A 56,861-nucleotide genomic window follows, 5' to 3' on the forward strand; every position below is an offset into this window, starting at 1 on the left:
TCGGGCTTGACGCGGCCGTCTCCGTCGGCGCGGAAGCGGCGGAAGTGGGAGCCTCGGCCGTCACGGTCGATGTCGGGCTTGACGCGGCCGTCTCCGTCGGCGCGGAAGCGGCGGAAGTGGGAGCCTCGGCCGTCACGGTCGATGTCGGGTTCGACCGAGCTGTCTCCATCCTCTCGCGAAAGTTGTTCAACCATTCCGAGTGTTTCCACTGGATTCCCTGTTCGGAATTCATCAACTTCATGTGTTTCTCCAGTTAAAATATGAATTCACTATAAGTATCACTAAGGACACCCATCGACGATAAACGAAATTTTATCGTCTTAACGAAACTCGGCTTATACAACCAGAAATTTCATCTGGTAATATAATGCTAACCTTCATGTCCAGAATACGGCGTGGACAGGGCTATACTGAGACTCTCCCGGGCGATCGGCGGCTGCGTTCAAGCCTGCGCCTACGTCGGATTGCAAACGTCGCTTAGTACTCGGATCACGCGTGACCCTATCCCCGAGCAGCAGGAGACAAGGTCATGCATGCTAGGCGGCCAACCGCACGGCTCGAAACAGGTGATCTACGAGAGCTATCCTGAACTCGGCTACAATTACCGCCTGACTGACCTGCAGGCTGCCATCGGCGTGAGCAACTGCAACGGCTTCTCGCACTCTTCACGCGGCGGAGGCAGCTTGCGGCGCAATAAGGTGAGCGCCTTCGCGCAGCAACTGGCAAAGCTGGCTACGTGGACGACCTGATGACGGCCTGACGCGCCAGATGAATTAAGACGCGAACATCTACCAAGCCGTCAATCTTGGCAATCTTATCGAGGTAACCATAATCGGAACTGGCCGCCTCATGTTTTTCTTTCATCGGCCCGCGGGAAGTCCCGGTAACCCTGACGGCCGCGCATCGGCGCCACGATGGCCGTCGCCCGTAGCGGCTGAAAACTAGGGCTCGTGCCCTTCCCCAAGGCCTCAGGTTTGAGAAATCCGGATAGGCCTCGACGATGCTGCCCTACGCCTAATGAGGGTGTTTTGGCGTAGGGTTTTCCTAAAGAATAAGCGGTTGGCGTGTGGGCTTGGACTCGGATCAATTGCCTCGGAACGGTCTCAATCAGCAGTGTAAGCAGGCTCGGGGAAGGTGTATCTGCCAACCCATCTTATTGCCTCCTCTATCGTATCGAAATTCTTGTGCTGCCCGCTTAGCAGCCCGAAGCCTGACTCGAGAAACCATTTGCCTTTCGTCGAGTAGGCTTCCTCGTCGATCTGGGTGAGGACCGCCACCAGTTGGTCGCACTTCCACACCAGAACCCCCGATTCTCCGCCCTCGACCGTTCCGATCCGCACTTCGCTGAACGAGAATCCAGAAGTAATTTTTGCTTTGCCCACTTTGATAAAGCCCTCAACTTCAAAATGGCAGTAACACTGGTGGGGTCCACCTCATGCGTCCCTGCGATGCCGTCTCCATCGCTCGCTACATCGCCGGGGGATGATTTGAGCGCATGGTTCTTGATAGCGGGCGCTCATATCAGGGCGAAGCTTTGGCAAAAGCGAATGCACCGGCCCGAATGATTATATATTGTAAGACGGCTGAGTTGCCGTCTCGCCCCCCGACGGGGCATTGCCGGATGCGGGAGTAAGCATGCCATGGTTCATCGCCCAAACTGCAGCCTGTGTACGGTTGCGGACCCGGATCTTTCGGAGGATGGCCTTGACGTGTACCTTCACCGTAGCTTCGGCAATGTCGATCTCGCGCGCGATGGCTTTGTTAGATTCCCCTTCGATTAAGCGGCGTAGAATACAGTTTTCCCGATTTGACAAAATTGATAGTTCATGATCCTCATGATCCTCATTAACAACCACCTTTGTTAACTCATCAGCTACCGCGTCAGGTTTCAGATCATGCTTTATTTCTTGAATGGCCGTTGAAGTTTCGGCAGGTAACACCGTCTGCCCTAGCATAACCAATTCCAGAGCTTTGATGAAGGTGTCGTAAGCAGCGACTTTTATCAAATACCCGTCTGCCCCCGCACGAAAAGCTGAAACTATATCGGTCGATCGACAGTGATCGGCTAGCGCGACGACATGGCTGGTCGGATAAATCGCTTTGAATTTCGCAATTTGTGCGAATTCAGCATCCGCATCAGGACCGCCGACATCTATGATGAGCAAGATGGACCGGTGCTGGGCTAGCTGCTTCTGCAGAAGATCGTGAACACAAGCCGCAGAGAAAAGGACCCGAAACTTTGCCGCATCCAGGATTCGACTAAGGCCTTCTCGGAGTAACTCGCTCGGCCCGACAAGTACTGTTACAAAGGATTGTCTTGTCATCATTGCCTCTCGCTCCGGCGCGATTGAGGTACACGCGTCGAGTAGAGCACTCCACGCGCCAACCGCACTCGATGCCCTCGGTTTGAGTCTCTTGCAGTTCCTCACTCCCTCCTTGGCGAGAACAGGTTAGGCAGTGTAAGGGTCTATTTATAAGCAGTCTCTAACATAGGTTGCTTTTCAAGCTTTTGTCTGATATCGGACAATCAGGTGGAGGCTGGGCCGAAGTGACGTTGCTCCTCGTCGCCATAGGCACCATGTGTGAGCTTTATCATTCCGGCACGGTCGACGATTGTGATCTCGCCGCGCTTGGCGTGAACCAGCCCCCGATATTCAAGCATTTGCAGGGCGGTGGTAACCCCGGGGCGCCGAGAGCCGAGCATGGTCGCCAGAAATTCATGCGTCAGGTAGATCTTATTTCCTTCAGCACGGTCGTGGACCATCAGCAACCAGCGGGCCAGCCGCTCCTCGATTTTCGAATGGCCATTGACCAGTGCCGTCCGGGACGACTGGACAAGGAACGCGTGGGCATACCGGAGCAGTGACTCGCGAAGGGACGGGCTTTCTGTAATCGCAGAGCGAAGACTTTCAACAGGCAGGCTCCAGCCATTACTGGCGACCTGGATATAAGTTTCATTGGAAGACCTGTCTTGGCCGAGAATGACGGCAACTCCGGTCATGCCGTCGTAGCCGATGATGCCGACCTCGCTTTGCCGCCCTCCGGTCATGGTGGCGACCACCGAAGCGATGCCCGCCTCTGGAAAATACACTTGCTCAATCGGTTGATATGAGACTTCCAGCTGGGCTTTGATGCCCAGTTCGACGTGACGCATTGCCGGCTGCAAAAGCGCGAAATCCTCTAAGGAGAGGGCTTTCAATATCTGGTTGCGAAAAAGAGATTGGGGCATGGCTCTCTCCCTGACGGGCAAGAGCACGTAACCTCTTACTGTCGGCGGCATCCGAAGCAAACTGGCGGCCGATGCGACAGCATAGGCTCAAATACGCGAATGGCAAATCCGGCTCTCGCCGCTCGCATAGCTATGATCGTTCTAACCAGGCCAATGACGACGCCATCGTCCGTCTCGTCGGCGCCTTGCTGCTCGAACAGAACGATGAATGGGCCGTGCAGCGGGCCCGCTACATGACGCTTGAGACCATCAGCCAGATGAGCGATGATCCGCTTATCAGCCTACCGGCAGTGGCGCGCTGATCAGTCCGGCCCCATGCCGGAGAGCAGGGCGACCAATGCCGTCAGCTACACCACGCCAGTGGCCACGATCCTGGACCTCCAAGAGGGCGTGATGAGCCGTCCATATTTGGTTGGATTGCGACCGGCACTCAAATCCGGTCGTGAGGACGCACTTTGCCTGTGTCGCGCATCCATCGGCATTACTCGAAGGCAGGTGAGTGTTTGCTTGCGACAACCTTGTCGCGGTAGCGCTCGACAACTGAGCTAGCGAGCCGCCGCCTGCTCGCGATTTGCCAACTCGGCCTGCTTCGAATTGGAATTCCATGCTAGCTGCTAAATAATTCCCTGTTAGTGCGTACAGGGAATTTGGTACTAAACCATTGAATCTGCAGAGCGATTTCTTAGCGAAAATTGGGCGAGGCCTTCAAAAACCTCGAAATTCACTGTTTTCGGCGCCTATCAGGGAAGATTGGACAGAGACTGGTTCGCCAGAGACTGCGACCACCACCATTGTCGCTGAATATCAATAATTTATGGCCGACGTCTATCTTAAGTGGGCCACTTGAGCTCCGCTATACGCGCCGTATTCAGATTGAATGTTGTCGCCTGACCACGATCCAAGCGCCGGAGGTTTTGTGCCTGCTTCTATCCTCTATTTTTGCTCCTGTTCGTTGGTCGGCCGACGACCCCAGCGGCAATCGGCTCGATGCGCTTTTCTGCGCGATCCAGACGGCCTGGGCGTGGACGATGCGAAGCGAGCGATACGGCGCGCCGGAACATCTCGATCCGATCGAGGGATGGATCGCCGATCCATCCCCTCCCCGAGATCCAGGAACCCGCCGGCCCGGCTTCAGCCTGAACCTCATCGGCTCGGCGTCTACTCGGCTGCGCCGCTCTCGGAAGCCAGGGTCGGGCCGGCTTCAGGCAGCCTGCGCCGGAATGTCCTGCGCAGAGCAACGTAGAAGACTGGCGTCAGGAAGAGGCCGAACAACGTCACGCCCAGCATGCCGGAGAACACGGCCGTGCCGAGCGATTGGCGCATTTCCGCGCCAGGCCCGCTGGCGATCACTAGCGGAACCACGCCCAGGATGAAGGCGAATGCCGTCATCAGGATCGGCCGCAGCCGCAGCCGGCAGGCCTCGACAGCCGCCTCGACGGCGTCGAGGCCGCGCTCCTCACCTTGGCGCGCGAACTCAACGATCAGGATCGCGTTCTTCGCCGCCAGGCCGATGAGCACGATCAGCCCGATCTGCACGAGGATGTTGTTGTCGAGACCGCGGAAGGCGACGCCCAAGAGGGCGGCCAGCACGCTGAGCGGGACGATAAGCACGATGGCGAAGGGCGTAATCCAGCTTTCGTATAGCGCGGCGAGCGCCAGAAAGACGAACAGAACCGACAGGCCGAAGATGAAGACCGCCGTGTTGCCGGTCTGCCGCTCCTGGAAGGCGAGTTCAGTCCATTCGAAGGAAGTGCCCTGCGGCAGCGATTCGGCTGCGATCCCCTCCATCAGGTCGAGCGCCGTGCCCGTGGCGACACCCGGCGCTGCATTGCCCTGAAGCGGCACGGAGACATACATGTTGTAGCGTTGCACGAGCGAGGGGCCCGTGACGTCGCGGATCTCGACCAGTGTGCCGAGCGGCACCAAATCGCCGGCCGCCGAGCGCACCTTCAGCTTCAATATGTCGTCGCGATCGATGCGGAAAGCCTGGTCGGCTTGCGCCCGCACCTGGTAGACGCGACCGAAGGCATTGAAATCGTTGACATAGGCGGTGCCTAGATTGATCGACAGCGTCTCGAAGATGTTGGGGATCGGCACGTTCAGCATGCGCGCCTTGTCGCGGTCGATCGCCAGGAAGAATTGCGGGCTGGAGGCCGAGAAGGTGGTGAAGACGCCCATCAACCCGGGCGTCTGGTTGGCCTTGCCGGCGATTTCGTTGGCCAGCGCCAGAATCGGCCGCATGTCGGCGCTGTTGCGCTCCTGGAGCATCATCTTGAAGCCGCCGGAGTTGCCGATGCCCCGCACTGGCGGCGGCGGCAGCGCGATGATGAAGGCCTCCTGGATGCTTTGCAGGCTGCCAAACAGCGTGCCGATGATCTTGTCGGAAGTATCGCCGCTCTCGAGCCGTTCCTCGAAGCTCTTGAATGGCGCGAAGATCACGCCGGAATTGCTGGCGTTGGTGAATGTCGCGCCGTTGAATCCTGCGAAGGCGACGGCGTTGGCGACACCCGGCGTCTCGCGGATGATATCCGACGCCTTCTGGATGACTGCGTCCGTTCGGGCGAGCGAAGAGCCCTCCGGCAATTGCACGACAACGATCGCATAACCCTGGTCCATGTTCGGGATGAATCCGCGCGGCACCGTCTGCAGCATGTGATAGGTCGCGTAGAGCAGGCCTGCGAAGACGAGCAGCATGGCGGCAAGCGCCAGAGTCGTGCCGACCAGTCTGTGCACCAGCCACGCATAGCCGTCCGCCATCCTGTCGAACCCGTTGTTGAACCCGTTCGCCAGAGCGCGGCCGAACCTTGTCAGGAAGAAGTTCGAATGTTCCTCGATGTGCGGCTTGAAAAGCACGCCAGCGAGAGCCGGCGAAAGTGTCAGCGAGTTGAATGCGGAGATCGCGGTGGAAACCGCGATGGTAATGGCGAACTGCAAGTAGAACTGGCCGGAAATCCCGGGAATGAAAGCCGCCGGAACGAAGACGGAGATCAACACCACCGAGATCGCGAGGACCGCGTTTCCCACTTCATCCATGGTCTTGTGCGCAGCGGCGCGCGGAGCGAGCCTCAGCCGGATGTTCCGCTCTATATTTTCCACAACCACGATGGCGTCGTCGACAACGATGCCGACCGCCAGCACCAGCCCGAATAGAGTGAGCATGTTGAGCGAGAAGCCGAAGGCGAGCAGCACGGCAAGCGTGCCGATCAGCGAGACCGGTATCGCCACGATCGGCACGATCGCCATGCGCCATGACTGCAGGAACACGACGATGACGATCACCACCAGCAGGATCGCCTCGGCGATGGTGACATAGACCTCGTTGATGGATTCGGCGATGAACTCGGTCGGATTGTAGATGATCTCGTAGGCCAGCCCCTTCGGGAAATCCTTCGAAAGCCCCGCGATGGTCTCCTGGATTTCTTCCGCCGAGGCCAAGGCATTGGTGCCCGGCCGCTGGAAGATGCCGAGCGCCACCGCCGCCTTGTTGTTGAGATAGGAATTGGTGATGTAGTCCCTGGCGCCGAGCTCGATGCGCGCCACGTCCTGCAGGGAGATCAAGCGGCCGTCCTCGGTCGACTTGACTATGACGTAGCGGAAGTCGCGCGCTTCTTCGAAGCGCCCTTGCGTGGTGACCGTATACTGGAAGGCCGAGCCGTCGCCAATCGGCGGCGCGCCGATCGATCCGCCCGACACCTGGACGTTCTGGTCGCGCAGCGCCTGGACTACGTCGCCTGCGGTCATGCCGTAGGCGGACAGCTTTTCCGGGTCGAGCCAGATGCGCAGCGAATATTCGCGCTCGCCGAAGATCTGCACGTCGCCGACGCCGTCCAGTCTCAGCAGGACGTCGCGCACGCGCGAACGCGCATAATTCGAGACGTAGAGCTGATCATATGTGTCGTCGGGCGACAGCATATGGACGACCATCATCAGGTCGGGCGAACTTTTCGCCGTGGTGATGCCGAGCCGGCGCACCTCTTCCGGCAGGCGCGCTTCGGCGATCGAGACGCGGTTCTGGACCAGCACCTGCGCCGCGTCGAGATCGGTGCCGGAGCGGAAGGTGATGGTGAGCGACATCGAGCCTTCGCCGGAGGAATAGGACGACATGTAGAGCATGTGCTCGACGCCGTTGATTTCCTGTTCGATCGGCGTCGCCACGGTCGCGGCGACCGTCTCGGCGTCGGCGCCCGGATAGGAGGCGCGCACCACGATGGTCGGTGGCGCGATTTCGGGATATTGCGCGACCGGAAGCTGCGTATAGGCGATGCCGCCGACGAGCACGAGCACGATCGACAGCACCGCCGCAAAGATCGGGCGGTTGACGAAGAAATGGGCGAAGATCATTGCGTCTGCCCTTCGGCTTCAGCCTTGGGCGGCAATTTGGTCATCTCGGACTTGACGGTGACGCCCGGCCGCACTCGCACCAGCCCGTTGATGACCACGGTCTCTTGGCCGGTGAGGCCCTCGCGGATAACGCGATAGCCGTCGATGCGCGGGCCGGTGCGGACCGGCTTGGCCGAGATCAGGCCTGCCTCGTCGACAACGAAGACGATGCGGCGGTTCTGGTCAGCGCCGATCGCCTCGTCAGGCAGAAGCACGCCCGGATGCGGCAACGAGCCGGGCACGTTGATGCGGCCGAACATGCCCGGCTGCAGCACGCCGTCCTTGTTGTCGAAACGCGCCCTGGCCCGCATCGTGCCGGTAGCTTCGTCCAGACGGTTCTCGGCGAAGTCGAGCTTGCCCTTGAACATCGCTTCATCACGGTCGGCGACACGGACGACAACATCGACGCCGCCGGCGCCCTCCTGCATGACGCCGCCGCGCTCGCGGGCGTCGCGCGCATAAGAGAAGTAGGTCCGCTCATCGATGTCGAAATAGAAGTTGATCGGGTCGATCGAGACGATGGTGGTCAGCACGGTCTGGTCGGCCTGCACCAGATTGCCCGGCGAAATGAGCCGGCGGTCGACCCGGCCGGAAAACGGCGCCTTGATTGCGGTGAACTCGAGATCGAGACTTGCGTTTTCAAGTGCCGCCTCCGCGCCGTCCAGTTGCGCTTGGGCGGCGAGATATTCGCGGCGGCGGTCGTCCAGTGTCGAAACCGGTATGTTGCCTTCGCGCGACAGGGTCTCGGCGCGCTCGAACTGCATCTTGCTGAATTCGACCAGGGTTTTGGCCGAGTCGACCTGCGCCTGCGCCTGGTTCAGCGCCGCCTTGAACGGCCGCTGGTCGATGGTGAACAGGAGGTCGCCCTGCTTGACCAGCGTACCGTCCTGGAAATGGACCTGGTCGAGATAGCCGCCGACGCGGGAGCGCAGCGAAACCTGGTCGACGGCTTCGAAACGGCCGACGAACTCATCGTCCTCGACGATATCGCGCACCAGCGGCTTGGCTACCGTGACGACGGGCGCGGGAGGCGCTTCCTGCGCCTGTGCGGCCGGGGCCGCGAGCAAGCCGATCGCCGCGAAGGCCGCGGCGGCGAGCCATTTTGCAGGGACGTTTCTGCTGGAGGGGGCGGCCAGAGAATCGTGGCGGAGGCGTGCAGTGTGAACCATGGTTACCCCTCGTAATCGGTCCTTCATGCGAAGTCCGTAACATCTAGGCAGCGGGTGTGCCGCACAAATCAATTTTTTGAAACGACCACCACAACCGACAGCTTGCTACAGAACCAACATCGAACATCATCAACCTTTACCAAGGAAGCGCTAACCGGGGAGCGCGAACGCACATCTGGCGTTTATCCGCTGCGTAGGCATCGCCATGTGCCGCACGTTGGGATGCGCAATGGCTTGTCAGATCCGCTTTAGCTCGAGCCCTAGTCGCCGGCGAAGGCTGGCCATTTCTCAGATAAAGCGCAACGACAAGTATCGGGTGGCTTGCTGTGCAAAATTTCTTGAGAGGCCGACGCGCCGGGTCTAGGTAAGGTTTTCCATACATTGTGTTCATTTTCCAGATTGCGGGAGTACTCATGTCGTCGATCGCCGCCGCCCTGCCTGATTGCCTGCGCTCGGTCGAGCGTCCCGGCGACTTCTGCGTCGGTGGCCTGCGGGAAATCTTCACGCCGTCAATCGATGTGGAGGGGGTGGGCAGGATCGCCTTCCCGCTTCAGGCGGCGCAGGCTGAGCGACTGGTCGCCGTAGCCGAGGCGGCACCCCATGGACGCGGCGAGGATACGGTGCTCGATCGCGACGTGCGCAGAACCTGGCAGATCGACCCGCGCAGGATCCAGGTCGGCGGGCGTCGTTGGGGGACGACGCTGGCCGAACTCGTAACCGACGCGGCCCGCGGCCTTGGCGTCGAAGAGCCGGTCGAGGCGGAATTCTACAAGCTTCTCGTCTATGACGCCGGCAGCTTCTTCCTTAATCACCGGGACACCGAAAAGACGCCCGGCATGTTCGCGACCCTGGTGATCGTGCTGCCCTCGGCTCATCGTGGCGGCGAGCTGGTCGTGCGGCACCTGGGTCGAGAGGTGATGTTCGATCTGCACCCCGAAGATCCGTCGGAAATTGGATTCGCCGCCTTCTATGCAGACTGCTTGCATGAAGTGCGCCCGGTCATTACCGGACATCGCCTGATCCTCGTCTATAATTTGCGCTTCCTCGGCAAGAGACGCTCGCTGCGGGCGCCTGACTATCGCGCGGTCGAGGCGCGCGTCGCGGACCTGCTGCGCGGGTGGGCCGGCGCGGAGGACGAGCCCGACAAGTTGATCGTGCCGCTCGAGCATGCCTACACGCCGGCGGAGCTGTCGTTCGACGCCCTCAAGGGGGTCGATGCCGGCGTGGCGTCGGTGCTGATCGAGGCGGCAACGGCGGCGGAGTGCGATCTCCATCTTGTCCTGTTATCGATCGAGGAGAGCGGCAGCGCCGCGCACACCGGCAATTATCGCCGCAGGCGCTGGGATCGAGACGACGAGGGCGATGAAGAATTCGAAGTCGCGGAGGTTTTCGACCGCTCGCTGACCCTGTCAGCGTGGCGGCGTCCGAACGGCGGCGAGGTCGGGTTTCACGACTTTCCATTAGATGAGGAGGAGCTCTGTCCGCCCGATGCGTTCGAAGATCTGAGGCCCGACGAGCAGCATTTCCACGAGGCGACGGGCAACGAGGGCGCCTCTTTCGACCGTACCTATCGCCGCGCCGGTCTGGTGCTGTGGCCGCGCGCGCGGCGGCTTGCGGTGCTTAATCAGGCCGGCCTCGGGGCGACGCTGCCGTATCTCGAAGACCTGGCGAAGCGCTGGGAGACGAGCGACACCGCCACCAAGCGACAGTTGTGGGGGAGGCCGATGAGCTTTCGGGACACATGCTGCGCTCCTGGTCCCGTGAGACATGGCGCAGGGAGGACGATACCGATGCCGGTCGGATGCTCGACCTGCAGGTTCGGCTGGGAAACGCGGCGCGCATAGACGAATTTGTCGCGGAGTTGTCGGCCAACGGCCACTACGCCGCGTCCGATAACGACGCCCTCGTGCGCGCCGCCGCGCTTCTTCCGCGACCGCGGGCCACGGACTTGCTGGTCGAGATCGTCAGACGCAATGCCGCGGCCCATCTCGACGCCTGCGCCGATTTGCTGCTGCGTTGTGTAGCGGCGCCGACCGAGTCCGTTGGCGACGCCGCGAAGATCGGCGCGGCTTTGATCGACGTCTTGCCGGGTGACCCGGCCAAGCGTGCTAAGCTCGACCCCTGGACGCGACCTGCGTCCGTACGGCCTGGCTTCGTCGTCGATCTCCTGACGGTGACGAGCAAGATCGACGCCGGGCTTGCGGCGCGCGCGATCGAGCACCTGCTGGCCTGGCCCCGGACCTACACCCCGGACGCGGTGCTCGTCCCGGCGGCACTGGCCTTCGCCAGGCGGGCAGAGAGCAGGGCATGGCCGGCCATCGGCCAGCTGCGTGAGGCGGCTCTCGACCATCTGCGCGGTCGCCTCGCGCTGCCGCTGGAGGCCCCACGGGACTGGTCGCGGACCAATCCGCTCAAATGCAAATGCGACGACTGTCGCGCACTCGGCGCATTTCTGATTGACCCTTATCAACAGCAATGGCGCCTGAGGGCGGCCCAGAACCGGCGGACCCACGTCGAGGAGAGTGTCCGAAACGCCGTGTGCGATCTTGACCTCGCCACCGAAAGGCGCGGCAGCCCGCACACGTTGATCGCGACCAAGAACCAGGCCAGTTACGAGCGACGCGCCAAACAGCGCCGGCAGGATCTGGAACATGTATCGGCGCTGGGCGGATGAAGGCTTGCCCGGTTTGCGGGAACAGCAAACCTGGCCACAGGGCGATGAGTCGGAAGAAACGGACTCCACTTGCAAGTCGAATCAGACAGCCGCAATGGTGAAGGGCCGCTCCGGATTAGTGTTCAGGGGGAGGTTTCAAACCAATCCGAACTGCTGCAGGCGCGGCGGCGAGCGCGGATCAACAGTCCGCATCCGCATCTTAGCCGGCGCTGACGAGGGTTGCGTCGGCCAGGAAGGCGAGCGCATTGACGTTTGCACGATGGCCCTCCAGGACGCGCGCTAGCCCACCGGCAAGCGGCCAGAGCCGGACGGTGGTGTCCCAGGACGCCGAAGCCAGCATCGATCCGTCGGGCGACAGTTCGAGGTCGGCGACAGGCCCGGTGTGACCCTCCAGAATTTGGGCCGGCTCGCCTCGACCGATTTGCCAGATCGCGATGCGACCATCCGCACCGGCGCTGGCAAAGCGCACGTTCGGTAGTGCGGCGACGGCACTTACCTCACCTTCGTGAAAGAGCAGCACGTCGCGCGCTTCGCCGGTCTCGGCGACCAGATGATCGTCTTGGTGTCAAAACTGCCGGTTGCCACCGTCTTTCCGTCCGGCGCCACGGAAATCGCCCGCACCGGACCGCCATGCCCGCGCAGTTCCGCACCATGTGCCGTCGCGCCGGCGAGGAAAACAGCAGCGAGCAAAGAGCGTCTTATGCATTGCGCATCATACGTTTCCGTGTTCCGCTGGCGGGCAGCGTCTTCGCCGGGGAGCAGCATGCGATCGCGACCCAACCAGCCGCAGAGTCCAAGCTATTAGAGGCAATCCTATGACTCAAAACATGGAAACCGATCCCTTCAACGTGTCGATGCGCAAGTTCCTGAAGCAGGTCGGCGTAACCTCGCAGCAGGCGATCGAAAAGGCCGTGGCCGATGCGGGACTGAAAGGGCAGGGGCGCCTGACTGTGAGGGCCGTGATTACGGCTGAACGCGCCGGTCTGCACCACGTCGTCGAAGGCGATATCGACCTCGGCTGAATAGGTTCGGCGGTGCGCCCCGCGCCCCGTTGACGCCCTACATCAATGGAAGAACCGGACCTGCCCGGCCGGGCTCGTGTCATAGCCCGTGAGTTCTGTGGCGCGTTGAGCGAAGCTGTCCTGGGCCATGAAGCGGATCAGCGCCTGGATCGAAGGCTGGAAATAGGTTCGCTGCCGCATCAGCAGATCGAAATTCTCCCACGCCAATGAGACGAACTCGAGGCCAGCCGCACGCGCGGCGGCGCGTGCGGCAATGCCGCAATCGGCCCTGCCGGTCCGGATCGCGGCAGCGAGATCCGGCCCTGTCAGGCATGGCGGCTCGAGCCGGTTCAACCGCCTCTGGCTGGCGCCGGCGCGGGCGACCAGGACATCCAGCAGCATTTGGGCTCCGGCGCCGGCCTGGCGCACCGCTATTTTGGCGCCGCTTTCAAGGACATCGGCCAGGCTGTTGAGCGATCGGGGGTTGCCCGGCGGCAGCAGCAGCCCCTGTTCGCGCCGCGTGAAACCGATCAACACCGCATCGTGCAGCCGCGGCATGGCGCGCGCGGCCTCCACATTCGGGTCGGCTGCATCATTGTGGAAGTGGATCGCCGCGGCGGCAATCTCGCCACGCAAAAGACGCGCAACGCCGCCTCCCGTCCCCTCGGTCAGCGAGGCGAGGCCGGAGCCCGCCTGACGAAGGCTCCATTCAAGCAGGTCGTCCTGGCTGCCGCCAACTATGGGCGGCGGCTCGGGCGCAATCATTCCGTCGGGATGCGCCAATCCCGAGAGAACCCACCGGTCGAGTTCGTTGCGCGGAAACAGCCACTTGCCCGTCACTTTGCTGCACGGGATCCTGTTTTCGGCGACCAATTCGTAGAGCTTGCGTTCACCCAGGCGCAGATAGTCCGAGGCTTCCGCGGTCGTCAGCAAATCCATCCTGCAATGTTATGCATATTCCTGCGGATATTCAATTGTTTGACGAATGCGGAGTAAATGCAGCAGAAATAGCAGGGAAAGGATACAGCGCAGGCGAATGGGAATGTCAGAAGGCCTAAATGCATGGCAGCTTATCGCGAGCGGCGACGCGACACTGATCTCGATAGTGCGTCTTTCACTGACCGTCACCCTGGCCGCCGTTGCAGTTGCGGCCGTCGTTGGACTGCCGCTCGGGGCGTTGCTGGCACTGACGCGTTTTCCGGGACGTTCCACGCTCGTCGTGCTCGTTAACGGCTTCATGGGCCTGCCGCCCGTTGTCGTCGGCCTGACCGTTTACCTGCTGTTATCGCGATCAGGGCCGCTCGGCGAGTTCGGCCTGCTGTTCACACCGGCCGCCATGGTCATCGCGCAGGCGCTTCTCGTCGTGCCGATCATCGCGGCTCTGACGCGCCAGACCATCGAGGATCTGTGGCGCGAATATCGCGACGAACTGACAGCGATGGGCGTCGGCCCGACAGGCAGGGTGGCGACGCTCTTGTGGGACAGCCGCTTCAGCCTGATCACCGCACTGCTCGCCGGCTTCGGGCGGGCGGCGGCCGAAGTCGGCACAGTCATGATCGTCGGTGGTAATATAGAGGGCTTTACCCGAACCATGACCACCACGATCGCGCTCGAAACCTCAAAGGGAGACCTGCCGCTCGCGATGGGTCTCGGCGCCATCCTGATCGGCCTCATTCTTGCCATCAATGCCGCTGCCTGGGGCCTTCGATTGTGGTCGGAGCAACGGGTGGCTTGATGATGCGGGCCGCACTGACCGACCTTCCTCTCATTCTGGACCGGGTCTCGCTCAGCGCCGGCGCCACGACTATGCTGGACCGCCTGAACCTTGCGATTACTCCCGGTGCGCCGACACTCGTGCTCGGTCCCAATGGCGCGGGCAAGACGTCACTGCTTCGGGTTTGCATGGGACTTGCTGCGCCTTCCGCAGGAACTGTGAGCTGGGGTGGGCGCACCGATCGCGGGCTCGGGCGCCGGGCGATGCTGCTCCAGAAACCGGTGATGCTGCGCCGCTCCGTCGCCGCCAATGTGGCCTACGGACTGGCGCAAGCTGGCTGTCCGCGCCATCGTCGCGCCGCACGCACCGAGGAGCTTCTCGATCGTGTGGGCCTTCTGGGCCTGGCGGCGCGACCTGCGCGGCGTTTGTCCGGCGGCGAGCAACAGCGCGCGGCGCTTGCCCGGGCACTGGCGCGCGAACCCGAGATCCTGCTGCTCGATGAGCCCACCGCCAGCCTTGATCCCGCTGCAACCCGCCATGTCGAGGAGGCCATTCTGATGGCCTCCCAATCGGGCGCCAAGATCGTCATGGCTTCGCACGATCTCGGCCAGGTGCGCCGGCTTGCGGGAGATGTCGTCTTCCTCGTTCGCGGCCGACTGTGCGAGCACGCCAGCGTCGGTGATTTTTTCGATCGCCCCTTATCCGCAGAAGCTGCCGCCTTTATCCATGGGGAGCTTGTTCTTCGATCGCGGAAACGGAGCGTCCAGTGCTGAACCGTCGGCTGTTTACCGCAATTGCGGTCATTTTGACTTTCCTCGCCTCCAGCGGCGCATTGGCCAGCGCACAGGAACAGTCGATCGTCGTGGCCTCGACGACCTCGACACGGGATTCCGGCCTTTTCGGCCACATACTGCCTTTATTCACCGCAACGTCCGGTATCGAGGTGAGGGTGGTCGCGCAGGGAACCGGCCAGGCGCTCGACGCCGGCCGCCGGGGAGACGCGGACGTGGTCTTCGTCCATGCCAGGGCGCAGGAGGAGAAATTCGTCGAGCAAGGTTTTGGCGTGAGACGCTTCGATGTGATGTACAATGATTTCGTCCTGATCGGACCCAGAAGCGATCCGGCCGGCATCAAGGGCTCGCCGGATATCGCAGTCGCCTTTACATCGATCCAGCGCAATAAAGCTGCTTTTGTTTCCCGCGGCGACAAATCCGGAACCCACTTTGCAGAACTCGGACTCTGGAAGGCGGCAGGTGTCGACATCGCGGCGGTGAGGGGGCCCTGGTACAAGGAGATAGGTCAGGGCATGGGCGCTGCGCTCAACACAGCCAGCGCCATGGATGCCTATGTGCTTTCCGATCGCGCCACATGGCTGGCGTTCAAGAACCGCGACGAACTGGAGATCGCGGTCGAAGGCGACAAAAGGCTGTTCAACCAGTACGGCGTCATGCTGGTGAATCCCGCGAGGCATCCGAGCGTCAAGGCCGAACCCGGCCAACGTTTCGTCGATTGGCTGATCTCGCCTGAAGGACAGCAGGCGATCGGCGAGTACAAAATTGACGGCCAGCAACTCTTCTTCCCGAACGCTGAGCAGAAGCGCTCCTGAAGTCGGTTGCAAAGCGGGTTGCATCTGCCACATCATCGGACATGATGAGAATGCAGCCTTCCGTCGGCGCGCTGACCGGTCTCGAAGCGGCTCTCGCCGCACTCCTCGACGGAGTGGAGCCGGTCGCGCCCACTCTTTTGCCGCTTGACCAGACGCTTGGGAAGATCGGCGCCGCCATGCCGCCCCTGGCACACGCGCAGCCCATCCGCGACACGGCAAAGACAGACGGCTGGGCGTGCCGCGCGCTCGATCTTGCCGGTGCGTCCGCCTATTCGCCGCTGCCGCTAATGGCAATTCCGGTCTGGGTAGAGGCAGGCGGCGCCATGCCGGCGGGATGCGATTGCGTTCTCGACGCCGATCTCATCGATTGCAGCGGCCCGATGCCCCAAGCACTCGAGGAAGCAGCACCGGGCCAGGGCGTGCGACGCGCTGGCGAGGACATGGAGGCGGGCCGACCGCTCATTCTTGCAGGGCACAGGCTGTCAGCCGCGGACCTCCTGACCGTGCGGAGTGTCGGGATTGGTGAAATTGCGGTGCGGGCGCCGCAGGTGCGCCTGATCGATGTCGCCGCCCCGGCGAGCGATACTTCCACGGGCCATCTTATCGCCGACCTCGCAAGAGCCTCTGGCGCGACGGTGTTCGATATCGAAACGGTTACGCGCGACGCCAGATCCGTCGCCCAGGCACTTGGCAAGGCAGCCGGCGATTTGATCATCCTGATTGGAGGCACTGGTGCGGGGCGCGCCGACGCTACAGCCGACGCGCTTGCTGCGCGTGGGGCGCTTATTGCCCACAACATAGCGCTACAGCCCGGCCGAACCGCGGCGATCGGCCGGCTCGACGCGGTCCCGATCATTGCTCTGCCCGCCGCGCCCGATCAGGCCTTTGGAGCCTTTCTGGCGCTTGTTCAGCCGGCTATCGATCGCCTGTCGGGCAGGAGCGCCCGGCGACAGACGGTCCTGGCGCTGGAGCGAAAAATCTCCTCCACGGTCGGACTGGCCGAGATCGTCCTCCTGAAGCAGGAACAAGACAGATGGCGGCCGCTTGCGATCGGCGATTTTTCGCTGGAGGCGATCCGCCTGGCGGATGCATGGCTTGCCATTCCAGGCGGCAGTGAGGGCTGTGCCGCGGGAACAGCTGTCGGCGCCTTTGTGTTCGACGATCCCAGATGAGTCGGTGATGACCAGATCCACCCGCCAAGATACCGGCCAGGAGCAGTTCCTGACGGTCCTGTCGCGCGACGAGGCGCTCGCCCGTTTCGAGGCCGCGCTATTTCCCAGGACGATCCCGACCGAAGAACTGATGCTGGCGGATGCGCTTGGGCTGGCGCTTGCCAGTGATGTCACGGCTCCGATCGACGTGCCGCCCTTCGACCGTTCGAACGTCGATGGTTTTGCCGTGCGCGCCGCCGACATCGCCACCGCGTCGGAGGCGCTTCCTGCCAGGCTCCTGCTCAACCGCGAAACGATCGCCTGCGGCGTCGCCCCGCAAATCCCTGTGCTCGCAGGCACTGCCACCTCGATCTCGACGGGCGGGCCCGTGCCGCGCGGCGCCGATGCCATCGTCATGGTGGAGCACACACAACCGGCCGAAGGCGAAGCCATCGAGGTCAGGCGCGGAGTCTCGCCCGGCCAGTTCATCTCGCATGCCGGATCCGATATTGCCCGCGGTGAGGTTCTGCTGCGCGCCGGAACGGTGATCGGCTCGCGTGAAATCGGCATGCTTGCCGCCTGCGGAGTTGCGCTGGTGACGGTGGCGCGCAAGCTGCGGGTGGCGGTTTTGTCGACCGGCGACGAACTTGTCCAACCGGGCGACACCCTGCGACCCGCCGGCATTTACGACGCCAATGGCGCAATCGTCAGCGCCGCGATAGCTGAAAATGGCGGCGAGGCGAGCTTTCTCGGCGCCTATCCGGATGACGAAGCCACGCTGGAAGCCGCCATGCGCGAGGCGCTAGCGGCGCATGACGTGCTGATACTGTCGGGTGGGACGTCCAAGGGCGCGGGTGATGTCAGCCACCGCATCGTGAACCGTCTCGGCGCGCCCGGCATCGTTGCCCATGGCGTGGCGCTGAAGCCGGGAAAGCCGCTTTGTCTCGCTGTTTGCGACGGCAAGCCGGTCGTCGTGCTGCCGGGATTCCCGACTTCGGCCATGTTCACTTTCCACGACATGATCGTACCTGTGCTGCGCCGCATGGCGGGCCTGCCGCCTCGGACCGAAGCGAAGCTCGCGGCAAAGGTTCCGTTGCGCATTCAGTCCGAACTCGGCCGCACGGAGTTCGTGATGGTATCGCTGGTCGAGGGTGAGCAGGGGCTGGTCGCCTATCCCACCGGCAAGGGCTCGGGGGCGATAACGTCCTTTGCCCAGGCGGACGGCTTCATCAGCATCGAAGCTTTAGCCGACAATATGCCTGCCGGAAGCGAGGCGTCGGTGACGCTGTTCACACCGCACGTGCGTGTTCCCGATCTCGTGGTGATCGGCAGCAACTGCACCGGCCTGGATCTTGTCGTGGGTATTCTGTTTCGCGCCGGCCTGACGGTGCGGTCTATCGCGGTCGGCAGCCTGGGCGGCCTGGCCGCGGCCAAGCGGGGCGAGTGCGATATCGCGCCCATCCACCTCTTCGACACCAAGACGCAAAGCTACAATGCGCCGTTCCTGAGCGACGGCCTCGAACTCGTGCAGGGGTGGCGACGCATGCAGGGCATCGTCTACCGCCCGGGCGACGTTCGCTTCCAGGGGACCGACCCGGAGGAGGCGGTGCGAGCCGCACTCGCCGATCCCAATTGCATGATGGTCAACCGCAACCAGGGCTCGGGTACGCGCATCCTGATCGACCAACTGCTTGGTGCGGCGCGTCCCGACGGATATTGGAACCAGCCCCGCTCGCACAATGCCGTCGCGGCGGCCGTCGCACAGAACCGAGCGGACTGGGGCGTCACCATTGCGCCGGTGGCGCGCTCAGCCGGGCTCGGTTTCATTGCGCTGAAGGAAGAGCATTATGATTTCGCGCTGATCTCTGCCCGCAAGGAGCGACCCGCGGTGCAGGCCTTCCTTGCCGCGCTCGCTTCGCCTGAATTCAACGAGGGGGTCGAGCGCATGGGTTTTACCCGACCCGGCCAAGTGTGAGATATCCGGGGCTAAGGGTCGGTAAGCTGCCAAACGAGCCGTTCGGCCTCGGCAAAATCTGTGACCGTGTTGACATTGAAGAAGGGGTCTACCGGCTTGTCCGGCCAGGACGCGGTGGCAACCTGGTAGCGAGCCGTCCACAGGTCGATCTTGCGAACGCCCTCGTCGACGAGTGCGTGGCGTAACGCATCGCGCATCGCCACTTGCCAGAGTCCGATGACAGGATGCGTCCGACCCGCTGACATCGCCACCGCCAAATCCGCAGCTTTCTCCATGCGCGCCCGATGCAGCCGTTCGACGAGGTCGCGCGGCATGAAAGGACAGTCGGCTGCGACGCTGACGATCCATTCGACATCGGGCCTGTTCGCCGCTGTCCAGTCGAGGCCCGCAAGCACGCCGGCAAGCGGCCCCGGATAGTTTTCGACCGGGTCGGCGACGACTGGAAGGCGAAAGCGGTCGAAGCGGGCAGGGTCGCCATTGGCGTTCAGCAAGAGACCGTCGCATTGCGGGCCGAGGCGCTCGAGGACACGATCGAGGATCGTGGTTCCGTCGATCTGACGCATGGATTTGTCGCCACCGCCCATGCGCCGGGCGAGCCCCCCGGCGAGAACGACGCCCAGGGTCGGCACCTTCTCATTCGCCATCGGCTCATTCGCCATCGGCAGCTCCCTTGCGTCTGTGACGCGGTGCTTCCTCGTCGACGGAAGCGAGGTCCTGGTCGAAGACGATGCGATCCTCGCCCGACAGCACGGCGAACCGCTTGCCGCGCGCCCGACCGACGAGCGTCAGGCCGGCCTGACGCGCCAAATCCACGCCCCAGGCGGTGAAACCCGAGCGCGAGACGAGGATCGGAATGCCCATTCGAACCGTCTTGATCGTCATTTCAGACGTCAGCCTGCCCGTCGTGTAAAGGATCTTGTCGGCCGGATCGATGCCCTGGCGATACATCCAGCCGGCGATCTTGTCGACGGCATTGTGGCGCCCGACGTCCTCCATGTAGCAGATCGGCGTGCCTTCCTTGCAAAGCACGCAGCCATGAATCGCGCCCGCTTCAAGATAGAGCGACGGCGTCGTGTTGATCGTGCGGGTCATTTGGTAAAGCCAGGAGGTGTGCAGTGCGGCTGGCGGCAGAGTGATATCGAGCGCCTCGAGAAGATCGCCGAAAGCCGTCCCCTGCGCGCAGCCTGAGGTTTGCGTCCGTTTCCTAAGCTTCTGCTCGTAATTGGTGTTGCGCTCGGTACGAACGACCACGACCTGCACGTCGTCGTCATATTCGACTTCGGTTACGACGTCGTCGGATTTGAGCATGTTCTGATTGAGCAGGTAGCCCAGCGCCAGATATTCGGGGTAGTCGCCGATCGTCATCATTGTGACGATCTCCTGGGCATTCAGATAGAGCGTCAGCGGGCGTTCAACGGGGACGCGGATTTGAATAGCGGCGCCCGTATGATCGATGCCGCTGACCTGTTCGGTCAATCGGATGTCATCCGGGCTCGGCATGATGATGTCGGGGTCTGGTCGGGTTTTCATCTGTTGCATGGCACTCTCTTGAAATTGCAATCCCGCTCGCCAGAGTGGATGCGTTCCCTTCGGCTTGACGTCCACTATATAGCCTGTTCAAACGAAGGCAGGTCGACAAAGCGCCTGCAAGCGCAGACTGGGCTTGCCGGATGGCGCCGAGCTGCCGGTTCGGCCAGATCCATGAGGCTGAAGGCTCGATGGCGCAACTTTCAGATGACTGCTTCGCTTTCGGCGGCCCGATGCGATCGCTCGATGATACTGCCGCACTGATTGCTTCACGACTGACCGTCGTCGACGAGACCGAAACCGTCCAGCTGGCGGTTGCCGATGGGCGCGTCCTGGCGAGAGATTTAGTGGCGCCGCTGCCCCTGCCGCCTTTCACCAACTCAGCCGTCGACGGCTATGCACTGCGCGGCGACGACCTGCCGGAAACCGTTGAAAAAGCCTTGCCCGTGAGCGGCAGGATCCAGGCTGGGGTGGCGCCGGATCGGCCTGCCGCGCCCGGACAAGCCATACGCATCTTCACCGGCGCTCCGCTGCCGGAGGGGGCAGACACGGTTTACATGCAGGAAGATGTCCGTGTCGACGATAGCGGCAGGGTCGTTCTTCCGCCCGGCCTGAAAAGAGGAGCCAACGTGCGGCCGGCGGGCGAGGACGTCGCAGCAGGCAAGGTGGCCCTGCAGGCCGGCCAGCGCATGCGCCCGCAGGATGTTGCGCTCGCCGCGGCTCTCGGCAGGACGCAGGTCGACGTGCGGCGCAAAATTCGCGTCGCGATCTTCTCGACCGGCAACGAGATCGTCGCGCCGGGAAATGTCCGGGGACCGGCCCAGCTTTTCGATTCGAACCGTTTCATGCTGATGGCCATGCTCGCAAGATTGGGCTGCGAGACCACCGATTTGGGCATTCTGATCGACGACAGCAGCCTGATCGCGGATGTGCTGAGTGAGGCTGCGCCAGGACAGGACCTGATCCTGGCGTCCGGCGGGGTCTCGACCGGGGAGGCCGACTGCGTCAAGGCGGCCGTCGAGAGTGTGGGAACCCTGGTCTTCTGGCGGGTGGCCATAAAACCCGGTCGGCCGGTCGCCATGGGGGTGATCAGGGGAACAGCCTTCATTGGGCTGCCCGGCAATCCGGTGGCGAGCTTCGTCACTTTCGCCCATATTGCGCGCGCTGCGATCCTTACACTGGCCGGCGCACGGCAGCAGCCACCAATTTCGCGGCCGGTGCGGGCCGCCTTTTCCTACCGCAAAAAGCCGGGGCGACGCGAATATGTGCGGGTAAGCCTGCGTGGGACGCAGGACGGCACATATGAAGCCGTCAAATTCCCGCGCGAGGGCGCTGGCATGCTGTCTTCTTTGGTTCAAACCGACGGCCTTGTCGAACTCGGCGAGGAAATAGCCGAGGTCGAGCCGGGCCAGACCGTTCAGTTCCTTGCCTATTCGGACCTGAATTGACGAACGCCGTCGAGCCGGCGGCACGCAGTCTGCCAAAATGCGGTGCGACGCCTGGCCGCTCTCACTTGCGGTACCCCTAAGGCGGTGGCCGTTGACGACCGGTAAGCGGTCCGCCATGGTGCGCCACCATGACAACGAGACAGCTCGATCTCACGGGATTGAAATGCCCCTTGCCGGCGCTGAAAACCCGCAAGGCGCTCAGCAGCATAAGGCCAGGCGAGCGCCTTGAGGTCCGTTGCACCGATCCGCTGGCAGCCATAGACATTCCCAATCTGATCAACGAAATGGGCGACCGCCTGGAGGCGATGCAACGGCAGGGAGACCACATCGTTTTCTTGATCGAGAAGGCGCAAGCTGCCGCGGTATAGGCGGTGCGACAAATCAGGGCGCAGATCAGTTCTGTCGCGGCGCCCCGGCCATGCTAAAATTGCCAGACCGGCCTTTGGTTCAATTGTGTGCCAAGTCGTTTTGTGTGCCAAGTCCTTGATCCAAGGTGCGCCGGGCTGAAGGCGGCTCACAACCACATTGGTGGCGGGAGCCGCCTTCCTCAGGCGAAGGATCCGGGAGGAGAGAGCATGACAATGCAGCAACGGCGATCTCCCGATCGCGGACCCAAAGGGCGGGCGCTGGATGATGTTGCCTTGGCCGAGGTCCGGGAACTTCTTGGCCATCGCGAACGGCGCCGGGATCTGTTGATCGAATTCCTGCATCTGATCCAGGACCGCTACGGCTGTCTGTCGGCCGCGCATCTGCGCGCGCTTGCCGAAGACATGCGCCTGTCCCAGGTGGAGGTTTACGAGGTCGCGACCTTCTACGACCATTTCGATATCGTCAGGGAAGGCGAGGCGAGACCCGCGCCGCTGACAATCCGGGTGTGCGAATCGATAAGCTGCATGCTGGCGGGCGCCGAGGACCTGATTGGGGAACTGGCCGCCAAGGCCGACCCGAAGACAGTCCGCGTCATGCGTGCTCCCTGCATGGGCCGCTGCGCCACCGCCCCTGCCGCGCGCGTCGGCGACCGCGAGGTCGACCATGCCAGCAGCCACATCCTCATCGATCTGGCTCGCTCTGGCGATACGAAAGTTGTCGTGCCCGATTATGTTGGCCTGGATGCCTATCGGGCCGCTGGCGGCTATCAGCTTTTCCGGAAGGTGAAGGCGGGCGAGGCCGGCATTGACGCTATCATCGACACCATGGAGCACGCCGGTCTGCGCGGTCTCGGCGGCGCCGGCTTTCCGGCCGGCAAGAAATGGGGCTTCGTGCGCGGCTATCCAGGGCCGCGGCTGATGTCGATCAATGGCGACGAAGGCGAGCCCGGCACTTTCAAGGACCGCGTCTATCTTGAAGGCGATCCGCATCGTACCTTGGAAGGGGCGCTGATCGCCGCCCATGCGGTGGAGGCCGAGCGTATCTATTTCTACATGCGCGACGAATACCCGGCCGTGCTCGCCATTTTGCGCGCCGAGATCGCGGCGCTCCAGGCAGCCGGCATCGTCAAGCCCGGTTTCATCGAACTGCGGCGCGGCGCCGGCGCCTATATTTGCGGCGAGGAAAGCGCGATGCTGGAAAGCATCGAGGGCAAGCGCGGCATGCCCCGCCACCGGCCCCCCTATATTGCCGAAGTCGGACTTTTCGGACGCCCGACACTCAACCACAATGTCGAGACGCTGTGGTGGATTCGCGATATCGTCGAGAAGGGGCCCGAATGGTTCGCCGCGCAGGGCAAGCCCGGCCATCAGGGAATTCGCTCCTGGTCGGTTTCCGGACATGTGAAGGAGCCGGGCGTCAAGCTGGCCCCGGCCGGCGTCACCGTGCGCGAATTGATCGAGGATTATTGCGGCGGCATGGCAGACGGGCATGAATTCAAGGCCTATCTGCCAGGTGGAGCCTCGGGCGGCATCCTGCCGGCGTCGATGGGCGACATTGAACTCGATTTCGGGGGCGAACTCGCCAAACAGGGCGCCTTTGTCGGCTCACATGCGGTGGTCGTGCTTTCACAAGCCGACAACATCAGGGATGTGACCCTCAATCTCATGAATTTCTTCAAACATGAGAGTTGCGGGAAATGCACGCCGTGCCGGGAAGGAACCGAAAAGCTGGTAACGCTCTTGAAAGAGGAGGGCGTGCCGAATGAGACGGCGATGCGCGACCTTGAAACAGTGATGCGCGATTCCTCCATTTGCGGTCTCGGCCAGGCGGCGCCCAATCCGGTCAATCACCTTTTGACGCATTTTAGGGATGATTTTTGAAATGGCAGATGGCGTCATATTCACCCTCGACGGCAAAACGGTCACAGCCGCTGACGACGAGACGATCTGGGACGTTGCAAAGCGCGAAGGCACCAGGATTCCGCATCTGTGCCATGTCGACATGCCCGGCTATCGACCAGACGGCAATTGCCGCGCGTGCATGGTCGATGTCGAGGGCGAGCGGGTGCTGGCTGCGTCCTGCATCCGCAAGCCTTCCGCCGGAATGGTGGTGAAGACGAATACCGAACGGGCCAAGAAATCGCGCCAGATGGTGTTCGAGTTGCTCGCCAGCAACATGCGGCCGGCGGCCGACGGTCCGGATCAGCAGTCGATGTTCTGGCAGTGGGCTGGTTCGATGGGCATTTCCGGCAGTCGCTACAGCTCAAAATTCGCCACGGACGATGTCCGGCCGGAATTCGACATCACGAATCCCGCCATTGCGGTCAATCTCGATGCCTGCATCACTTGCGGCGCCTGTGTGCGGGCCTGCCGCGAGGTCCAGGTCAACGATGTGATCGGCATGGCCGAGCGCGGCAATCACTCGCTTCCCGTCTTCGACATGCACGATCCGATGGGCCTGTCGACCTGTGTCACCTGCGGTGAATGCGTGCAGGCCTGCCCGACCGGCGCGCTCTACGAAAAGTCGCTGATGGATAGCCCAGGCAAGACCCGGGTCATCCAGCAGTTCGACAAGGTCGTCGACACGCTATGCCCGTTCTGTGGCGTCGGTTGCCAGACCAGCGTTGCGGTCAAGGACAACAGAATAGTTCTGGTCGATGGCCGCAATGGCTATGCCAACGAGAACCGGCTCTGCGTCAAGGGCCGGTTCGGCTTCGATTATGCGATGTCGCCTGAACGGCTGACCAAACCGCTGATCCGGCGCGACGATGCGCCGAAGTCGGGCGATGCCGATATGCGCGGCGTCGATCCGCTGACCGTGTTTCGCGAGGCTAGCTGGGAAGAAGCGCTTGCGCGCGCCGCCGGCGGGCTGAAGACAATCCTCAGGGATCATGGCGGGCAGGCGCTGGCTGGTTTCGGTTCGGCAAAAGGCTCCAACGAAGAGGCCTATCTGTTCCAGAAGCTGGTGCGCCAGGGTTTCGGCACCAACAATGTCGACCATTGCACGCGGCTTTGCCACGCATCTTCGGTGGCGGCGCTGATGGAAGGCGTCGGTTCGGGTGCGGTTTCGGCGCCCTTCAACGACGCGCTGAAGGCCGAATGCATCATCGTCATCGGCGCACGGCCGACCACCAACCATCCGGTCGCCGCGACCTATTTCAAGCAGGCGGCCAAGCGCGGCGCCAAGCTGATCGTCATGGACCCGCGCGGCCAGGACCTGATGCGCCATGCGTCGCATTCGCTGCGATTCAAGGCTGGCAGCGACGTCGCCATGCTGAACGCGCTGATCCACGTCATTGTCGAGGAAAAGCTCTACGACGAGCAGTATATCCAGGCCAACGCTTCCGGATTCGAGGCTCTGAAGGCCAAGGTGAAGGATTTTTCGCCCGAGGCGATGGCCGAGGTCTGCGGCGTCGAGGCGAGCGTGCTGCGCGACGTCGCCCGCACCTACGCGACCGCCGAGCGGTCGATCATCTTTTGGGGCATGGGCATTTCCCAGCACACACACGGAACCGATAATGCGCGCTGCCTTATCGCTCTGGCGCTGATCACCGGACATGTCGGCCGGCCGGGAACAGGCCTGCACCCACTGCGCGGCCAGAACAACGTGCAGGGCGCATCCGATGCCGGGCTCATCCCGATGTATTTCCCCGACTATAAATCGGTCGAGAACATCGACATCCGCGGCGCATACGAGAACTTTTGGGGCCAGACGCTCGACCCGAAACGGGGCCTGACGGTCGTCGAAATCATCGACGCCATCCATGAAGGCGAAATCAAGGGCATGTACATATTGGGCGAGAACCCGGCCATGTCCGATCCGGACCAAACCCATGCCCGGCAAGCGCTCGCCATGCTCGACCATCTCGTGGTGCAGGACATCTTCCTGACCGAGACCGCCTGGCACGCAGATGTGGTGCTGCCAGCCTCAGCGCATGCCGAAAAGCTCGGCACATACACCAACACCAACCGGCAGGTGCAGATTGGGCGTCCAGCACTCGAACTGCCAGGCGAAGCGCGTCAGGACTGGGAACTGATTGTCGATCTCGCTCGTCGCATCGGCCTCGACTGGAACTATAACCATGTCTCCGAGGTCTATGCGGAAATGGCGGCCGTGATGCCGTCCTTGAAGCATATCTCCTGGGACCGCATCGAGCGCGAAGGTTCGGTGATCTATCCGGCCGACGGCCCCGACAAGCCCGGCAACGAGATCATCTTCTCGTCCGGATTCCCGACCGCGGACGGACGCGGCCGCATCGTGCCGGCCGATTTGCTGCCGCCTGACGAAGTGCCCGATGAAGAGTTTCCACTGGTGCTCACCACCGGCCGCCTGCTCGAGCATTGGCACACCGGCTCCATGACCCGCCGGGCGGGCGTGCTGGACGCGATCGAGCCGCAAGGCATCGCTGCGATGAACCCTTATGAGATCAAGCGGCACGGCCTGCGCCAAGGGGAGATGATTGCGGTCGAGACCCGGCGCGGGACAGTAGACGCCATCCTCCGCGCCGACCGGGAGGTCGCCGACGGCACGGTGTTCATGCCGTTCTGCTTCAACGAAAGTCCGGCCAACATGCTCACCAATCCGATGCTGGACCCCTACGGCAAGATCCCGGAGTTCAAATACTGCGCCGCGCGAATTGCGCCGGCGGCGAAGGCCGAAGCTGCCGAATAAACCAGTACCGCGCCATCTGCACGCCCCGGCGGCTGGACGTGCCATTGGTCGCGGCCCGCAGGCGCGTGGCCAGGAGCTTCATCAGGCGAGCGGTTGCCGGCTGCCGTCCGCCACGGGTAATCCATGCCCTAACTGGGGGTCTCCAAGCGCTTTGTTTTGCGCCACTCCTCGTACTCACCGCGGGCATCGTCATGCAGCGGATAGTAGCGTTGCAACGGCCCGCCCTCCATTAGCTTCACTCGCGAGAACTCTTCCCAATCGTGATGCTTCTGTGATTCTTCGATCACCTTTGCGGCCATTGCGACGGGAAGCACCACCACCCCGTCGTCATCGGCGACGATGATGTCGCCGGGGATCACCGTGACACCGCCGCAGGCAATCGGAACGTTGACGGCATTGGGATAGATGCTGGTCTGCACATGATAATTCGGCGTCCAGCCGCGCAGCCATAGAGGCAGATCGAGCTTTTCAACATTGGGCCGGTCGCGCATGCATCCATCGATGACGATGCCGGCGCCGCCCCTGCCTTTGAAATAGGTCGACATCATATCGCCGAAGACGCCCGAGCTCATGTCGCCGCGCGCGTCGACCACGACTACATCGCCCTCCTGTGCGTGATAAAGCACGTGCCGATGCAGCTGCGTCTCCGGATCGGCGTATTCTCCCTCGGTGAACAGGTCCGGCCGCTGTGGCATGAACTGCAGTGTCAGCGCCGGCCCGACGATTGACTTGCCGTGGTTCTGCGCCACCGGTCCGACCACGTGCGGATTGCGAAAACCCATGTGGCCAAGCGTGCCGGCAACCGTCGCGGCGCCGATCCCGCTTAGCGCGTCGATCAGGTGTTTTGGCGGCCGCGTGATATCGGGAGCGTGTGTCATGGTGGACTCCGGTTGAAAGGCAATTACCAGTTCGTAACCGAACCGTCGCGGCGCTTAAGGTGAGGCGCTTCCCAAAACCGGAAGCGCGCCGCCTGGATCGCCGCCTCGTTGACCTCGACGCCGAGCCCCGGCAGATCGCCGACCGGATAGTCGGTCCCGTCGAGCCGTGGTTGCACGGGGAAGAAGTCGGAATTGTCGAAGCCCAGTTTTGTTTCGGGTTCCCTGGTCTCGAGCCACGCGAAGTTGGGTACCGCGGCGGCGAGATGCACGGTCGCGGCCGTGCACACCGGCCCAAGCGGATTGTGCGGCATCAGGTCCACATAGTGCGCCTCGCTCCAGCCAGCGATTTTCATCGCCTCGGTAAGCCCGCCGACATTGCAAACATCGAGCCGGTTGAACTGATGAATGCCGCGCTCGATGTAGGGCAGGAACTGCCACTTGCTGGAAAACTCCTCGCCGATGGCAAAGGGGATGTCGGTCATCGTGCGCAGCGATTCGTAGGCCTCCGGCGTCTCGTCCCGTATCGGCTCCTCGATGAAATCAAGCACGCCGCGGCCGAGCTTGTTGCAGAAGCTCGCCGCCTCGGCCACCGACAGCCGATGATGATAGTCGATGCCGAGGACGACGTCGTCGCCCAGCGCCTCGCGCGCCCTGTTAAGCATGCTCGCGGTAGCGCCGATCGACGCGCGCGGCTCGAAGATGTCGCTGCTGTTTTGCCCGGCGGGGAAGAAGCGGATCGCCTGCCACCCCTGCGCGCGCAGCTCGCGGGCTCGTTCAATGGCAGCGTCACCTTCGGCCTCGTCTCCGGTCGAGGCGAAGGTGGGGATGCGGTAGCGCTGCTTGCCGCCCAGCAACTCGTAGACCGGCACTCCCAGCGCCTTGCCCTTGATGTCGTGAAGGGCGATGTCGATGGCGGAAATCGCCGCCTGCAGAACACGTCCGCCTTCGAAGTACTGGCTGCGATAAACCTCCTGCCAGATCCGGCCAATCTGCATCGGGTCGCGGCCGATGAGAAACTCGCGATAGTGCTCGACCGCGCCGGCCACCGCCTTCTCGCGACCACTCAAGCCGCTCTCGCCCCAGCCGAAGACGCCCTGGTCGGTCTCGACCTTGACGAGCATCTGGTTGCGCGTTCCTACCCACACTGGATAGGGCTTGATCGCGGTGATCTTAAGCTTCGTAGTCATCCACGCCCACGTTTCAAACGCATCCGCCCCAGTCTCGGTTGGCCCCCTGTCTCAGTTGGCGCCCTGTCTCAGTTGGCCTTGAGGGCCATTTCGGTTTCGCCGTCGAACAGATGCATCCGCTCCTGGTCGAACTCGAGCCAGATCTGTTCATCGGGCGCGACGGCAATGTTCGGCGGCACGCTGACGTTGACGATGGCGCCGGACAGGAACGCCTGCACGAAGGTGACGTCTCCGGTCGGCTCCACCGTGTAGGCCTTGGCCGGAATGGCACCGGGGACCGCGCTGTTGCGCAGCTTGATCGTCGAGTGACGTGCGCCGAGCACGACTTTCCTGGTCGTTGCGCTTGCGACCTTCCGGGCGTTGCGCGGCGAGAGCTTAAAGCTCCAGCCCTCCGCGCTGGTCAACACGGCGTTGCCGTTTGCCGTCGATGCCTGCAGCGGAATAAGGCTCATCGCCGGGCTGCCTATGAAGCTGGCGACGAACATGTTGACGGGATGGGCAAAGACCTGCGCCGGTGAATCGTATTGCTGCAGGTAGCCACCGTTCATCACCGCCATCTTGTCGGCCATGGTCACGGCTTCGAGCTGGTCGTGCGTCACATAGATGATCGTCGCCTTGAGGTCCTGGTGGAAGCGCTTGATCTCAGACCGCATCTGCACGCGCAGTTTGGCGTCGAGGTTAGAGAGCGGCTCGTCCATGAGGAACACGGCGGGGTCGCGGACAAGCGCACGGCCCAACGCCACCCGCTGCTGCTGCCCGCCCGAAAGTTCGCGCGGCTTGCGTTCGAGCAGGTGCGTCATGTCGAGCACGCGCGCCGCTTCCTTGACCTTCTTGTCGATCTCGTCTCTGGGCAGTTTGCGCATCTGCAGCGGGAACGCCAGGTTTTTGTAAACCGATTTCTGCGGATAGAGCGCGTAATTCTGGAACACCATAGCGATGTCCCGGTCCTTGGGGTCGAGGTCGTTGACCACCCGGTCGCCGATGACGATGTCGCCCGATGTGATTGGGATCAGCCCCGCGACGAGATTGAGCGTGGTTGTCTTGCCGCAGCCTGAAGGGCCGACGAGCGCAACGAATTCGCCGTCATTAACCGTCAGCGACACCTCGTTGACGGCTTTGAAGCTGCCATAGGATTTTACGAGATCTTTGAGGACCACGTGGGCCATCGGCAACTCCCTAGTGCTTGACCGCGCCTTCTGTAAGGGCGCGTACGAAGTATCGTTGCAGAACGAGGAACAGCACCACGACGGGCACGCTCATCATGAAGCTGGCCGCCATCAGGCCTGGAAAGTCCGTCGTATTTTCCGAGAAGAAGCGCTGGATGCCGACCGGCAGCGTCAACTGGTCGTTCTTGGTGAGGAAGGTGTAGGCGTAGATGTACTCGTTCCACGCGCCGATGAACGAATAGATCGCGGTGGCGATGATCCCCGGCGCCGAGAGCGGCATCACAATCAAGATGAAGGCCTGGAACCGCGTTGCTCCGTCGATGCGCGCCGCCTGCTCGAGCTGCACCGGAATGTTGTCGTAAAAGCCCTTGAGCAACCAGATCGCCAGCGGCAGGCCGAAGGTGAGATAGGTGAGAATCAGCGAGCCATGCGTGTTCATCAAGCCGAGCAGGCGCATCAGTATGAACAGCGGTACGAGAAAGATCACCGCCGGGAACATGTTGCGCAGCAGCACGGCAAAGAACAGGAAGTTCCGGCCGGGGAAGCTGAAGCGCGAAAACGCGTAGGCCGCAGGGACGGCGACGATCACCGAGAGGATTGTCGTGACGGTCGACACGAAAAGGCTGTTCCAGAAGAAGCGGAGGAAGTCCTGGCCGACGCTGTTCTGGGGATCGAGCAGTTTCTCGTAGCTGGCGAGGGTAGGTTCGTCCGGCCACCATTGCGGCGGGAATTCCATCGCCGCGAACCCGGACTTGATCGAGGTGATCAGCATCCAGACCATCGGCACCGCAGTGTAAAGCAGCATGAACGCGAGGAAGATGCGCCCGGTCCACCGCCATCCGTCGACGCGCATCCGGCGACGGCTCAGGGCTCGCGGGGCTACCTCGGCAGTCGTGCTCATGCGCTCCCCTCTTGCCGATCGTTACCGCTTAGCGCACGGACGTAGAAGTAGCCGAGCGTCATCAGGGTGAGGAACAGGAGCACCGAATAGGCAGATGCCACGCCCCAGCGCTGCCGGCCGAAGGCGAGCTCATAAATGTGGGTGATCCAGATATGCGATGCGTTGGACGGCCCGCCGCCGGTCATGATCCAGGGGATGATGAAGGAATTGAAGTTGGCCACCGCGAGCAGCAGGATCGTCACCGTCGAGACGTTGCGCAAGTGCGGGAAGGTGACGTGCCAGAAGCGCTGCCAGGCGCTGGCGCCGTCGACCTGCGCGGCGCGCAGCAACTGCTCGGGCACAGTCTGCAGGCCGGCCATCATCATGATCATGGCAAACGGAAACTCGCGCCAGATATTGACGACGATCAGGGAAGGCAGAACCGTGTTGACGCTGTCGATGAAATTCGGCGGTCGGTCGGCCAATCCGAGGCCGACCAGCACAGCTCCGATGATCCCGAAGTCCGAATGATAGATCCACTTCCAGATATAGGAGGCGGCGACCGCGCTGATGACCCAGGGAATGATCAGGATTGCGCGTAGCACACCGCGGCCGACAAACTCGCGGTGGAGCGCCAGCGCAGTGGCAAACCCCAGGACAAAGGCAATCAAAGTGGAGCCCAGCGTCCAGATCAGAGTGTTCCAGGTGACTCTCCAGAACACCTCACTGGTGAGGATGGTCGTGTAGTTGTCGAAGCCGATGAAGGTCTTGTCGCGAAGTTGCAGGCCAGGCGGCGTCTTAAAGAACGACAGCTCGATCGTGTAGTAGATCGGGTAGGCGATGACGACGAGCATCACGGCGATCGCAGGGAGCACGTACGCGTAGTCAGCGCGATGCTCCCATATCTCGCGTAGGACACCGGACCTGCCGGATTGCACTCTTTGGCGAGCCTCGGCCTTGCCGGTCACGATCGTCACTGTGGCGCGCCCCATTTCTTCTGAACGAACCGGGTTTCCGACCAACCGGCTGCACTGTCAGTGCAGCCGGTCAGGCTTGGACTAGAGTCCGCCCATCAGCTCTCTTACCCTCTTGGCCGCGTCGTCCGCTGCCTCGTCGACAGGCATCGCTCCGGTCAGGGCATTCTGCAGCATGTCCGGGACGATGATGTTCATGATCTCCGGAGCCTGCGGCAGCGCTGGGAACGGGATGCCATATGGCAGCATCGAGGTCGTCACATCGAGGAACTTGATGTTGTCCAGACGTTCCTTCATCCATTTGGTCTTGAAGCCGTTAAGGTTGCCCGGGTTCGAGCCGGCATAGGCCATCTTCAGCGACCATTCAGGGCTCGTCCACATGCAGATGATAGCCTTTGCGGCCGGCTCGTCGACCCTGCCGCCCTCGACATATTCGGGCTTCAGGATGTGAATGTTCGAGCCGCCGAACACGACTGCGCGCTTGCCGTCGGGGCCAGTGGGGATCAGGCCGTAGCGCATGTTGTCGATGACGGTCTGCGCCTTGTCCTTGTCGGCGCCCGTCGCTTTCTTCTGCAGGTCGAGCATGACGTCGTAGTCGGACGGGTGCGAGATCATCATGCCAAGCTGGCCGGCGAGGAACAGGGGCTGGTTATCGGCCTGCTGGTTGGTGAGCGCCGAAACCGGAACCGACTTGTCGCGAACATACATGTCGTACGAGGCTTGCAGGGCGGCCTTGCTCTGCGGGCTATCGAGCTTGACCTCCTCATAGGTCGGGTTCGCGGTGGCTTCGTCGAAGACGCCGCCGCCATAGGCCCACAGCTGCGGCATGAAGCGGTACGGCGTATTGCCGGCATTCTTGCGTGCCACGAGGCCGTAACCGGCAATGCCAAGCTTGTCGTGGATCTGCTTGGAATACTTGACGACGTCGTCCCAGGTTGCCGGAGCCTTGTCCGGATCGAGGCCCGCACGCTTGAAGATGTCGGCGTTCCAGATGAACGCCATCGTCTCGTTGTTGGTTGGAATGCCGTAGGTCACCCCCTCCCAGGTCACGGCCTTCATGGCGCCGGGCCAGAAATCCTCGGTGGAATACCCGACATCCTCGGGTTTGAGCGGCTCCAGATAGCCTTTTGAGGCGAACTCGGTACCACCCAGGATTTGCAGGCGAACCGCCATCGGCGCTGCATTGCCCAGGAGCGCCGTGCGGAACTTGTCAAGAAGGTCGTTATAGGTGAGGGCTTGTTCCTCGAGCTGGATGTTCGGATAGGTCTTGCGGAAGGTCTCGAAGAAATCCTTGTAGTACTGGCGCAAAAGGTCGGGGTCGCCCTCGAACACGCCCTGATACCAGAAAGTCAGTCGCCCCCTGTAGTCGAGCGGGGTGACCTTGGCGCAATCGGCCGCGGTGTCAAAATCCTCTGTGCCCGCAATGGAGCGCACATATTCCGGCGACCACTTGCTGAGGTCGACGGGCGCTCCCAGCGCCGATGTGGACATCAGCGATGCCATCAAAGCAGTGGCGACAGTGCCGCGCAGGACCGCACTGCCGAGCGTAATCCTCGTCATAGGTATCCTCCCTGGTTCTCCATGCCGCCCTGCGCCGAGGCAAAGCGGTCTAGCTCGTTCGACCGTGGGACGCCTTTCTGTTCTATGTATCCCTTCGATCATTTTGTACGTTTTCAGATCGTGGATTGCCTGTCAACGCGCTGGATCGTACATTGTTTGTGAAAACCGTGTGTGATATCGGGCAGGGTATGTATTGATCAGGGGAGCCGGCCTTGGCCGAAATAGACGATTTTAAAGCCATGCCGCCGGTGGAGACTGACCCCATGGCCTCCAGCGAGGGCGCCTCGCTTTATGAACTGATCCGGGAAGACATTATTGAGGGACGGCTCGCCGCCAACGAACGGCTTGTGGTCACCGATCTCGCCCGGCGTCACGGCACCTCGACCAACCCCGTGCGCGAGGCCCTGCAGCTCTTGCGCGGGGAGGGTTTTGTCACCTTCCTCCCCAACCGCGGGGCGCGCGTCCGACCCATAGATCAGGATTTTGTCCGGGATATCTACGAAATCGGTGTTCTGATCGAGCCGGCCCTGACGCGATGGTTTGTGAATATGGCGACCGGCGAGGACATCGCCGAACTCGAACGTCTCCAGGGCCTGATTGAAGAGAACAACTTTGCCGACACCTTCAGGCACAGTGAGCTCGATACCGCTTTCCACACCGTGATGTACCAGCGGCACTATAACCGCCATGCCGCCGAACTTTGGTGGAAGCATCGCGAAGTGCTGCGCGCCGTCAGCCGGCGTTTCAATTTCACGCTGGCGCGGCGTGCCGCGATCATTCGCGAGCACCGCGAACTCATCGCGCACGTAAAAGCGGGAGAAGCCGACAAGGCGGCCGAACTCGTTTCCCGCCATGTCGAGGGTTCCGGCCGGCATATTCTCGAACAGATGCGTGCGCGCAACGCCGCTCGGGCCGGATAGGAGTCTCGAACATCGTTAGCGTGACCATTTCAGATAAGGAATCGAGATGAAAATCACGAGCATTCGGCCGTGGCTGATCAAGTCCGACGCTTCTTATTGGGGAGAGTTACTGTTCGTCGAAGTGACGACCAGCGAGGGGGTGAGTGGCTGGGGAGAGATCACCACCACGACAAGGCTCGCCAACCGCGCTCTCTGCACGATCCTGCGGCAGATCGGCGTCGCCGTGACAGGCGAGGATCCAGCGCGCATCGAGTATCTCTGGCACAAGATTTTTCGCAGCTTCACCTACATGGGCAGCCGCGGCGCCGCCGTCGAATGTGTAAGCGCCATCGATATAGCCCTCTGGGACATCCGCGGCAAAGTCCTCGGCAAGCCGATTCACGAACTGCTGGGCGGACCAGTACGCGACGAAATCGCGCTCTACACCCATCCCAACCAGGCCAAATTCACCAGCAAGCAGGCTGTGGTCCGCGAAATTCTGGACATCGTCGAGTCCGGGCACACTGCGCTCAAGTTCGATCCTTTCCCCCACCAGGGCCACAGCGTCGATGGCCTGTCACGCGAACAGCGGGACGGCTACCTCGATGGCAGCATGACCCGCAAGGACGAGCGCCAAGCCGCCGAACTCACGGCGCTGATCCGCGAAACGGCGGGGCCCGACGTCGACATTCTCATCGATGCGCATGGTCGCTTCGACGTTCCCACCGCCATTCGCCTCTGTCGGAGCCTCGAGGAAGCCGGCCAGATCGATTGGTTCGAGGAGCCTTGCCCGCCCGAGAGCCTGAACGCCCTCAAACAGGTGCGTGAGAAGGTCAGTGCCGCCATCTCGTGGGGCGAGCGCGGCCACACGAAGTGGGATTTCGTGCCGGTGCTCGAGAACAAACTCGCTGACTACATCATGCCTGATATCACCTGGACCGGCGGCATTACCGAACTCAAGAAGATTTCCGCCCTATGCGAAGCCTACTATATCCCGGTCTCGCCACATGACGCCGCGGGGCCGATCAACGTGGTGGCGGGAGCGCAGGTGATGATGACCGTTCCTAACTTCTACAGGCTCGAAACGTCGGAGTGGAACCTGGGCAAATACGATCACCTCATCGACAGACCACTCGACGTCTCGAACGGCAGCCTCAAGCTGACGTCGAGGCCTGGTCTCGGTATCGAGATGGACCGTGACTACCTGCAGGCCCACGAGATTGAATTGGGCTAGCAACGCTCCATGCCGGCCCGGCGTGCGGGCGGCAAGCCCCATCGACCAGAACGAGGATAAGTCATGGCAAAGACGGGTGGCGCCGACGAGGCGCTCAATCGGGTGAATGCGAACTCCAAGCCATCCGAGCTTCGCATCACCGACATGCGGGTAGCCGAAATCGTCGGCGCGCCGTTCACCTCGACCCTGCTCAAGATTTACACTAACCAGGGCATCGTCGGGCTTGGCGAGGTCCGCGACGGCGCCAGCGCCACCTACGCGCTGATGCTGAAGAGCCGGCTGCTTGGCGAGAACCCTTGCAACATCGATCGCCTGTTTCGCCGGATCAAGCAGTTCGGCGGCCACGGCCGGCAAGGCGGCGGCGTCTCGGCGGTCGAAATCGCGTTGTGGGATCTCGCCGGCAAGGCCTATGGCGTGCCCATCTACCAGATGCTCGGCGGCCGGTTTCGAGAGAAGGTGCGCCTCTATTGCGATACCGACGCCACTGTGCCGAGCGGCACCGAGACCGGCAAGCGCCTCAAGCAACGCATGGCGCTCGGCTTCACGTTCCTCAAGATGGATCTGGGATTGATGCAGATCGCCGATGTCCCCGATGCGGTCGTGTCTCCTGCCGGCTCACTTGATGGGTACCGCGTCCAGCCGGGCCGCGGCCAGGTCAAGACCCTTGAAGAGCGGCGCGCCCGCAACGCCGCCTACGATTTGCACAACGTCCCCCACCCATTTACCGGCCTCCACTTTTCCGACAAAGGCCTCGACCTGCTTGAGCAGTACATTGCCGAGGTTCGCGAAATTATCGGCATGGATATTCCGCTCGCCATCGATCACGTCGGCCACATCTCGCTGCAGAACGGTATTCGCCTCGCCAGGCGGATTGAAAAATATGTGCCGGCCTGGCTCGAGGATGTGATCCCATGGCAGTACACCGAGCACTACCGACAACTGCAGGACGCCACCACGGTGCCGATCTGCACCGGCGAGGACATCTACCTCAAGGAGGGCTTCGAGCCTCTGCTTAAGAGCGGCGGCCTCTCCATTGTCCACCCGGATCTGCTCACCAGCGGGGGCATCCTCGAGACCAAGAAGATCGGCGACATGGCGCAGGACCACGGCGTCGCCATGGCCATCCATATGGCCGAAAGCCCAATCGCGGCAATGGCCGCGGCACATATCGCGACCGCGACCGAAAACTTCATGGCGCTCGAATACCACTCTGCCGATGTCGACTGGTGGGACGATATTGTTACCGGCGTTGCCAAGCCGCTCGTCAAGGACGGCTTTATCACTGTTCCGGACAAGCCGGGCCTGGGAATTGACGACGTCGTCGACGAGGTGATCTCGCAGCGTCTGCAGCCGGGTGTCACCGGCATCTGGCAGCCAACGGATCACTGGGACAACGAGTATTCCTGGGATCGCACCTGGAGCTGAGGCGAAAAGAACCCGAGATGAAGATCACCGACCTCCGCTGCGCCGTCATCGGCAAGCACCCCATCGTTCGCGTCGTCACCGACGAGGGTCTCTATGGCCTGGGCGAGGTCGAGTACACCAAGCCCTACCTCAAGCCCTGGGTCCTGCATTTTCGCGAGGCGCTGATCGGCGAGGACCCGACCGACGTCGAACGGGTGATGCTGAAGATCCGCCAACGTGGCTCTTTCAAGCCCTATGGCGCGGCGGTAAGCGCTATCGAGCATGCGCTGTGGGACATTGCCGGCAAGGCCGCAGGCGTGCCGGCCTACAAACTGCTCGGCGGCAAGGTGCGCGACAGGGTGCGCGTCTACAACGGCTCGATCCGCCGGAAACGCACGGGCGACCGGCCGGAGGATTACGCTGCTGACGTCAAATGGATGATGGAGCAGCCGCAGAACTTCTTCATGATCAAGCAAGGAATCTCGTTCCACTCCAACATGAAGGACACCATCGACGGCTTCCATTACGGCGTGACGCAGAAGAAGGCCGGCTATCACGGTGCCATGGATCAGGGTGTGATCAGCGAGCGTGGTTTCAATCACATGCTCGACTGCGTGATCGCGATGAAGGAAGTGCTGGGCGACAAGGTCAGCCTGGCGCTCGACTGCGGCCCGGGCTGGATGCTGCCCGATGCGATCAAGTTCGCTCGCGCGGTCGAGAAGTACAATTTGATGTGGCTCGAGGACATGCTGACCGGCGACTACGTGCCGTGGGTCAATCCGCAGGCCTATCGGGAACTGACCACCTCCACCTCGACGCCAACCCATACCGGCGAGCAGATTTACCTCAGGCACAATTTCAAGGAGCTGATCGAAACGCAGGCGGTGCGCGTCATCGGCCCCGATCCTGCCGATATTGGCGGCATTGCCGAGCTCAAATGGGTCGCCGAGCACGCCCATATGCACTCGATCCTGATGGCGCCGCACGGCACGGCGAACGGCCTGCTCGGCCTCGGCGCGTTGATCAATGTCTGCGCCACCTTGCCCGCCAACTACATCGCCTTCGAATATCCGAGCGCCTCCGATCCCTGGTGGGAGGACCTCGTAATCGGCCTGCCGTCGCAGATCGTGACGGACAGCATGGTGGATCTGCTGGAAGCGCCGGGGCTGGGCCTCGATATCGACGCCGAAGCAGCCAGGAAGCATGTCAGGCAAGAGGATGCGGGCTTCTTCGACTGAACCATCCCTGGATGCCAGCCATCGGCCTGGCGTTGCAGGCCGGGCCGGAGGCTGTTTCCCTAAGGATTGCGATGATCGTTCATTTGATAGACGGCACATACGAACTGTTTCGCCACTTCTATGGCCAACGCCGGTTCAACAATGGCCAAGACAAGCCGTTTGGCGCCGTCGTCGGCGTGCTGAACACAGTTCTGGAGATGATCGAGAACGGCGCCACACATGTTGGGGTGGCCACCGATCATGTAATCGAATCGTTCAGAAATCAGCTCTGGCCCGGCTACAAGACCGGGGATGGCATCGAGCCGGCATTGCTCGCGCAGTTTCACCCCCTCGAGGACGCCCTGGCGGCGATGGGCGTGGCGGTCTGGCCGATGATCGAGCTTGAAGCCGACGACGCGCTGGCATCCGCGGCACACAGCGCGCCTGCCGATGAGGGCGTGCAGAAGGTGTGCATCTGGACGCCGGACAAGGATCTCGCGCAGTGTGTGCGCGGTGACCATGTGGTCCAGGTAGACCGCAGGACCCGGAAAATTCGCGATGCCGCCGGCGTACGCGAGAAGTTTGGAGTCGAGCCGGCGCTGATTCCAGATTTCCTCGCGCTCGTGGGTGATGCCGCCGATGGCTACCCGGGCCTCGAAGGCATCGGCCTGGTCTCGGCCGCCCGGATGCTTGGCCGCTACGGCCCGCTTGAAAGCTTTCCGCCCGAAAGCCTCGGCAAGCGGAGAGAGCTCGCGCTTTTGTTCAAAAATCTGGCGACGCTGCGCACCGACGCTCGGCTGTTCGATAATGTCGAGGAGCTGCGCTGGCACGGGCCGACCAAAGCGTTCGAGATCTGCGCTACCCGGCTAAATGACACCCGGCTCCTCACCCGTGCGCTCAAGGCTCGCCGGCAGCAAGGATAGCGATCCAAGCAGCCGGCCTTTTCTGAAATCAATCACTCGGTCAGGGCCTTGAGAATCTGCGTGGACCATAGGATCAAAATGAACCCGATACCCGACCAAAGCATCACAGCATCCCAGTTGTGATAATCCCGGCGCATTTCAGGCCTCCTGACAACACAAATATTCCGTACGGAACCTCGCGCTCCTTCCTCCGAAGTGGACGCCGTTACCGGTTGAGTAGCCACAGAACAAAAGAGAGAACGATGCTGATCAAGATCCCGGTGCCGATCGGAGCATAAAACGTGAAGTTCTCACGTTCGATCACGATATCGCCAGGCAGTCTGCCCAGACCGATCCGCGACAGCCAAGGCCACAACAGGCCTGTGGCGACTATGATCAAACCAACGATAATCAGGGTTCGCGACATCTCGTTGCGCTCAATTTCCGCTGCTTCTTTCTCGTTCACCTTCGCCATTTCGTTGTCGGCGTCTCGGGGCGCGCTGGATGGCCAGCGTCACGGCCCAACGCGCAAGAGCCGCGACGCCATACCGGTCTGAGCTCGAGCGGTCGAAGAGGGCATTATCTGGAACTCACGAGTTTGGCGCAGGTTCCAGACGGCCCACAGGCGCGTGAGAAACTCGTCGCCGCGCGGTCAGCCGGCACTTTTGGCCTGCGCGGGGGGCAGGCCCGGGGTCAGGCCCAAGGGCTTTTGCGCGATGCCTTAGATCTTCAGGTGCTGAAGAACGCGGGCCGCTGTGCCCGCCGCGACATCCCCGGCATCGTCGATCCGGCCGAGCTTCAGCACCGCCCAACTGTCGGCGATGCCGAGGGCGAAGGGCAGGTTCTGCTCGACGATCAGGATCGTCGTGCCGTTCGTCCTGCGTTCCTGCCTGAGTGCCGCGGCGATGCGTTCGACGACCGAGGGCTGCAGGCCCTCGGAAATCTCGTCGATCAGCAACAGCTTCGGCCGCAGCATCAGCGCGCGGCCGAGAATGAGCATCTTCTGCTCGCCGCCGGATAGCGTTCCGGCGCGTTGCGACAGGCGCTCCCTGAGGAACGGAAAATGCCCGAAAACCCGTTCCACGGCTTGCGCGAAATCGCGATCCGAGCGCAAGGCGAGGCGCAGATTGTCGCGCACGCTGAGATCCTGGAACAGCGCCTGCTCCTGCGGCGCGTAGCCGACGCCGGACGTGATCAGCGAGGCCTGCGAGACCCCTGAAATGGATGCGCCATCGAGGCGGATGTCGCCCGAACGCAGCGCCACGAAGCCGAGGATGGTTTTCAGCACGGTGGTCTTGCCCATGCCGTTCTTGCCCATCAGCGCGAAGATCTGTCCGGGCGAAATGGCCAGCGACAGCGCCTCGACGATGGCAATCGGCCCGTAGCCGCTCGACACGTTCGACAGCGACAGTTTTGGCGCGATGGCTTTGGTCTCTGCCTGCCTTGCCTCAAGCATGGGCGCCTCCCGAATAGATCGTCCTCACCACTTCGGAATTGACGACCTGATCGACGCTGCCGTCGAGCACCAGCTTGCCCTGGTGGAGAACGACGATCCTGGTCGAGATGTCGCGGACGAAATCGAGATCGTGCTCGACCAGGATGGCGGCGAAACCGAGTTCGCTCGTCAGCTTCTGCAGCGTCGCGCCGATGGTGGTGCGTTCGACCTTGGTCAGCCCGGCCGTCGGCTCGTCGAGCAGGATGAGTTTTGGCTCGAGCGCGACGACCATGGCGAGCTCGAGACTCTGCTTCTGGCCATGCGACAGCAGCGACACCGGCCGGCCGAGCATGCGGTCGAGCCCGGTCGAGCGCAGAATGTCGGCGGCGGCCGCCGGCAATCCAAGCGCGGCGGAGCGGCGCAGCAGGCTCGGCGCCTTGCGCGAGGCGCGTGCCATGCGCAGGCAATCGGCGACGGTCAGGCTGTCGAAGACGCTCGCCACCTGGAACTTGCGTCCGACCCCGAGGGCGACGATTTCATTCGGCGTCATGCCGCTGATGTCCTGGCCGGCGATGGTGACGGTTCCGGTCGTGGCTTCGGTGCCGTCGGTCAGGCAGCGCATCAGCGTCGTCTTGCCTGCGCCATTCGGACCGACGAGGCTGACCAGCTCGCCGGGGCGAACGTCGAGGTCGATCCCTTGCAGCACCTGCAGGCTGCCGAAGGATTTGCCGAGGCCGCTGACGGCGAGCACGCGGTTGCCGGGCTGCGACCCGTTGCTGGCCGGCTCGGCGGTGAGGGTGGGGCACCCCGGTTGGCTGGTCTGCTCTCCATTGCGGCGCGGCAGGACTATTCTGGCCAGTTGCGCCAGCCCGTTCGGCAACAGGATGATCATCACGACGAACAGCGCGCCGACCACCAGGTTCCACAGGAAGGGCAGGTCGCCGGAGAGCTGGGCGCTGAGGTAATCGATACCGATCGCGCCCATCACCGGCCCGATGATCGTGCCGCGGCCGCCCAGTGCCGTCCAGATGACGATCTCGGTGCCGAACACGAAGCCGGTGTTTTCTGGCGCCACCACGCCCGAGGCGTTGGCATAGAGGAAGCCGGCAATGCCGGCGACGCCGGCAAGGATCGTTGTCAGCACGATCTTCAGCCGCTGCGGATCGAGACCGAGATAGGCGCAGCGCGCTTCATTGTCGCGAATGGCGACTAGCAGCTTGCCGGCATCCGAGCGGGTGAAGACCAGGGCGACGAGCGTGGTGACGACGAGGCAGATGCCGGTCAGCCGGAAATAGCCAGGCAGCCCGAGCGGCAGGCCGGAATAGCCGACCAACCCGCTGCTCGATCCGGTCCACACGCCACCCGAAAACACCAGCTGCGTGACCACGATCGGCACGACCAGCGAAATCACTGTCGCATAGAGCGGCGTCGAGCCGTGGCCGAATGACAGCCAGCCAACGAAGGCACCGAGCAGCACCGGCACGATGATCGCCAATGCAAGCGCCAGGACCATCAGCGCCGGGGAGGCGCCGAGATGGCTGAGCACCATGGCGCTGGCATAGGCGCCGGTGCCGAAGAACGCAGCCTGGCCGAAGGTGAGGATGCCAGTGTAGCCCCACAGGATGTCGACGGTCACCGCCAACATGGCGTAGATCATTGAGCGCGTCAGCACGTTGAGCGTAAAGCGGTCGAACAGCGCCGGGCCGATGATGACGACGACCGCCGTTGCAAGCGCCAGCGCGGCAAACAGCCAGACCCTTGGCGGGGTGGAACGGCTCTCAGGCACGGGCAAATCCCTTCGGGCTGATGCGCAGCACCAGGGCGCACAGGACCGCCACCGTGATGCCGCCGAAAATGGGGCTGAGGAAAGTGCTGACCAGAACCTGGGCGCCACCGAAGACTAGGCAGGCGATGGCCAGCGTCGAGAAGGACGAGCCGGCGACCATGACCAGCATGAACGAGCCGATCAGCCAGGCGACTCCCATGTTCGGGTCGACGCTGGTCAGCGGCGTCAACAGCACGCCGGCCAGCGCGGCGAGCCCGGTGCCGATCATGAAGGTGGCGAGGCGCACGCGCGCGGTGTCGATGCCGAGCGCGCGCGCCAGCATCTCGTTCATGATCACCGCCTGCGCCGACAGGCCGAGCCGCGTACCTTCGAGAAGGAAGGTGAAGGCGAGCCCGATCACCAGCGCGGCGGCGACCGCAAACAGCCGATAGAGCGAATAGCCGACGCCAAACACATCGACGGTGCCCGACAAGAGATTGGGGGTGAATTGCACGTCGCGCCCGAACCACAGCGTGATCAACTGACCGATGACGATGCCCAGGCCCCAGGTCGCCAGGATCGCGTCGAGCGGGCGGCGATAGAGCGGCCGCACGATGACCAATTCGGTGATGCCGCCAAGGACTGCGCCGACGGCAAAGGCGATCGGCAGCGCCAGCCAGGGGTTGAGCCCAAGCCCGGCTGTTGCCACCGCGCAATAGGCGCCGATCGTCAGCCAGGCGCCGTGCGCGAAATTGATGATCTTCAGCACCCCGAAAATCGCCAGCAGGCCGGCGGCGACGATGAACAGGATCGCCGCCGTCGTCACCATGTCCAGGAGAAGCATCATGGCAAGTCCCCGATCATCTGGAAGGGGTGGCGGACATTCGCGACCCCTAATGCACGTCGCGCAAAAGTGCGCAGCGGTTTTGCGATAACGACATGCATAAAAACAACAACTAAAGCGCGTCGCATGAGGACGGCCAAACGCGACGCGCTTTTGCGATTGCAGGCGCGACTACAGGTTCGGGCACTGTTCGCCGGGGTCGACGCCCTCGAAAGTGTCGACCACCGTGACCGAGCCATCCGGCTTTACCTGGCCGAGATACATGGTCAGCGGAGCATGGTGCTGCTTGCTCATCGAGACCGTGCCGCGCGGGCCGACAAAGGATACCTCGGCGAGGGCTGCGAGCACAGCAGCGGTGTCGGTCGACCCGGCTTTCTCGACTGCGGCCTTGTAGAGATAGATGCCTTCATATTCCGGCACCGAAAGGTCGTTCGGCGTGCGAAGTTCTGCGCCGAACTTCTTCTGCATGGCGGCAAGGAAGCTCTTGTTGGCGGCGCTGTCGATGCTGGTGACATAGGAAGCGGAAATGAAGATTCCGGCCGCGTCTGCGCCCATGCTCTTGGCGGTTCCTTCATCGACGGCCAGGTTGCCGTAGGGGATGATGACACCGGCGCCGCGCAGCTGCTTGGTCAAGGTGACATTGGGCGCGCCGCCCGCCGTCGAGGTGATCACGGCATCGGCGCCAGAACTCTTCAGATTGGAGATGATCGCCGTCCAGTCGCTGCCTTCCATCGGCAGGTATTCCTCGCCGACGATGCTGGCGCCCGACTTCTCGATGTAAGCCTTGGCGAACTCCAGCATGCCGCGGCCGAAAGCATAGTCCGAGCCGATCAGGAAGAATTTCATGGCGCCTTGCGACTTGATGAAATTGTCGACGATCGGCGGGACCTGCTGCTCGGGCACCCAGGCATTGACGAACAAATTGGCGTTGCAGGATTTGCCCTCGTAGAACGAGGTGTAGATGTAGGGGATGTCGCCCTTCGAGATGATCGGCAGGCCGGCATTGCGCGCCGCGCTGGTTTCCATTGTGATGACGGCGTTGACCTCCTTCTGGAAGACCAGCGCATCGAAGGCCTTCTGCGCGCCGGCCGCACCGGAGGCGTCGTCGGCGATCTCCAGGGCAAGCTGCCGCCCCAGCACACCGCCTGCGGCGTTGATCTCGGCGACCGCCAATTCGGCCGACTGGACGACCGAGGGCGCGACGACGCTGTTGGCGCCTGACAGTCCCACCGGGATGCCGATCTTGATTGGCCCGTCCTCGGCGAAGGCGGTGGTCGCCAGGGCGACGCCGGCCAGGGCGGCGCTGGCGATTGCAAGGTTCACTGTTCTGCTTCTCATGGTATTCCCCTTTCTCAGTGTTGATCGTACCGGGTCGTGCCGGCTTCTTCTTGGTTATCCGTAGACGTCGGTGCGGCGGTCGCCGATAGCGTCGTTGCGCTCGCTCAGCGCCCGGCTGCTGGCGACGTTGCCGAGCCTGATCGTGGCGATGAGGATTTCCTCGTCTTGCTCGCTGGCCGGGCCGGCGATCGGCCAGCCGGTTGGCCCGACGATCAGGCTCCGGCCGACAAAGGGCTGGCCGCGCTCGGTGCCAACGCGGTCGGCGCAGGCGATGTAGATGCCGTTGCTGTGGGCCGCCGCCTTGTGCAGGATGTTGGCCATCGGCTCGAGGTGGTTGCCCTGGCCGGGCATCGGCACCCAGTTGGTGGGCACGCAGACCAGCTCGGCACCCTGCAGCGCCAGCTGCCGGTAGGTCTCGGGGAACCAGCCATCATAGCAGATCGCCACGCCGATCCTGCCGATCGCCGTATCGAACACCGGCAGGCCGAGATTGCCCGGCTGGAAATAGAGCTTCTCTCGGTTCCACAGATGCAGCTTGCGGTAGGTGCCGATAGGGCCGGACGGCCCGCACAGCATGGCTGCGTTGAAGAACCGGTCGCCATCGCGCTCGGCAAGACCGCTGACGATGTGCAGGCCGAGTTCATGTGCCAGCGAGCATAGCAGTACGGCACTGCGTCCGGCAGGGATGGGGGCGGCGATTGCGGCCAACTCTTCCTGGCTGTCGAACACATAGCCGCTGTCGGCGAGTTCCGGCAGCACCACCACCGTTGCGCCGAGCCCGGCGGCCTGGCGGATCAGCCGCTCCATCGACTTGAGATTATCGTCCAGCCGGCCGATGGCCGGCTGGAACTGGATGCAAGCCAGGCGGAGATCCGCGGACGCTTTCTCAGATATTGCCAAGACCAGGCTCCAAACGCAAAAAACCCCTGGCGCGGACATCATCCGCGAGCCAAGGGCTACATAGCCATCAATGTGAAACGGCACTCCTGCCGATGAGCAAACCTGCTCGTGCTTTAAGAAGTTGCACAGCCCGGAGGCCGCGTCAAGGGCCAAAGAATCCGGCAGTCTACCGCACAAGGAGGTGGCTATTTAGAGTAATAAAATCAGATGGTTGTAAGAACTTTCTGATGCGGTAAATCTTGTCGGCCTGTCGGCTGTCCGGCTATTTCTGATTGCCTGGCGCGGAAATCCCGAAGCCGAAAGTCCGCATCGCCTCCTGTGCGGCAAGGATGCCTTCGGCCACCGAAACCAGGGCCACCCGCTTCGATGTCGCCTGGTCGCGGATCAGTTTGTAGGCGGTTTCCTCGTCGACGCCATTCATCTCGACCAGCACCTTGACCGCCTTCTCGATCGTCCGGCGTCCCTTCAGCGTATCCTCCAGCTTGCGTACCTTGTTGGCCAGCCGTCCTTCGTAGCCGTAGCGGTAGCGGGCCAATGCAAACTGCGTCAGCACGCCCAACTGCCTGAGCGGTTTGGTGATGACGCCATGGGCGTTGAGGTCGATGATCGCCTTGATCGAGGTCGGGCTTTCATAGGTGACGATGGCGACCACGGCGGCGTTGGCGCCCTCGATGAGCGACACCATCGCGTCCGTCGGCGCCTCGCCGACCTGCACGAACACCGTGTCGATGTCGGCCGGGATCGAGGCCGGCGGCGGCCACGCCGCCCTGACTTCACAGCCAAGTCGCCTGAGGTGATCGACGAGGGCGGCGCCATCCTCGTCCTTCGGGTGCATGACGAGGATCTTCGCCTGCCGGAGATCGTTAAGGATGCGTTTGAGCGTCGCCGTCATCTAAAGCCACGGCTCTTCGAAATGGGTCGCAGCAAGATAGGGGTCTGGCCGGATCGCGACCTGCGACTGCCAGGCGATGTCGAACTGCCCGGTTGCGTTGGCGATGCCGATGCGTGGCGTCGACCAGACGTGGCGGTTTTCCTGGTCGAACATCATCCTGCCCTCCGGCGACGCATAGTCGACCTCAAGCGCCGCCTGGCCGAGGCGGAACGTGTCGAGGGTTCCGGCCTTTTCCAGCGCGCGGGCGAACAGGTGAACCTGCGTATACGCCGTCTGCGACCACATGGTCGCCGTCGTGCGGTCGCCGAAGCGGCGAGCGAGCTCACCGACGAAGCGCTGGTTCTCGCCGCTGTCGACGCTCGCCAGATAGGGGGCGGCCAGCACATGTCCGGTGCAGTGCTCGGCGCCGATCACGCGAATCTCGCCTTCGGCGAGTGTCAGGCTGGCGATCGGCCGCCGTGTCCGGTCGATGCCGGCTTCGGCATAGAGCCTGTAGAGGATCTGTGCGCTGCGCCCGATGACGGTCGAGAAGACGGCGTTCGGCGCGGCCCTCTCGATGTCGGCCATCAGCCGGCGCATGCGGCGTTCATCGGCGTCGAGCGGCACATATTGTTCCTCGACGATGGTGCCGCCCTTGCATTCCAGGAGGTCCCGCATCACCCGGTTGGATTCATGCGGATAGATGTAGTCGGACCCGGCCATGAAGACGCGCGGTCCGTAACGCTGCAGGATGAAGTCGGCCAGTGCGAAGGTGTTCTGGTTGAGCGTGGCGCCGGTGTAGAGGACGTTTTCCGAATATTCGAAGCCCTCGTAGATCGACGGGTACCAGAGCAGGCCGTTGTAGCGCTCGACGATCGGCAGCACCGCCTTGCGGCTGCCCGACATCGAGCAGCCGAAGATGACGTTGACGTCGTCCTCGGTCAAAAGCTTGCGGGCCAGCGAGCGGAAGGCCTCGGGGTCGCTGCCAGGGTCGTAGGCGATCGGCTCGATCTGCCGCCCCAGCACGCCGCCGCCGGCATTGATCTCCTCGATGGCGAGCGCGGTTCCATAGAAATGCTCGCTTTCGGTGACCGAGGTGATGCCGCTGCGCGAAAACAGGATGCCGACGCGCCATGTCCCGGCTGGTTCTCTCACGGCAATCCTCCCTGGGCTTTTCCGGCAAAGGCCTATTGCACGCGAGGCGTCATGGCAATCGCCATCGGCGCTGGAGCCCGGCCGCGGCACGAGTGCCAGCATGCCGCGACGATGCTGGCCGCAACTTTCGGGGCAAGGAAAGCGAAGAGCAGGAGGCGGCTTACTTCAGATGTATTGGTGCCGTTGAGCATGGTGACATCGGTGAGGCCACGGTTGGCTTCATCCATATGTTGGCCTAGGTACAAATGGGCTCGACGCAAAAGGTCGATCAAAGCGCCATCGGGTTCTCGGCTGATGTTGGGGCCGTCTGTAAGCACGATGCGTGTTCGATCCCGCGCCGCATCATACCGATTGGACATTCGATGGAAGTCACTTCAGCTCCATCGCCAGGCGGAAGAGTCCGTTCGAGCAGCAGTTCCGATAACGAGCGGCGATCCAGTTCGATGGTCAATGACCCCGGCTTGAGGGTGATCCTGCGAACGATCCATTGGAGCAGAGATCGCTTCGGGTCCGCAGTGCCCGATGCCCAGCACGACCGCATCTCGTCGGCTCACCGCATCGCCGACTGGATTTCACCAGCGTCGGCTCATTGCCGAATCCAATCAGACAGTTCGGCATGATCACCGAATTAACCACATTCGAAGAAGGCGAAGGGCGGCTGGGTTTGTCACCGATCCGTCTCGCGTAACATGTTACTGTTGGAATTGGGGGCATCCGCAGCACGTCCGGCGCAAAGGCAAGGAAGAGACAGGATGCCGACCTTAAGCAATGGCAGTGAACTCATCGTATGGAACGAACCCGAGGATCCCAATCCGACCCCTGACTCGGTCCTTTTCAGCATAACGGAAACTGACGGCGACGTAATCGGACCGATAGGCGCAAAGCCGGATTTCCCTTTCGGTGGGATCGAACTAGCTTCGGTCGATGTCTTCGATGGCTTCTTCACCATCACCAGCTTCACCCACGAGGGCAGGACCGAAACCTGGACGACAGTGGAAACGCAGGTCTTCGACAACGAAGGCAATTTTCTCCGCACCGTGTCCGACCAGGCGGCCTTCCAGTCGGTCCAGATCGCCTCGATCAGCGCCGACAGCCCCGACGACCTCACGGTGACATGGATCGGGGCGAACGAATATTTCGGCGGCGAAAACACCCAATACGGTCAGCACCAGATCATCTTGAAAGGGGGCGTGCTTCAGTCCGACACCTTCGTTAATCACGCGCCCACCGTCGCCGACCTGGACGTGTCGATTTCGCAGGCGCAATCTCTCGACGACGTCAAGTTCAGCGCGACAGATGCCGACTACGATCTCTTGAACTTTATCGTCTTGGACGGGCCGGACAGCGGCACCCTGGAGCAGGAGACGAGTTTCGACGGTAACTACTACCCGTTTCACCAGGGTCATTATGGCACTACCCTGCACTATCATGCGGATTTTCTGAGCGGAAACCTGTTCGATTACACACCGGAGGCAGGGTTCATCGGCACCGACAGCTTTACGGTTTACGCTACGGACGGCCAGGGCAACAGCAATGTGGCGACGATTACGATCACAGTCACTCCGCCGGCCGAATCCATTACCCTAACCGACGCCAAAAACATCGCGAGCTACGCAAGCCATGATCATGCCGTGCTCGTCGCCGCGCTGGGCGGGGGCGACCGCATCAGCGGCACCCCGTTCAACGATACGCTCGACGGCGGTGCCGGCCACGACCAGCTGTTCGGCGGCGCGGGCGCGGACGACATCATTGGAGGCGCGGGCACCGATTGGCTGAAGGGCGGCGCTGGCGATGACGAGATCAGCGGTGGTGAGGGCGCAGACGGCGTCCGCGGTGACACTGGCGACGACGTCCTCGACGGCGACGCCGGCTCCGACGACATGCGAGGTGGTGCTGGCGACGACATCCTCAATGGCGGCGCCGGCCGCGACCGGCTGGCCGGCGAGGGGGGCAGGGATGTCTTCGTGTTCGACGCACTTGGGCCGGCGAACTACGACAGGATAGAAGACTTCAATGCGCTCGATGATGTGTTCTGGCTGGACAGCTCCGCATTCGTCGGGCTGTCGGCCGGCTCGCTTTCCGCTGCGGTTTTCGTCGTCGGCAAGCACGCCATCGATGACAACGACCACATCATTTACGACAAGGAGACCGGCGATCTGCTGTTCGATGTGGACGGGGCAGGAGGAGCGGCGACTGTCAAGTTTGCCGCCCTGGACCCGAGCACATTCCTCACAGTGGACGACTTCTTCGTGTTATAGGCGCGCATGGTGGGGCGCAGCTACATAGACCGGGCGTGATCGCGCCCATGCGCAGGATTTCCTCCCCGATTGCGCAGTAAGGGGCGTCAGGGCTCATCCGAGCCCTTCATGACCCGACTGGCTGGTGTCTGCAACGGTGAGGCATGATTTCGACAAACGCGGCTATCTTTTCATCCGCATTGAAAAACCTTGCATTTGACGGATGCAGTGGTGCCACGCGGCAATCCATCGTCGTGAGCCAGCCGATGCTATTGTGCTAGTTTCGCCGCACTGCGGGTGGCTATATCATCCAAGACAGCATGAAGAAGCGTTCCGACTTCCTGTTCGGCCAGCCCGGGTGCAATTCCTGATTCGAATAATTGAACGAGAATTGCCTTGGCGGTGTTGCGCCAGAAGGCGTTCGCGTCCTCTCCGTTCTTAGATTCCAGGACCCGGGCGATCCCTTCGACCAATTTCCGCCGCCGATGCAGCGGAAATACGCTTATGTTTGAATCGCACATCGATCACCTCACCCTTCAGTCGCTCGAATAAGCATTGGCGGGTTAGAAAATTTGGTTAACAGCGCTCTTTTTGACGGTGGTCAGCAATGGAGCAAAGCGTCCGCTGGGCTCGATGGTCGGTGCCGCGAATAGCGGCTGGACGCAGCGGCATGGCGAGTTCGAGTCCCTGTTGAAGTATTACGGCCTAGGCCTGACGGCGCAGGAGTCCGGCATGCGTGCGAGCATGCGGCTCAGCTGGCGGCCGATCGACGCCTGAGGTTACCGGATCGGCGTCTCGCCGCGAAACAGCGGCTGGTGCGCCCGCATCAAGGCGGTAATCCGGTCGGCGACTTTTCGTACCGGCGGCGAGTGACGTTCCTCGTGATGGGTGACGATCCATTGGTCGGTTTCGAGTTCGGGGATAGGCTGAGCGACGCGAACCAGCCGCGGATCGCTGTCACCGACGAAGCACGGAAAGATCGAAAGGCCGGCGCCGGCGGCCACCAGTTCGCGCACCGAATGGGTGTTGTTGCCGCGCACGGCGATGCGGTCGCCGTGATGGGCTCGCAGCCAGCGCGCCGAGGCAATGTTTGCCGCTTCGCCGGTGACGCCGACGAACAAGCCGGCGGCGATGCCGTTGATCAGGTGGCGTCCGGAATAAATGGCGTAGGCGACCTTGCCGCTCTGACGGCCGGCCAGCCATTGCTCGGTCGGGCGCTCGCTGCGGATGCCGATGTCGGCGGCACGGCGGCCGATGTCGACGCGGTCGGTGGTGGTGACGAGCTCCACCCTTATGCCGTCATCGACCGTCCAGATCTCGCCGATATGGGCGGAAACGAAGGCTGAGGTCCATGGCCCGGCCGAGACGCGGACAATGCGGTCGGGCAGGTTTCCCTCGCGCCAGCGGGTCAGCGACTGCATTGCTGCCTCGACGTCTTCGGCGCGCCGCAGCAGTTCTTCACCGACCGGGGTCAGCCGGTAGCCTGTCTGCTGATGCACGAACAGCGGTTCGCCGATCTGCTTTTCCAGCGCGGTGACGCGTCGTCCAAGGGTGGCTGCGCTGAGGCGCGTGGTTCCCGTCGCTGCGCTCAAGCCACCCAGCCGCGCAACGTCGAGAAACAGCCTCAGGTCGTTCCAGTCGATATCCATTTTGCAGAAATGAAAAACTCCTTGCGACCGTGGCTGTAGCGCGAAGCGGGCATCACGCGCAAGTATCCAGGCATTGCAGGTGTTGGAAAATCCTGCCTGCAGCGACAGTGGCAAGCGCCTCGGCTGGCCAGGAAGCCAGCGCAATCCTTGCGAAACGCGCATGCGCTACGCGCAGATGCTTTGCGCTTTCGACCAACCCCAGCGCGCGGGCATTCTGCGCGCCAAAGGAGACGATCATGTTCGATAAACTTCGACACCGTTTCGCCCGCTGGCTTGCCTATCGCCAGACGCTTGCGAGCTTGAGGAAGGCCCCCGACAGCACACTGGCGGATGCTGGCATTTCTCGCGAAGAGATCCGCGAGCATGCCCGCCACGCCAGCCTGCGTCGTTGAGATAAATGCGTCAGATGTTTTCCGGCGTGACTATTTCAAAAGGTATAGACCGCTGAAGGGTCGCGACCGGTGCTTGCGGTCCAATCACGTCAATCATCGTCTGCACAAGGAGGGCCGAGGTCGCCTCGAGTGGATGACAAAGCGCTGCTGTGATTAATCCCTCGGACAAGCCTTTTCTCGTCTCGGGTCCAATGTCACGGCAAACCAGCTTGATTCCCGCCCGCCTTTCGGCAGGAACCTCTCGCAGCGCACGGAGCACCCCGGTTATTCCACCACCGACGATCAGAATTCCCACAAGGTCATCAGTCGTCTTCAGGAGCTCGGCTACCATACGATAAGCTTCACTCGATTCCTCACGAGTAGGGCGACTTTCTTCCACTGCGAGCCGCGGAGCGTGTTCACGCAAATACGAACGGAAGCTGGCGTCTGAAACGTCTTGGCATTGATACCGGTGATTGCCTATGAAAACCGCAATGCGCCCTGGACCTTGGGTGGTTTGCGCAACCAAGAATGCCGCTGTGCGTCCCAGCTTCCAGTTGTCCGTGCCCACGTACGCTGCCCGTTCCGGCGCGGATTGGTCAGTAATATAAGCAACAACGGGCTTCCCCATTTCCTTCAGTGAACGGATGGCCTGACCTATGATTGGGTGATCTGCGGCAACCACTGCGACTGCGTCGCAAGAGTCGCCAAGCGCGATGAGGCGGCTAGAGATAGTCTCCGGCGTCAGTAGATCGACAAACTCGACGACAGCCTCGACCACCTCGTCGCGACGAGCGCGACAGGCTGCGATGATTTTCTTTCCGAACAGTTGGTAGAGTTCACGGGTAGATTGCTGCAGCAGGAAACCAAATCGGTGATGGGGCGATAGTTTCTTGGCCCGGTCGTCGATCGCTCCGATCCCATAGAACCCGATTTCTTCGGCTGCGCTTTGTACTCGTTGCACGGTTTTTGGGCGAACGGAGACAGTGCCGCTGAGGATTCTGTTCACGGTGGCCACTGATACGCCAGCGGCTTGAGCGAGGTCGCGAATCGTCGGTCGCCTCATAGAACCGTCCCTCTACTGTATCATCATGAGTGAGACATTATGATACAAATGCAATCTCAATACTATTTTTGTGTTCCGACGATATCAAGCCTCCGATATGAATCGCCTCCGTTGAGGCCAATCGGGTGAAGGCAGACCGGAATTGGTCGGCCAGGAGGCGCTGTTCAGATGGATGACCTTCAGTATGGAACGCGCGACAAACGCGGAAACTGGGTCCCGCACCGCCGCGCCGAGCCGGTGCCGATCTGGCATCGCCCGTTCAACGCCAAGAAGGTACTGGCCTGGATTCCCGAGTTTCTTTGGCCCTGGAATGCGTTCCACATGGCCACGGCAATCATCTGGGTCAACTTGCTCATTCCGAGCTGGGACAGCCTGGCAACCTTTTCGCTGCTCAACTACCTTTGGCTTTACGGCCTGAACGCAGGGGGCATTTTTCTCTTCTACGGGTTCTTTGAGCTGCGCTATTATTTCCAGCGCAAGCAAGATAAGCGCTTCAAGTATAATCCGAAATTCCCCTCCGACGCGCCGTCCGACGTCTTCTGGTTTCAGAGCCAGAACATTGACAATTTCACCCGCTCGTTTTTCATCACCATACCGCTGTGGACCCTGGTCGAAATCGTGATGCTGTGGGCCTACGCCAACAGCTGGGCGGTCTGGCTGCCCTGGACGACGAATTGGCTTTACCTATCGTTCCTCGTCATCATCGCACCGGCCGTGCATGAGATCTATTTCTTCTTCCTGCACCGCGCCATCCATTGGCCGCCGCTCTACAAATGGGTGCACTCGGTTCACCACAATTCGATCAACCCCAGCCCGTGGTCGTCGCTGTCCATGCATCCGGTGGAAGGGTTCCTCTACCATGCCGAAGCCTGGCTGCACCTGCTGATCCCATCCAACCCGGTCTGCGCGTACTTCACTCTGCATGGGGCCGGCTTCGGAGCGGTGAATGGCCATCTTGGGTTTGAGACCTTCGAACTCACCGACAAGGTCAAGCTCGATAGCCATTCCTACGTCCACTACCTGCACCACAAGTATTTCGAGGTGAACTACGGCGGTGACGGTCTGGTCCCTCTCGATAAGCTTTTCGGCACTTGGCACGACGGAAGCAAGGAGGCCGACGAGGCTATGAAGGCGCGCTTTCGCAAAAAGAAAGAAAAGCTCCGCGCCAAGCAGGATGCCCCCGACGGCAGGGCCTCTGACATGCCGGCAGAGTAATCAACAGCCGCTGTTTCGCTTGTGTACCCGGAGGAGGGTGAGCGGATCAGCCATGTTTTTTCAAACCCGCGGGGCGGGTCAACCTGGGAGGAAGACCATGAAACTCTTCAAGACGCTGGTGTCGGCAACGGTGCTTACCGCATTCAGCACCGGCGTGACGCTTGCTGCCGACATCTTCGTAATCGGCGGCAAGCCTGACGATCCATTCTGGTCGATCGTCAAGCGCGGTGCCGAAGACGCCGGGAAGGTCGTTGAAGCTCAAGGTGGCAAAGTCACCTGGCTCGGGCCGCAGAACTACGACAATCTGGGTGTGGACGCGGCCGAACTGATCCGCCAGGCCATCGACCAGAAGGCCGACGCCATTGTCGGTCCGGACTGGGTGCCGGAAGCCATGGATCCGGCGTTCAAGGCGGTTGTGGACGCTGGCATCCCGCTTGTCATCTACAATGCCGGCGGTTTGCAGGCGGCCGATCGCCTCGGCGCCATGAACTATGTCGGCTCGGACGATTACAAAGGTGGCGTGGCCGGCGGCGAGTATCTCGCGAAAGCCGGCAACAAGAAAGGCGTCTGCATCAACACACTGCCGGGTGCGGCCAATATCGAGGCCTACTGTGGTGGCTTCAAGGAGGGGATGAAGAATGGCGGCGGCGAGGCCGATGTGCTGCCGTTGCCAGCCACCTCATTCGGCTCGGCAACAGCAGTAGCGCAGGCGGTGAAGGCCTATCTGCTGCAGCATCAAGACGTAACCGCTGTGTTCACCATCGGCAATGTCGACGCCAATTCGGCGATGAACGGCCTCACCCAGGCCGGCAAGGCCGGGCAGGTTCAGCTGTGCGGCATCAACTTTGACGAAACCATCCTGAACAACATCAGAGATGGAAAGCAGGCATGCGCGATCGACCAGCAGGGCTACTGGCAAGGCTATCTCGCCGTCTCGATCTTGAATGGCAAGGTAAACTACGGGTTGACCGTGCCGACGCGCGAGATCCTCACCGGTCCTGGTATCATCGACAAGAACACTGTCGAGCTGACCATTGCCGGCGTGAAGGCCGGCGCGCGCTAGGTGTCCTTACGGCCGCCAGCCTTGTGAGGCGGGCGGCCAGTTCATTCTACTTCCATAGCGACCGCCATCTTGGCGCTCGATAACTCGCGGATTACCCATGACGGCACATCCCATGACATCCACCCCAACGCCGATGGCAAACCGCGGCCGTTCTGGACTGGCCCTAGGTCGTCTGGCGCGGCGGCCCGAGACGGGCTCGTTCCTGGGCATGGTCGCAGTCTTTCTGTTCTTCGCCATATTCGGAGGCAGTGGCTTTTTGTCAGCAGCCGGTACGGCCAGTTGGCTGAGCATCGCCTCCGAGATCGGCATCATCGCTCTGCCGATAGGGCTGCTGATGATCGCTGGTGAGCTGGACATCTCGGTCGGCGCCGTGATTCCCGCGGCCTCTCTAACGGCCGCGATCGTATCCGGCTACTATGGCCTGCCTGATTGGCTCGGCATCACGGCCGCGCTTGGGCTCGGTCTCGCCATCGGTTTGATCAACGGCGTGTTCGTCACGCGAACCACGATCCCGTCCCTGATAATCACAATAGGAACGATGTTCGGCACAATGGGCCTGACGCTGGGCCTTACGGTGATGATCGCCGGCAGCACCGGTGTCTCGCTGGTACCCGACGAACTCACGAAGACGCTTCTCGGCCAATATCTCGGGGGCATGTTCCAAGTGACGATTCTCTGGTGGCTCGTCTACATCGCCGCCCTTCTCTGGCTCCTCCACATCTCGCCCGTGGGCAACTGGATCTATGCACTCGGGGGCGACAAGGAGAGCGCGCGCAACGCGGGCATCCCCACCAAGCGGCTTACCATCGGTCTATTCATGCTTTCGGGGTTTTCCGCCGCGTTCGTCGGAGTCAGCCAGGTGATGGTCTACCAGAGCGCTCAGGTTCTGGCTGGGCAGTCCTTCATCTTCAATTCGATCATGTGCGTGGTCATCGGGGGCGTTCTGCTTACCGGCGGATTTGGCTCGGTCGTAGGTATCGTGTTCGGCACGATCACCTTCTCCATCGTAAACCAGGGCATCTACTTCACGAGTATCGATCCCAACATGGGAAGCGTCATCATCGGCGCGCTTCTCCTGATCGCCGTGCTCACCAACGACACCTTTCGGCAGCTGGCGCTCAGCTACTCATCGAAGAAGGCTTGAGGGACCGCCATGATAGAGACAATCAAATCCTTGTTGCGCCGCCCGGAGGCCGGCTCGATCCTCAGCCTGATCGGGGTGGTGCTGTTCTTCGTATTTTTCGGTGGCGTGGACCTGGGCACACTCCTTGGCGCGGCGAGCTGGGTGAATTTTGCCGCCAATCTCGGCATTGTCGCCATTCCGGTCGGTCTGCTGATGATCTCGGGTGAACTCGACATCTCCATCGGCGCATTGATCCCCGCGGGCTCTATGACCACCGCCATCCTTAGCGGCTACTATGACCTGCCCATCGCGGTGGGCATGGCCGGCGCCCTGGCGATCGGTGTGGCGGTCGGCCTTGTCAATGGTTTGCTGACGATCCGCACCTCGGTGCCTTCGTTGATCATTACGCTCGCCGCCCTGGTAGCGATGCAGGGCTTGGTACTGAGTGGGTCCGTGTTGTTGACTGGCAACGCTAGCGTTGCCGTCACCGCTCCCGAATGGGCCAAATTCCTGTTCGGACAGCTTATCGGCGGAAGCCATCAGGTCATCATCGTCTGGTGGGTAGTGTTCGCTGTCCTCATTGGCTTCGTGCTGCACAAGACCCGCTATGGCAA

General features: G+C 62.1%; 52 protein-coding genes and 2 pseudogenes (1 of these 54 running past the window's edge). 26 read left to right on the forward strand and 28 right to left on the reverse strand.

Annotation, left to right across the window (positions count from 1 at the left end; translation table 11 throughout):
* Window positions 1-257, forward strand: a 257-nt coding sequence (locus tag AC0L16_RS04090; RefSeq protein ID WP_473619158.1) for a hypothetical protein, incomplete at its 5' end; no start/stop codon positions are given.
* A gap of 294 nt (window positions 258-551) precedes the next feature.
* A pseudogene (locus AC0L16_RS04095) lies at window positions 552-694 on the forward strand (DegT/DnrJ/EryC1/StrS family aminotransferase); the annotation flags it as partial.
* Between the two features lie 409 nt (window positions 695-1,103).
* Here the strand turns inward: AC0L16_RS04095 and AC0L16_RS04100 are convergent.
* The 3 genes from AC0L16_RS04100 to AC0L16_RS04110 form a co-directional block, all read right to left on the reverse strand.
* Window positions 1,104-1,382, reverse strand: a complete 279-nt coding sequence (locus AC0L16_RS04100; RefSeq protein WP_473619159.1) for a hypothetical protein — start codon at window positions 1,380-1,382, stop codon at window positions 1,104-1,106.
* A gap of 183 nt (window positions 1,383-1,565) precedes the next feature.
* Window positions 1,566-2,327, reverse strand: coding sequence for a LuxR C-terminal-related transcriptional regulator (locus tag AC0L16_RS04105; protein ID WP_473619160.1), 762 nt, complete (start codon window positions 2,325-2,327; stop codon window positions 1,566-1,568).
* Window positions 2,328-2,527: 200 nt separating this feature from the next.
* Entirely contained in the window at window positions 2,528-3,229 is a 702-nt protein-coding gene (locus tag AC0L16_RS04110; protein ID WP_473619162.1) for a Crp/Fnr family transcriptional regulator, read from the reverse strand.
* Window positions 3,230-3,381: 152 nt separating this feature from the next.
* Between AC0L16_RS04110 and AC0L16_RS04115 the strand changes: the two are divergent.
* Window positions 3,382-3,531, forward strand: a pseudogene (locus AC0L16_RS04115) (IS256 family transposase); the annotation flags it as partial.
* A gap of 856 nt (window positions 3,532-4,387) precedes the next feature.
* On the opposite strand, the gene AC0L16_RS04120 reads toward AC0L16_RS04115, so the two are convergent.
* Window positions 4,388-7,570, reverse strand: a complete 3,183-nt coding sequence (locus AC0L16_RS04120; RefSeq protein WP_473619163.1) for an efflux RND transporter permease subunit — start codon at window positions 7,568-7,570, stop codon at window positions 4,388-4,390.
* Window positions 7,567-8,778 carry an efflux RND transporter periplasmic adaptor subunit gene (locus AC0L16_RS04125; RefSeq protein WP_473619165.1) on the reverse strand — a complete coding sequence of 404 codons (1,212 nt, stop codon included), beginning with the start codon at window positions 8,776-8,778 and terminating at the stop codon, window positions 7,567-7,569. Before AC0L16_RS04125 ends, AC0L16_RS04120 begins: the two co-directional genes overlap by 4 nt.
* Before the next feature lie 413 nt (window positions 8,779-9,191).
* Between AC0L16_RS04125 and AC0L16_RS04130 the strand changes: the two genes are divergently transcribed.
* Together AC0L16_RS04130 and AC0L16_RS04135 are read left to right on the forward strand one after the other, a co-directional pair.
* Window positions 9,192-10,622, forward strand: a complete 1,431-nt coding sequence (locus AC0L16_RS04130) for a 2OG-Fe(II) oxygenase (RefSeq protein WP_473619166.1) — start codon at window positions 9,192-9,194, stop codon at window positions 10,620-10,622.
* Window positions 10,580-11,452: a hypothetical protein gene (locus tag AC0L16_RS04135; RefSeq protein WP_473619167.1), complete on the forward strand. Its 873-nt coding sequence runs from the start codon at window positions 10,580-10,582 to the stop codon at window positions 11,450-11,452. The genes AC0L16_RS04130 and AC0L16_RS04135 overlap by 43 nt, the downstream gene beginning before the upstream one ends.
* A 199-nt stretch (window positions 11,453-11,651) precedes the next feature.
* On the opposite strand, the gene AC0L16_RS04140 is transcribed toward AC0L16_RS04135, so the two are convergent.
* On the reverse strand, window positions 11,652-11,972 hold the full coding sequence (locus AC0L16_RS04140; protein ID WP_473619169.1) for a WD40 repeat domain-containing protein: 321 nt from the start codon (window positions 11,970-11,972) through the stop codon (window positions 11,652-11,654).
* On the reverse strand, window positions 11,945-12,217 hold the full coding sequence (locus AC0L16_RS04145) for a WD40 repeat domain-containing protein (protein ID WP_473619170.1): 273 nt from the start codon (window positions 12,215-12,217) through the stop codon (window positions 11,945-11,947). Before AC0L16_RS04145 ends, AC0L16_RS04140 begins: the two co-directional genes overlap by 28 nt.
* Before the next feature lie 50 nt (window positions 12,218-12,267).
* On the opposite strand from AC0L16_RS04145, the gene AC0L16_RS04150 reads away from it, so the two are divergent.
* Window positions 12,268-12,474 (forward strand): DUF6494 family protein, encoded by a 207-nt coding sequence (locus AC0L16_RS04150; protein WP_128180972.1) that lies wholly within the window; start codon window positions 12,268-12,270, stop codon window positions 12,472-12,474.
* Between the two features lie 42 nt (window positions 12,475-12,516).
* Here the strand turns inward: AC0L16_RS04150 and AC0L16_RS04155 are convergent, their stop codons facing one another.
* A complete protein-coding gene (locus tag AC0L16_RS04155; RefSeq protein ID WP_473619171.1) occupies window positions 12,517-13,392 on the reverse strand; it encodes a substrate-binding domain-containing protein in 876 nt (291 codons plus the stop codon).
* 103 nt (window positions 13,393-13,495) lie between these two features.
* Here AC0L16_RS04155 and AC0L16_RS04160 point away from each other — a divergent pair, with 103 nt between their 5' ends.
* The 5 genes from AC0L16_RS04160 to AC0L16_RS04180 are packed head-to-tail and all read left to right on the forward strand — an operon-like array spanning window position 13,496 to window position 18,899.
* On the forward strand, window positions 13,496-14,188 hold the full coding sequence (locus AC0L16_RS04160; RefSeq protein WP_473619173.1) for an ABC transporter permease: 693 nt from the start codon (window positions 13,496-13,498) through the stop codon (window positions 14,186-14,188).
* A gap of 2 nt (window positions 14,189-14,190) precedes the next feature.
* Entirely contained in the window at window positions 14,191-14,940 is a 750-nt protein-coding gene (locus AC0L16_RS04165) for an ATP-binding cassette domain-containing protein (RefSeq protein WP_473619440.1), read from the forward strand.
* Entirely contained in the window at window positions 14,934-15,773 is an 840-nt protein-coding gene (locus AC0L16_RS04170; protein WP_473619174.1) for an ABC transporter substrate-binding protein, read from the forward strand. The genes AC0L16_RS04165 and AC0L16_RS04170 overlap by 7 nt, the downstream gene beginning before the upstream one ends.
* A gap of 41 nt (window positions 15,774-15,814) precedes the next feature.
* Window positions 15,815-16,945, forward strand: coding sequence for a molybdopterin-binding protein (locus AC0L16_RS04175; RefSeq protein WP_473619175.1), 1,131 nt, complete (start codon window positions 15,815-15,817; stop codon window positions 16,943-16,945).
* 7 nt (window positions 16,946-16,952) lie between these two features.
* Entirely contained in the window at window positions 16,953-18,899 is a 1,947-nt protein-coding gene (locus tag AC0L16_RS04180) for a molybdopterin biosynthesis protein (protein ID WP_473619176.1), read from the forward strand.
* 11 nt (window positions 18,900-18,910) lie between these two features.
* Here AC0L16_RS04180 and mobA read toward each other — a convergent pair whose 3' ends face one another.
* Window positions 18,911-19,558, reverse strand: a complete 648-nt coding sequence (gene mobA / locus AC0L16_RS04185) for a molybdenum cofactor guanylyltransferase MobA (RefSeq protein ID WP_473619177.1) — start codon at window positions 19,556-19,558, stop codon at window positions 18,911-18,913.
* Window positions 19,548-20,438, reverse strand: a complete 891-nt coding sequence (gene fdhD, locus AC0L16_RS04190) for a formate dehydrogenase accessory sulfurtransferase FdhD (RefSeq protein ID WP_077373679.1) — start codon at window positions 20,436-20,438, stop codon at window positions 19,548-19,550. The genes mobA and fdhD overlap by 11 nt, the downstream gene beginning before the upstream one ends.
* Window positions 20,439-20,617: 179 nt before the next feature.
* Here fdhD and AC0L16_RS04195 point away from each other — a divergent pair, with 179 nt between their 5' ends.
* The 4 genes from AC0L16_RS04195 to fdhF all read left to right on the forward strand — a co-directional run bounded on the left by AC0L16_RS04195 (window position 20,618) and on the right by fdhF (window position 26,914).
* Window positions 20,618-21,874: a molybdopterin molybdotransferase MoeA gene (locus AC0L16_RS04195; protein WP_473619179.1), complete on the forward strand. Its 1,257-nt coding sequence runs from the start codon at window positions 20,618-20,620 to the stop codon at window positions 21,872-21,874.
* 128 nt (window positions 21,875-22,002) lie between these two features.
* Window positions 22,003-22,242: a sulfurtransferase TusA family protein gene (locus AC0L16_RS04200; RefSeq protein WP_473619180.1), complete on the forward strand. Its 240-nt coding sequence runs from the start codon at window positions 22,003-22,005 to the stop codon at window positions 22,240-22,242.
* 207 nt (window positions 22,243-22,449) lie between these two features.
* The gene (locus AC0L16_RS04205) at window positions 22,450-24,123 is read left to right on the forward strand and encodes an NADH-ubiquinone oxidoreductase-F iron-sulfur binding region domain-containing protein (RefSeq protein WP_473619181.1); all 1,674 of its coding nucleotides are present in this window, start codon (window positions 22,450-22,452) and stop codon (window positions 24,121-24,123) included.
* A gap of 1 nt (window position 24,124) precedes the next feature.
* Window positions 24,125-26,914: a formate dehydrogenase subunit alpha gene (gene fdhF / locus AC0L16_RS04210; RefSeq protein WP_473619182.1), complete on the forward strand. Its 2,790-nt coding sequence runs from the start codon at window positions 24,125-24,127 to the stop codon at window positions 26,912-26,914.
* Window positions 26,915-27,042: 128 nt separating this feature from the next.
* Here the strand turns inward: fdhF and AC0L16_RS04215 are convergent, their stop codons facing one another.
* The 6 genes from AC0L16_RS04215 to AC0L16_RS04240 all read right to left on the reverse strand — a co-directional run bounded on the left by AC0L16_RS04215 (window position 27,043) and on the right by AC0L16_RS04240 (window position 33,559).
* Window positions 27,043-27,792, reverse strand: coding sequence for a ribonuclease activity regulator RraA (locus AC0L16_RS04215; RefSeq protein WP_473619183.1), 750 nt, complete (start codon window positions 27,790-27,792; stop codon window positions 27,043-27,045).
* 23 nt (window positions 27,793-27,815) lie between these two features.
* Window positions 27,816-28,979, reverse strand: a complete 1,164-nt coding sequence (locus tag AC0L16_RS04220; protein WP_473619184.1) for a mandelate racemase/muconate lactonizing enzyme family protein — start codon at window positions 28,977-28,979, stop codon at window positions 27,816-27,818.
* Window positions 28,980-29,047: 68 nt separating this feature from the next.
* Window positions 29,048-30,145, reverse strand: coding sequence for an ABC transporter ATP-binding protein (locus AC0L16_RS04225; RefSeq protein WP_473619185.1), 1,098 nt, complete (start codon window positions 30,143-30,145; stop codon window positions 29,048-29,050).
* A 10-nt stretch (window positions 30,146-30,155) separates the two neighbouring features.
* Window positions 30,156-31,046, reverse strand: a complete 891-nt coding sequence (locus AC0L16_RS04230; protein WP_473619187.1) for a carbohydrate ABC transporter permease — start codon at window positions 31,044-31,046, stop codon at window positions 30,156-30,158.
* On the reverse strand, window positions 31,043-32,002 hold the full coding sequence (locus AC0L16_RS04235) for a carbohydrate ABC transporter permease (protein WP_473619188.1): 960 nt from the start codon (window positions 32,000-32,002) through the stop codon (window positions 31,043-31,045). The genes AC0L16_RS04230 and AC0L16_RS04235 overlap by 4 nt, the downstream gene beginning before the upstream one ends.
* 81 nt (window positions 32,003-32,083) lie before the next feature.
* Entirely contained in the window at window positions 32,084-33,559 is a 1,476-nt protein-coding gene (locus AC0L16_RS04240; protein WP_473619189.1) for an ABC transporter substrate-binding protein, read from the reverse strand.
* A 212-nt stretch (window positions 33,560-33,771) separates the two neighbouring features.
* Between AC0L16_RS04240 and AC0L16_RS04245 the strand changes: the two genes are divergently transcribed.
* The 5 genes from AC0L16_RS04245 (at window position 33,772) to AC0L16_RS04265 (ending at window position 39,236) form a co-directional block, all read left to right on the forward strand.
* Window positions 33,772-34,479 (forward strand): GntR family transcriptional regulator, encoded by a 708-nt coding sequence (locus AC0L16_RS04245; protein WP_027151244.1) that lies wholly within the window; start codon window positions 33,772-33,774, stop codon window positions 34,477-34,479.
* Between the two features lie 46 nt (window positions 34,480-34,525).
* Window positions 34,526-35,692 (forward strand): mandelate racemase/muconate lactonizing enzyme family protein, encoded by a 1,167-nt coding sequence (locus AC0L16_RS04250; protein ID WP_473619190.1) that lies wholly within the window; start codon window positions 34,526-34,528, stop codon window positions 35,690-35,692.
* 63 nt (window positions 35,693-35,755) lie between these two features.
* The gene (locus AC0L16_RS04255; RefSeq protein ID WP_473619191.1) at window positions 35,756-37,117 is read left to right on the forward strand and encodes a mandelate racemase/muconate lactonizing enzyme family protein; all 1,362 of its coding nucleotides are present in this window, start codon (window positions 35,756-35,758) and stop codon (window positions 37,115-37,117) included.
* 17 nt (window positions 37,118-37,134) lie between these two features.
* The gene (locus AC0L16_RS04260) at window positions 37,135-38,334 is read left to right on the forward strand and encodes a mandelate racemase/muconate lactonizing enzyme family protein (RefSeq protein WP_473619193.1); all 1,200 of its coding nucleotides are present in this window, start codon (window positions 37,135-37,137) and stop codon (window positions 38,332-38,334) included.
* An 11-nt stretch (window positions 38,335-38,345) separates the two neighbouring features.
* Window positions 38,346-39,236 (forward strand): 5'-3' exonuclease, encoded by an 891-nt coding sequence (locus AC0L16_RS04265; RefSeq protein WP_473619194.1) that lies wholly within the window; start codon window positions 38,346-38,348, stop codon window positions 39,234-39,236.
* A gap of 205 nt (window positions 39,237-39,441) precedes the next feature.
* On the opposite strand, the gene AC0L16_RS04270 is transcribed toward AC0L16_RS04265, so the two are convergent.
* The 9 genes from AC0L16_RS04270 to AC0L16_RS04310 all read right to left on the reverse strand — a co-directional run bounded on the left by AC0L16_RS04270 (window position 39,442) and on the right by AC0L16_RS04310 (window position 47,750).
* Window positions 39,442-39,690 (reverse strand): DUF2905 domain-containing protein, encoded by a 249-nt coding sequence (locus AC0L16_RS04270; RefSeq protein WP_473619195.1) that lies wholly within the window; start codon window positions 39,688-39,690, stop codon window positions 39,442-39,444.
* A 246-nt stretch (window positions 39,691-39,936) separates the two neighbouring features.
* A complete protein-coding gene (locus tag AC0L16_RS04275) occupies window positions 39,937-40,671 on the reverse strand; it encodes an ABC transporter ATP-binding protein (RefSeq protein ID WP_473619196.1) in 735 nt (244 codons plus the stop codon).
* A complete protein-coding gene (locus tag AC0L16_RS04280; RefSeq protein ID WP_473619198.1) occupies window positions 40,664-42,436 on the reverse strand; it encodes a branched-chain amino acid ABC transporter ATP-binding protein/permease in 1,773 nt (590 codons plus the stop codon). Before AC0L16_RS04280 ends, AC0L16_RS04275 begins: the two co-directional genes overlap by 8 nt.
* On the reverse strand, window positions 42,429-43,262 hold the full coding sequence (locus AC0L16_RS04285) for a branched-chain amino acid ABC transporter permease (protein WP_473619199.1): 834 nt from the start codon (window positions 43,260-43,262) through the stop codon (window positions 42,429-42,431). Before AC0L16_RS04285 ends, AC0L16_RS04280 begins: the two co-directional genes overlap by 8 nt.
* Window positions 43,263-43,430: 168 nt before the next feature.
* The gene (locus AC0L16_RS04290; protein WP_473619200.1) at window positions 43,431-44,597 is read right to left on the reverse strand and encodes a substrate-binding protein; all 1,167 of its coding nucleotides are present in this window, start codon (window positions 44,595-44,597) and stop codon (window positions 43,431-43,433) included.
* 54 nt (window positions 44,598-44,651) lie between these two features.
* Window positions 44,652-45,497, reverse strand: a complete 846-nt coding sequence (locus AC0L16_RS04295; RefSeq protein ID WP_473619201.1) for a nitrilase family protein — start codon at window positions 45,495-45,497, stop codon at window positions 44,652-44,654.
* A 262-nt stretch (window positions 45,498-45,759) separates the two neighbouring features.
* A complete protein-coding gene (locus AC0L16_RS04300; RefSeq protein WP_473619202.1) occupies window positions 45,760-46,389 on the reverse strand; it encodes an ANTAR domain-containing response regulator in 630 nt (209 codons plus the stop codon).
* Entirely contained in the window at window positions 46,390-47,529 is a 1,140-nt protein-coding gene (locus AC0L16_RS04305) for a transporter substrate-binding domain-containing protein (RefSeq protein WP_473619441.1), read from the reverse strand.
* 26 nt (window positions 47,530-47,555) lie between these two features.
* Window positions 47,556-47,750 (reverse strand): hypothetical protein, encoded by a 195-nt coding sequence (locus AC0L16_RS04310; RefSeq protein WP_473619454.1) that lies wholly within the window; start codon window positions 47,748-47,750, stop codon window positions 47,556-47,558.
* Between the two features lie 525 nt (window positions 47,751-48,275).
* Between AC0L16_RS04310 and AC0L16_RS04315 the strand changes: the two genes are divergently transcribed.
* The gene (locus tag AC0L16_RS04315) at window positions 48,276-49,781 is read left to right on the forward strand and encodes a calcium-binding protein (protein ID WP_473619203.1); all 1,506 of its coding nucleotides are present in this window, start codon (window positions 48,276-48,278) and stop codon (window positions 49,779-49,781) included.
* Between the two features lie 248 nt (window positions 49,782-50,029).
* Here AC0L16_RS04315 and AC0L16_RS04320 read toward each other — a convergent pair whose 3' ends face one another.
* Together AC0L16_RS04320 and AC0L16_RS04325 are read right to left on the reverse strand one after the other, a co-directional pair.
* Complete coding sequence (locus AC0L16_RS04320) at window positions 50,030-50,281, reverse strand: DUF6074 family protein (protein WP_473619204.1); 252 nt, start codon at window positions 50,279-50,281, stop codon at window positions 50,030-50,032.
* Between the two features lie 258 nt (window positions 50,282-50,539).
* Window positions 50,540-51,409 (reverse strand): LysR family transcriptional regulator, encoded by an 870-nt coding sequence (locus tag AC0L16_RS04325; protein ID WP_473619206.1) that lies wholly within the window; start codon window positions 51,407-51,409, stop codon window positions 50,540-50,542.
* A gap of 236 nt (window positions 51,410-51,645) precedes the next feature.
* Between AC0L16_RS04325 and AC0L16_RS04330 the strand changes: the two genes are divergently transcribed.
* Window positions 51,646-51,801: a YjiS-like domain-containing protein gene (locus AC0L16_RS04330; protein ID WP_473619207.1), complete on the forward strand. Its 156-nt coding sequence runs from the start codon at window positions 51,646-51,648 to the stop codon at window positions 51,799-51,801.
* A 10-nt stretch (window positions 51,802-51,811) separates the two neighbouring features.
* Here AC0L16_RS04330 and AC0L16_RS04335 read toward each other — a convergent pair whose 3' ends face one another.
* A complete protein-coding gene (locus AC0L16_RS04335) occupies window positions 51,812-52,846 on the reverse strand; it encodes a LacI family DNA-binding transcriptional regulator (RefSeq protein ID WP_473619208.1) in 1,035 nt (344 codons plus the stop codon).
* Window positions 52,847-53,014: 168 nt separating this feature from the next.
* Here AC0L16_RS04335 and AC0L16_RS04340 point away from each other — a divergent pair, with 168 nt between their 5' ends.
* The 4 genes from AC0L16_RS04340 to AC0L16_RS04355 all read left to right on the forward strand — a co-directional run.
* On the forward strand, window positions 53,015-54,061 hold the full coding sequence (locus AC0L16_RS04340; protein WP_473619210.1) for a sterol desaturase family protein: 1,047 nt from the start codon (window positions 53,015-53,017) through the stop codon (window positions 54,059-54,061).
* A 97-nt stretch (window positions 54,062-54,158) separates the two neighbouring features.
* A complete protein-coding gene (locus AC0L16_RS04345) occupies window positions 54,159-55,124 on the forward strand; it encodes a sugar ABC transporter substrate-binding protein (protein ID WP_077373755.1) in 966 nt (321 codons plus the stop codon).
* Between the two features lie 112 nt (window positions 55,125-55,236).
* On the forward strand, window positions 55,237-56,268 hold the full coding sequence (locus AC0L16_RS04350; RefSeq protein ID WP_473619442.1) for an ABC transporter permease: 1,032 nt from the start codon (window positions 55,237-55,239) through the stop codon (window positions 56,266-56,268).
* Window positions 56,269-56,277: 9 nt separating this feature from the next.
* Window positions 56,278-56,861, forward strand: the 5' portion of a protein-coding gene (locus AC0L16_RS04355) for an ABC transporter permease (protein WP_473619212.1). The gene runs 439 nt beyond the window's last position; the window shows 584 of its 1,023 coding nt (coding positions 1-584); it begins with the start codon at window positions 56,278-56,280; its stop codon lies off the right edge, out of view.

The organism is Mesorhizobium sp. WSM4848 (assembly GCF_055811375.1).

What these genes read in the sequence shown, in the direction of transcription:
- AC0L16_RS04240 (WP_473619189.1), bottom strand. Translation starts at nt 33,559, where the DNA reads ATGACGAGGATTACGCTCGGCAGTGCGGTCCTGCGCGGCACTGTCGCC.
- AC0L16_RS04230 (WP_473619187.1), bottom strand. Translation starts at nt 31,046, where the DNA reads ATGAGCACGACTGCCGAGGTAGCCCCGCGAGCCCTGAGCCGTCGCCGG.
- AC0L16_RS04340 (WP_473619210.1), top strand. Translation starts at nt 53,015, where the DNA reads ATGGATGACCTTCAGTATGGAACGCGCGACAAACGCGGAAACTGGGTC.
- AC0L16_RS04205 (WP_473619181.1), top strand. Translation starts at nt 22,450, where the DNA reads ATGACAATGCAGCAACGGCGATCTCCCGATCGCGGACCCAAAGGGCGG.
- AC0L16_RS04215 (WP_473619183.1), bottom strand. Translation starts at nt 27,792, where the DNA reads ATGACACACGCTCCCGATATCACGCGGCCGCCAAAACACCTGATCGAC.
- AC0L16_RS04220 (WP_473619184.1), bottom strand. Translation starts at nt 28,979, where the DNA reads ATGACTACGAAGCTTAAGATCACCGCGATCAAGCCCTATCCAGTGTGG.
- AC0L16_RS04130 (WP_473619166.1), top strand. Translation starts at nt 9,192, where the DNA reads ATGTCGTCGATCGCCGCCGCCCTGCCTGATTGCCTGCGCTCGGTCGAG.
- AC0L16_RS04290 (WP_473619200.1), bottom strand. Translation starts at nt 44,597, where the DNA reads ATGAGAAGCAGAACAGTGAACCTTGCAATCGCCAGCGCCGCCCTGGCC.
- AC0L16_RS04180 (WP_473619176.1), top strand. Translation starts at nt 16,953, where the DNA reads ATGACCAGATCCACCCGCCAAGATACCGGCCAGGAGCAGTTCCTGACG.
- AC0L16_RS04275 (WP_473619196.1), bottom strand. Translation starts at nt 40,671, where the DNA reads ATGCTTGAGGCAAGGCAGGCAGAGACCAAAGCCATCGCGCCAAAACTG.
- AC0L16_RS04335 (WP_473619208.1), bottom strand. Translation starts at nt 52,846, where the DNA reads ATGAGGCGACCGACGATTCGCGACCTCGCTCAAGCCGCTGGCGTATCA.
- AC0L16_RS04195 (WP_473619179.1), top strand. Translation starts at nt 20,618, where the DNA reads ATGGCGCAACTTTCAGATGACTGCTTCGCTTTCGGCGGCCCGATGCGA.
- AC0L16_RS04350 (WP_473619442.1), top strand. Translation starts at nt 55,237, where the DNA reads ATGACATCCACCCCAACGCCGATGGCAAACCGCGGCCGTTCTGGACTG.
- fdhF (WP_473619182.1), top strand. Translation starts at nt 24,125, where the DNA reads ATGGCAGATGGCGTCATATTCACCCTCGACGGCAAAACGGTCACAGCC.
- AC0L16_RS04175 (WP_473619175.1), top strand. Translation starts at nt 15,815, where the DNA reads ATGATGAGAATGCAGCCTTCCGTCGGCGCGCTGACCGGTCTCGAAGCG.
- AC0L16_RS04310 (WP_473619454.1), bottom strand. Translation starts at nt 47,750, where the DNA reads ATGGATGAAGCCAACCGTGGCCTCACCGATGTCACCATGCTCAACGGC.
- AC0L16_RS04135 (WP_473619167.1), top strand. Translation starts at nt 10,580, where the DNA reads ATGCTCGACCTGCAGGTTCGGCTGGGAAACGCGGCGCGCATAGACGAA.
- AC0L16_RS04145 (WP_473619170.1), bottom strand. Translation starts at nt 12,217, where the DNA reads ATGCTGCTCCCCGGCGAAGACGCTGCCCGCCAGCGGAACACGGAAACG.
- AC0L16_RS04125 (WP_473619165.1), bottom strand. Translation starts at nt 8,778, where the DNA reads ATGGTTCACACTGCACGCCTCCGCCACGATTCTCTGGCCGCCCCCTCC.
- AC0L16_RS04110 (WP_473619162.1), bottom strand. Translation starts at nt 3,229, where the DNA reads ATGCCCCAATCTCTTTTTCGCAACCAGATATTGAAAGCCCTCTCCTTA.
- AC0L16_RS04250 (WP_473619190.1), top strand. Translation starts at nt 34,526, where the DNA reads ATGAAAATCACGAGCATTCGGCCGTGGCTGATCAAGTCCGACGCTTCT.
- AC0L16_RS04165 (WP_473619440.1), top strand. Translation starts at nt 14,191, where the DNA reads ATGCGGGCCGCACTGACCGACCTTCCTCTCATTCTGGACCGGGTCTCG.
- AC0L16_RS04160 (WP_473619173.1), top strand. Translation starts at nt 13,496, where the DNA reads ATGTCAGAAGGCCTAAATGCATGGCAGCTTATCGCGAGCGGCGACGCG.
- AC0L16_RS04265 (WP_473619194.1), top strand. Translation starts at nt 38,346, where the DNA reads ATGCCAGCCATCGGCCTGGCGTTGCAGGCCGGGCCGGAGGCTGTTTCC.
- AC0L16_RS04260 (WP_473619193.1), top strand. Translation starts at nt 37,135, where the DNA reads ATGAAGATCACCGACCTCCGCTGCGCCGTCATCGGCAAGCACCCCATC.
- fdhD (WP_077373679.1), bottom strand. Translation starts at nt 20,438, where the DNA reads ATGCAACAGATGAAAACCCGACCAGACCCCGACATCATCATGCCGAGC.
- AC0L16_RS04105 (WP_473619160.1), bottom strand. Translation starts at nt 2,327, where the DNA reads ATGATGACAAGACAATCCTTTGTAACAGTACTTGTCGGGCCGAGCGAG.
- AC0L16_RS04300 (WP_473619202.1), bottom strand. Translation starts at nt 46,389, where the DNA reads ATGACGGCGACGCTCAAACGCATCCTTAACGATCTCCGGCAGGCGAAG.
- AC0L16_RS04345 (WP_077373755.1), top strand. Translation starts at nt 54,159, where the DNA reads ATGAAACTCTTCAAGACGCTGGTGTCGGCAACGGTGCTTACCGCATTC.
- AC0L16_RS04200 (WP_473619180.1), top strand. Translation starts at nt 22,003, where the DNA reads ATGACAACGAGACAGCTCGATCTCACGGGATTGAAATGCCCCTTGCCG.
- AC0L16_RS04320 (WP_473619204.1), bottom strand. Translation starts at nt 50,281, where the DNA reads ATGTGCGATTCAAACATAAGCGTATTTCCGCTGCATCGGCGGCGGAAA.
- AC0L16_RS04315 (WP_473619203.1), top strand. Translation starts at nt 48,276, where the DNA reads ATGCCGACCTTAAGCAATGGCAGTGAACTCATCGTATGGAACGAACCC.
- AC0L16_RS04325 (WP_473619206.1), bottom strand. Translation starts at nt 51,409, where the DNA reads ATGGATATCGACTGGAACGACCTGAGGCTGTTTCTCGACGTTGCGCGG.
- AC0L16_RS04270 (WP_473619195.1), bottom strand. Translation starts at nt 39,690, where the DNA reads ATGGCGAAGGTGAACGAGAAAGAAGCAGCGGAAATTGAGCGCAACGAG.
- AC0L16_RS04330 (WP_473619207.1), top strand. Translation starts at nt 51,646, where the DNA reads ATGTTCGATAAACTTCGACACCGTTTCGCCCGCTGGCTTGCCTATCGC.
- mobA (WP_473619177.1), bottom strand. Translation starts at nt 19,558, where the DNA reads ATGGCGAATGAGCCGATGGCGAATGAGAAGGTGCCGACCCTGGGCGTC.
- AC0L16_RS04225 (WP_473619185.1), bottom strand. Translation starts at nt 30,145, where the DNA reads ATGGCCCACGTGGTCCTCAAAGATCTCGTAAAATCCTATGGCAGCTTC.
- AC0L16_RS04120 (WP_473619163.1), bottom strand. Translation starts at nt 7,570, where the DNA reads ATGATCTTCGCCCATTTCTTCGTCAACCGCCCGATCTTTGCGGCGGTG.
- AC0L16_RS04285 (WP_473619199.1), bottom strand. Translation starts at nt 43,262, where the DNA reads ATGATGCTTCTCCTGGACATGGTGACGACGGCGGCGATCCTGTTCATC.
- AC0L16_RS04255 (WP_473619191.1), top strand. Translation starts at nt 35,756, where the DNA reads ATGGCAAAGACGGGTGGCGCCGACGAGGCGCTCAATCGGGTGAATGCG.
- AC0L16_RS04150 (WP_128180972.1), top strand. Translation starts at nt 12,268, where the DNA reads ATGACTCAAAACATGGAAACCGATCCCTTCAACGTGTCGATGCGCAAG.
- AC0L16_RS04155 (WP_473619171.1), bottom strand. Translation starts at nt 13,392, where the DNA reads ATGGATTTGCTGACGACCGCGGAAGCCTCGGACTATCTGCGCCTGGGT.